This is a genomic window from Streptomyces sp. NPDC053750 (assembly GCF_044544295.1).
In the GTDB taxonomy this organism is placed as follows: domain Bacteria; phylum Actinomycetota; class Actinomycetes; order Streptomycetales; family Streptomycetaceae; genus Streptomyces.
This window is the reverse complement of sequence record NZ_JBITXB010000005.1, coordinates 389,912-446,853: the sequence shown is the minus strand read 5'-3', so window position 1 is coordinate 446,853 and position 56,942 is coordinate 389,912. Positions and strand designations below refer to the sequence as shown.

Annotated in this window: 47 protein-coding genes and 1 tRNA gene; 20 read left to right on the top strand and 28 right to left on the bottom strand. The window is 71.7% G+C overall.

What is annotated here, in order from left to right; all coding sequences use genetic code 11:
* Positions 1–43 precede the first annotated feature (43 nt).
* From ACIGO6_RS17875 to ACIGO6_RS17860, 4 genes are all read right to left on the bottom strand, one after another.
* Positions 44–1,033: a nucleoside triphosphate pyrophosphohydrolase gene (locus ACIGO6_RS17875; RefSeq protein WP_399876823.1), complete on the bottom strand. Its 990-nt coding sequence runs from the start codon at positions 1,031–1,033 to the stop codon at positions 44–46.
* An 85-nt stretch (positions 1,034–1,118) separates the two neighbouring features.
* Positions 1,119–1,766, bottom strand: a complete 648-nt coding sequence (locus ACIGO6_RS17870; protein ID WP_399876821.1) for a SurA N-terminal domain-containing protein — start codon at positions 1,764–1,766, stop codon at positions 1,119–1,121.
* Between the two features lie 146 nt (positions 1,767–1,912).
* Positions 1,913–3,403: a serine/threonine protein kinase PkaE gene (gene pkaE, locus ACIGO6_RS17865; protein WP_399877031.1), complete on the bottom strand. Its 1,491-nt coding sequence runs from the start codon at positions 3,401–3,403 to the stop codon at positions 1,913–1,915.
* A gap of 38 nt (positions 3,404–3,441) precedes the next feature.
* Positions 3,442–4,089: a hypothetical protein gene (locus ACIGO6_RS17860; protein ID WP_399876818.1), complete on the bottom strand. Its 648-nt coding sequence runs from the start codon at positions 4,087–4,089 to the stop codon at positions 3,442–3,444.
* A 534-nt stretch (positions 4,090–4,623) separates the two neighbouring features.
* Here ACIGO6_RS17860 and ACIGO6_RS17855 point away from each other — a divergent pair.
* Positions 4,624–6,252 carry an IS200/IS605 family accessory protein TnpB-related protein gene (locus tag ACIGO6_RS17855; RefSeq protein ID WP_399876816.1) on the top strand — a complete coding sequence of 543 codons (1,629 nt, stop codon included), beginning with the start codon at positions 4,624–4,626 and terminating at the stop codon, positions 6,250–6,252.
* Between the two features lie 126 nt (positions 6,253–6,378).
* On the opposite strand, the gene ACIGO6_RS17850 is transcribed toward ACIGO6_RS17855, so the two are convergent.
* The gene (locus ACIGO6_RS17850) at positions 6,379–7,149 is read right to left on the bottom strand and encodes an HNH endonuclease family protein (RefSeq protein WP_399876813.1); all 771 of its coding nucleotides are present in this window, start codon (positions 7,147–7,149) and stop codon (positions 6,379–6,381) included.
* A 137-nt stretch (positions 7,150–7,286) separates the two neighbouring features.
* Between ACIGO6_RS17850 and ACIGO6_RS17845 the strand changes: the two genes are divergently transcribed.
* Positions 7,287–7,487, top strand: coding sequence for an antitoxin (locus ACIGO6_RS17845; protein WP_399876810.1), 201 nt, complete (start codon positions 7,287–7,289; stop codon positions 7,485–7,487).
* 82 nt (positions 7,488–7,569) lie between these two features.
* On the opposite strand, the gene mfd is transcribed toward ACIGO6_RS17845, so the two are convergent.
* The 3 genes from mfd to ACIGO6_RS17830 form a co-directional block, all read right to left on the bottom strand.
* Positions 7,570–11,103: a transcription-repair coupling factor gene (gene mfd, locus ACIGO6_RS17840; protein WP_399876808.1), complete on the bottom strand. Its 3,534-nt coding sequence runs from the start codon at positions 11,101–11,103 to the stop codon at positions 7,570–7,572.
* 322 nt (positions 11,104–11,425) lie between these two features.
* Entirely contained in the window at positions 11,426–13,990 is a 2,565-nt protein-coding gene (locus tag ACIGO6_RS17835) for an ABC transporter permease (RefSeq protein WP_399876805.1), read from the bottom strand.
* Positions 13,987–14,775 carry an ABC transporter ATP-binding protein gene (locus ACIGO6_RS17830; protein ID WP_399876802.1) on the bottom strand — a complete coding sequence of 263 codons (789 nt, stop codon included), beginning with the start codon at positions 14,773–14,775 and terminating at the stop codon, positions 13,987–13,989. The genes ACIGO6_RS17835 and ACIGO6_RS17830 overlap by 4 nt, the downstream gene beginning before the upstream one ends.
* A gap of 625 nt (positions 14,776–15,400) precedes the next feature.
* On the opposite strand from ACIGO6_RS17830, the gene ACIGO6_RS17825 reads away from it, so the two are divergent.
* The 3 genes from ACIGO6_RS17825 (at position 15,401) to ACIGO6_RS17815 (ending at position 19,150) form a co-directional block, all read left to right on the top strand.
* Entirely contained in the window at positions 15,401–16,915 is a 1,515-nt protein-coding gene (locus ACIGO6_RS17825; RefSeq protein ID WP_399876800.1) for an MFS transporter, read from the top strand.
* 214 nt (positions 16,916–17,129) lie between these two features.
* Positions 17,130–17,543, top strand: a complete 414-nt coding sequence (locus ACIGO6_RS17820) for a DUF485 domain-containing protein (protein ID WP_399876798.1) — start codon at positions 17,130–17,132, stop codon at positions 17,541–17,543.
* On the top strand, positions 17,540–19,150 hold the full coding sequence (locus ACIGO6_RS17815; RefSeq protein WP_399876796.1) for a cation acetate symporter: 1,611 nt from the start codon (positions 17,540–17,542) through the stop codon (positions 19,148–19,150). Before ACIGO6_RS17820 ends, ACIGO6_RS17815 begins: the two co-directional genes overlap by 4 nt.
* Before the next feature lie 37 nt (positions 19,151–19,187).
* On the opposite strand, the gene ACIGO6_RS17810 is transcribed toward ACIGO6_RS17815, so the two are convergent.
* The 3 genes from ACIGO6_RS17810 to ACIGO6_RS17800 all read right to left on the bottom strand — a co-directional run bounded on the left by ACIGO6_RS17810 (position 19,188) and on the right by ACIGO6_RS17800 (position 24,059).
* On the bottom strand, positions 19,188–20,075 hold the full coding sequence (locus tag ACIGO6_RS17810; protein ID WP_399876794.1) for a cellulose-binding protein: 888 nt from the start codon (positions 20,073–20,075) through the stop codon (positions 19,188–19,190).
* Between the two features lie 167 nt (positions 20,076–20,242).
* Positions 20,243–23,056: an SUKH-4 family immunity protein gene (locus ACIGO6_RS17805; protein WP_399876792.1), complete on the bottom strand. Its 2,814-nt coding sequence runs from the start codon at positions 23,054–23,056 to the stop codon at positions 20,243–20,245.
* 7 nt (positions 23,057–23,063) lie between these two features.
* Complete coding sequence (locus ACIGO6_RS17800; RefSeq protein ID WP_399876790.1) at positions 23,064–24,059, bottom strand: SMI1/KNR4 family protein; 996 nt, start codon at positions 24,057–24,059, stop codon at positions 23,064–23,066.
* 284 nt (positions 24,060–24,343) lie between these two features.
* On the opposite strand from ACIGO6_RS17800, the gene ACIGO6_RS17795 reads away from it, so the two are divergent.
* Positions 24,344–24,874: a YwqJ-related putative deaminase gene (locus ACIGO6_RS17795; RefSeq protein WP_399876787.1), complete on the top strand. Its 531-nt coding sequence runs from the start codon at positions 24,344–24,346 to the stop codon at positions 24,872–24,874.
* A 46-nt stretch (positions 24,875–24,920) separates the two neighbouring features.
* Positions 24,921–25,415, top strand: a complete 495-nt coding sequence (locus tag ACIGO6_RS17790; protein ID WP_399876785.1) for an SUKH-3 domain-containing protein — start codon at positions 24,921–24,923, stop codon at positions 25,413–25,415.
* A 21-nt stretch (positions 25,416–25,436) separates the two neighbouring features.
* On the opposite strand, the gene ACIGO6_RS17785 is transcribed toward ACIGO6_RS17790, so the two are convergent.
* The gene (locus tag ACIGO6_RS17785) at positions 25,437–26,759 is read right to left on the bottom strand and encodes a sensor histidine kinase (protein ID WP_399876783.1); all 1,323 of its coding nucleotides are present in this window, start codon (positions 26,757–26,759) and stop codon (positions 25,437–25,439) included.
* 135 nt (positions 26,760–26,894) lie between these two features.
* On the opposite strand from ACIGO6_RS17785, the gene ACIGO6_RS17780 reads away from it, so the two are divergent.
* The 7 genes from ACIGO6_RS17780 (at position 26,895) to ACIGO6_RS17750 (ending at position 32,606) form a co-directional block, all read left to right on the top strand.
* Positions 26,895–27,767, top strand: a complete 873-nt coding sequence (locus tag ACIGO6_RS17780; RefSeq protein ID WP_399876781.1) for a hypothetical protein — start codon at positions 26,895–26,897, stop codon at positions 27,765–27,767.
* Between the two features lie 8 nt (positions 27,768–27,775).
* Positions 27,776–27,848, top strand: a tRNA-Gln gene (locus tag ACIGO6_RS17775).
* Between the two features lie 114 nt (positions 27,849–27,962).
* The gene (gene glmU, locus ACIGO6_RS17770) at positions 27,963–29,411 is read left to right on the top strand and encodes a bifunctional UDP-N-acetylglucosamine diphosphorylase/glucosamine-1-phosphate N-acetyltransferase GlmU (RefSeq protein WP_399876778.1); all 1,449 of its coding nucleotides are present in this window, start codon (positions 27,963–27,965) and stop codon (positions 29,409–29,411) included.
* A 131-nt stretch (positions 29,412–29,542) separates the two neighbouring features.
* Positions 29,543–30,517 carry a ribose-phosphate diphosphokinase gene (locus ACIGO6_RS17765; RefSeq protein WP_061444301.1) on the top strand — a complete coding sequence of 325 codons (975 nt, stop codon included), beginning with the start codon at positions 29,543–29,545 and terminating at the stop codon, positions 30,515–30,517.
* A gap of 222 nt (positions 30,518–30,739) precedes the next feature.
* Entirely contained in the window at positions 30,740–31,336 is a 597-nt protein-coding gene (locus tag ACIGO6_RS17760) for a 50S ribosomal protein L25/general stress protein Ctc (protein WP_399876776.1), read from the top strand.
* An 81-nt stretch (positions 31,337–31,417) separates the two neighbouring features.
* A complete protein-coding gene (pth, locus tag ACIGO6_RS17755) occupies positions 31,418–32,050 on the top strand; it encodes an aminoacyl-tRNA hydrolase (RefSeq protein ID WP_399876774.1) in 633 nt (210 codons plus the stop codon).
* A 43-nt stretch (positions 32,051–32,093) separates the two neighbouring features.
* On the top strand, positions 32,094–32,606 hold the full coding sequence (locus ACIGO6_RS17750) for a hypothetical protein (protein ID WP_399876771.1): 513 nt from the start codon (positions 32,094–32,096) through the stop codon (positions 32,604–32,606).
* An 85-nt stretch (positions 32,607–32,691) separates the two neighbouring features.
* On the opposite strand, the gene ppc is transcribed toward ACIGO6_RS17750, so the two are convergent.
* A complete protein-coding gene (gene ppc / locus ACIGO6_RS17745; protein ID WP_399876770.1) occupies positions 32,692–35,424 on the bottom strand; it encodes a phosphoenolpyruvate carboxylase in 2,733 nt (910 codons plus the stop codon).
* Positions 35,425–35,714: 290 nt separating this feature from the next.
* Between ppc and ACIGO6_RS17740 the strand changes: the two genes are divergently transcribed.
* Both ACIGO6_RS17740 and ACIGO6_RS17735 read left to right on the top strand, forming a co-directional pair.
* Positions 35,715–36,749, top strand: coding sequence for an acyl-CoA desaturase (locus tag ACIGO6_RS17740; protein ID WP_399876767.1), 1,035 nt, complete (start codon positions 35,715–35,717; stop codon positions 36,747–36,749).
* The gene (locus ACIGO6_RS17735) at positions 36,746–37,423 is read left to right on the top strand and encodes a TetR family transcriptional regulator (protein ID WP_399876765.1); all 678 of its coding nucleotides are present in this window, start codon (positions 36,746–36,748) and stop codon (positions 37,421–37,423) included. The genes ACIGO6_RS17740 and ACIGO6_RS17735 overlap by 4 nt, the downstream gene beginning before the upstream one ends.
* A gap of 21 nt (positions 37,424–37,444) precedes the next feature.
* Here ACIGO6_RS17735 and ACIGO6_RS17730 read toward each other — a convergent pair whose 3' ends face one another.
* Positions 37,445–37,807 (bottom strand): glyoxalase, encoded by a 363-nt coding sequence (locus ACIGO6_RS17730; protein WP_399876764.1) that lies wholly within the window; start codon positions 37,805–37,807, stop codon positions 37,445–37,447.
* 3 nt (positions 37,808–37,810) lie between these two features.
* Positions 37,811–38,626 carry a trans-aconitate 2-methyltransferase gene (locus ACIGO6_RS17725; protein WP_399876762.1) on the bottom strand — a complete coding sequence of 272 codons (816 nt, stop codon included), beginning with the start codon at positions 38,624–38,626 and terminating at the stop codon, positions 37,811–37,813.
* A gap of 120 nt (positions 38,627–38,746) precedes the next feature.
* On the opposite strand from ACIGO6_RS17725, the gene tamR reads away from it, so the two are divergent.
* Positions 38,747–39,244, top strand: a complete 498-nt coding sequence (gene tamR, locus ACIGO6_RS17720; RefSeq protein ID WP_399876760.1) for a MarR family transcriptional regulator TamR — start codon at positions 38,747–38,749, stop codon at positions 39,242–39,244.
* Here tamR and ACIGO6_RS17715 read toward each other — a convergent pair.
* The gene (locus ACIGO6_RS17715) at positions 39,203–39,970 is read right to left on the bottom strand and encodes a LuxR C-terminal-related transcriptional regulator (RefSeq protein ID WP_399876757.1); all 768 of its coding nucleotides are present in this window, start codon (positions 39,968–39,970) and stop codon (positions 39,203–39,205) included. The genes tamR and ACIGO6_RS17715 overlap by 42 nt on opposite strands.
* 306 nt (positions 39,971–40,276) lie before the next feature.
* Here ACIGO6_RS17715 and ACIGO6_RS17710 point away from each other — a divergent pair, with 306 nt between their 5' ends.
* Positions 40,277–40,732, top strand: a complete 456-nt coding sequence (locus ACIGO6_RS17710; RefSeq protein ID WP_399876754.1) for a GNAT family N-acetyltransferase — start codon at positions 40,277–40,279, stop codon at positions 40,730–40,732.
* On the opposite strand, the gene ACIGO6_RS17705 is transcribed toward ACIGO6_RS17710, so the two are convergent.
* The 4 genes from ACIGO6_RS17705 to galT form a co-directional block, all read right to left on the bottom strand.
* Positions 40,684–41,019, bottom strand: coding sequence for a hypothetical protein (locus ACIGO6_RS17705; RefSeq protein WP_399876753.1), 336 nt, complete (start codon positions 41,017–41,019; stop codon positions 40,684–40,686). The genes ACIGO6_RS17710 and ACIGO6_RS17705 overlap by 49 nt on opposite strands.
* 242 nt (positions 41,020–41,261) lie before the next feature.
* Positions 41,262–42,425 carry a galactokinase gene (galK, locus tag ACIGO6_RS17700; RefSeq protein ID WP_399876751.1) on the bottom strand — a complete coding sequence of 388 codons (1,164 nt, stop codon included), beginning with the start codon at positions 42,423–42,425 and terminating at the stop codon, positions 41,262–41,264.
* Between the two features lie 28 nt (positions 42,426–42,453).
* Entirely contained in the window at positions 42,454–43,416 is a 963-nt protein-coding gene (gene galE / locus ACIGO6_RS17695; RefSeq protein WP_399876748.1) for a UDP-glucose 4-epimerase GalE, read from the bottom strand.
* A complete protein-coding gene (galT, locus tag ACIGO6_RS17690) occupies positions 43,413–44,474 on the bottom strand; it encodes a galactose-1-phosphate uridylyltransferase (RefSeq protein WP_399876745.1) in 1,062 nt (353 codons plus the stop codon). Before galT ends, galE begins: the two co-directional genes overlap by 4 nt.
* Positions 44,475–44,651: 177 nt before the next feature.
* Between galT and ACIGO6_RS17685 the strand changes: the two genes are divergently transcribed.
* Positions 44,652–46,331 carry a sodium:solute symporter family protein gene (locus ACIGO6_RS17685; protein WP_399876742.1) on the top strand — a complete coding sequence of 560 codons (1,680 nt, stop codon included), beginning with the start codon at positions 44,652–44,654 and terminating at the stop codon, positions 46,329–46,331.
* A gap of 21 nt (positions 46,332–46,352) precedes the next feature.
* The gene (locus tag ACIGO6_RS17680; protein ID WP_399876739.1) at positions 46,353–46,664 is read left to right on the top strand and encodes a hypothetical protein; all 312 of its coding nucleotides are present in this window, start codon (positions 46,353–46,355) and stop codon (positions 46,662–46,664) included.
* A gap of 373 nt (positions 46,665–47,037) precedes the next feature.
* Here the strand turns inward: ACIGO6_RS17680 and ACIGO6_RS17675 are convergent, their stop codons facing one another.
* The 8 genes from ACIGO6_RS17675 to ACIGO6_RS17640 all read right to left on the bottom strand — a co-directional run bounded on the left by ACIGO6_RS17675 (position 47,038) and on the right by ACIGO6_RS17640 (position 56,858).
* Positions 47,038–47,718 (bottom strand): LuxR C-terminal-related transcriptional regulator, encoded by a 681-nt coding sequence (locus ACIGO6_RS17675; RefSeq protein WP_399876736.1) that lies wholly within the window; start codon positions 47,716–47,718, stop codon positions 47,038–47,040.
* 165 nt (positions 47,719–47,883) lie between these two features.
* On the bottom strand, positions 47,884–49,713 hold the full coding sequence (locus tag ACIGO6_RS17670) for a PQQ-binding-like beta-propeller repeat protein (RefSeq protein WP_399876734.1): 1,830 nt from the start codon (positions 49,711–49,713) through the stop codon (positions 47,884–47,886).
* Between the two features lie 76 nt (positions 49,714–49,789).
* On the bottom strand, positions 49,790–51,580 hold the full coding sequence (locus tag ACIGO6_RS17665) for a PQQ-binding-like beta-propeller repeat protein (RefSeq protein ID WP_399876731.1): 1,791 nt from the start codon (positions 51,578–51,580) through the stop codon (positions 49,790–49,792).
* A 257-nt stretch (positions 51,581–51,837) separates the two neighbouring features.
* Positions 51,838–53,652, bottom strand: coding sequence for an ABC-F family ATP-binding cassette domain-containing protein (locus ACIGO6_RS17660; RefSeq protein WP_399876728.1), 1,815 nt, complete (start codon positions 53,650–53,652; stop codon positions 51,838–51,840).
* A gap of 61 nt (positions 53,653–53,713) precedes the next feature.
* Positions 53,714–54,610, bottom strand: a complete 897-nt coding sequence (locus ACIGO6_RS17655) for a 4-(cytidine 5'-diphospho)-2-C-methyl-D-erythritol kinase (RefSeq protein ID WP_399876727.1) — start codon at positions 54,608–54,610, stop codon at positions 53,714–53,716.
* Positions 54,611–54,617: 7 nt separating this feature from the next.
* Complete coding sequence (gene rsmA / locus ACIGO6_RS17650; protein ID WP_399876724.1) at positions 54,618–55,499, bottom strand: 16S rRNA (adenine(1518)-N(6)/adenine(1519)-N(6))-dimethyltransferase RsmA; 882 nt, start codon at positions 55,497–55,499, stop codon at positions 54,618–54,620.
* A gap of 55 nt (positions 55,500–55,554) precedes the next feature.
* Complete coding sequence (locus ACIGO6_RS17645; protein ID WP_399876722.1) at positions 55,555–56,445, bottom strand: TatD family hydrolase; 891 nt, start codon at positions 56,443–56,445, stop codon at positions 55,555–55,557.
* 47 nt (positions 56,446–56,492) lie between these two features.
* A complete protein-coding gene (locus ACIGO6_RS17640; RefSeq protein ID WP_399876720.1) occupies positions 56,493–56,858 on the bottom strand; it encodes a hypothetical protein in 366 nt (121 codons plus the stop codon).
* Positions 56,859–56,942 lie beyond the last annotated feature (84 nt).

The window sequence follows — 56,942 nt, the reverse complement described above, 5'->3', positions numbered from 1 at the left end:
ACGCCGGTGTCCCTTCCTCCGTCGGCCCCGGACGGCACCGGTCTCAGTCCCCGGCGCCCTCCGCCTCCCTGATCGCGTCCCGGTACGCACGGGCCGCCGCTCTCAGGGCCGCCTCCGGGTCGGTGCCCTCGGACTCGGCGCGGGCCGCCAGGGCCAGGAGCTCGTAGCCGATGCCCTCGCCGGAGGGGAGGGGGACGGGGAGGCCGGCCGTGCGGACGCGGGAGGCGAGCTTGGCCGCGAGGGCGAGGCCGGGCTGGCCGAGGGGGACGCCCTCGGTGACCGAGGTGCGCTGCTTCTCGACGGCCTTGGTGCGCAGCCAGTGCTCCCGGACCTCCTCCGGGGTCGACGCCGTCTCGTCGCCGAAGACGTGCGGGTGGCGGTGGATCAGCTTGGCGACGATGGTGCCGGCCACGTCGTCGATGGAGAACGGCGCGTCGAGGTCGTCCTCCGCGATGCGGGCGTGGAAGACGACCTGGAGCAGGACGTCGCCCAGTTCCTCGCGCAGCTCGTCGCGGTCGCCGTCCTCGATCGCCTCGACGAGTTCGTACGCCTCCTCGATGGCGTACTTGGCCAGGCCCTTGTGGGTGCGCTGGGAGGACCACGGGCATTCGAGGCGGATGCGGTCCATGACCTGGACGAGGTCGAGCAGGCGGGCGCCGGGGAGGTCGTAGGAGGCGGGGAGCAGTTCGAGGTCCGGCATGGCGACGCGGCCGGAGCCGGCGAGGCGCGCCAGTCCGTCGGTGAGCGCGGGGTCGCCCTCGCCGGTGGCGACGACGACCACCGTGTGCCCGCCGGCGCAGGAGGTGACCAGCTCCTCGGCGGCCGGGGCGGCCTCGTCGACCCGTATGCCGGCCTCGCGCAGGTACGGCAGCTGGGGGTGCGCGCCGTCGGCGCACAGCACGCGGTCGGCGGTGCGCAGGGCCTGCCAGGCGGGCCAGGAGAGCAGGCCGGGGGCGACGCGGTGGCTGGTGGTGAGCAGGACGATGCGGCCGGGGTCGGGGGTGGTGCCGGGGGCGGCGCTGGTTGCGTTCACTCTCCGAACGTAACGCACGCCGCCGACGGCCCCGTGAGTTGTCCACAGGCGTCGGCGGCGTCGGCGGAGGGCCCCCGCAGGACCGTTACGCCGACTGCTGCACCTGCGCCGCCGTGATCTCCCGGACCCACGGGGTCTTGGTGTCGACGCGGCTGCTCTTCTGGACGTCCCAGTCGCCGTAGCGCGGGTTCAGGTCGATGTCGAGCCGGTCGGACGCCTTGGAGAGGGCCTGCCAGAACTCGGGGCGGCTGGTGTCGGTGCCGAGGCTGTCGGCGAGCTTCTGGGCCTCCAGCTGGATGCGGAGGTTGTCCTCGAGACGCTCGGGGGCGACGCCGTACTGCTGGAGCCAGACGGTCTCCAGCTCCTTGGCGCCGCCGGCCTGCTCCTCCAGGCCGGCGCGCATCTCCCGGACCTCCTTGCGACTGACGGTCACGCCCGCGTCGTCGGCGGCGCGGTGCAGCACCTGGTCGAGGACCATGCCGTGCAGGGTGTCGCGGGTGAGGCTGCCGGTCCTGGCGACGACCTGCTGGTACTGCTCCTCGTCCGGGACGGCGGCCCGCTGTGCCTCGCGCACCTCGTCGACGCGGTGCTCCAGCTGGGCGACGGTGATCCGCTGGTCGCCCACGACGGCCGCGGCGCCCGGATGCGCGTCGTTGCCGCAGGCGGTGAGCAGGGGTGCCGCGGCGGCGATCGCGGCGGTGAGGAGGAGCGCGGAGCGACGGCGGCGGTGCAAGGAAACCTCCCGTTGGAGATTGTGCGACGGTGCACAAAGTCTTGCGGTGATCGATGGTAGGCAGTGACCAGGCTCTGGCCAACCCATTCGACCAACGATTCACCGGGACTTCGGGCACCGCCTCGCCCGCGCCGGGGTGGCGGTCGTCAGCCGCGCACCTGGCCGAGCCACTGGAGCGTGCGCCGGATCTCGGCCGCGAGCGGGTGTCCGGGGCCGTGGACGCGCTCCACGTCGTGCAGCAGCCGGGCCAGCGTCTCGTGGGCGGCGGCGCGGTCGCCGACGGCGAGGAGCAGGTGGCCGATGCGGCGGCGGACGTCGTGGGCGAGGTCCGGGTCGCCGGCGACGTACCGGTTCTCGTAGTACGGCAGCAGCGCGCGGTACTCGGCGAGGGCGGCGGCCGGTTCGCCGAGCTGTTCCAGGCACTGGGCGGCGTCGTAGCGGTGGCGCAGGGACTGGGGGTCGGCCTGGCCGGCCTCGGCGGCGCGTTCGTCGGCGAGGCGGCGCAGTTCGGGCAGGGCGCGGCGGTACTGGCCGTCGTCCATGAGGGTGGCCGCGTACTGGCGACGCAGGGTGCGCACCACCGGGGAGCGTTCGCCGTGCTGTTCGGCGGCGGCGGGCAGGATCGCGCCGAGGACGTCGACGGCCTGGGTGATGCGGCCCTCGCCGAGGAGGCGTTTGACGTCGTCGACGGCGCGGGCGACGTCCGGCTTCCCGGCTTCGGCGACGGGGGCGGCCGGCGCGGGCTGGGGTGCGGGGGTGCGGGCGCGGTCGGGCCAGGGGGCGTGCGGGCGCACGAAGGGGCGGGTGGGGTCGAGGGGGCCGCCGGTGGGCATGCCGCGGGCGGGCAGGAGCAGCGCCAGGTGTTCGTAGACCTCCTGGGCGGAGGCGGGGCGGTGCTGCGGGTCCTTGGCGAGCAGGCGCAGGACGAGCGCCTCGAGCGCCTCGGGGACCTCGGGGCGGAGGCGGCGCACGGGCACCGGCGGCTCGTACAGGTGCCGGTGCAGCACGCCGAGCGCGGTGGAGCCCGCGAACGGGACGTCGCCGCTGAGCAGTTCGTGCAGCAGCACGCCGAGCGCGTACAGGTCGGTGTACGGGCCGACCGCGCCGCCCATCGCCTGCTCCGGGGCCATGTAGGCGGGCGAACCGATGGGGGTGCCGGTGTGGGTGAGGCGGGTGGTGTCGGCGTCCATGACGGAGGCGACGCCGAGGTCGAGGACGGTGACGGTGCCGTCCTGCTTCACCATCACGTTGCGCGGCTTGAGGTCGCGGTGGACGATCGGCACGGCGTGCACGGCGCTCAGTACGGCGCACAGCTGCGCGGCGACCGCGACGGCCCACTGCCAGGGGTACGGGTCGTGCTCGGCGAGGTGGTCGGAGAGGTCGGCGCCGTCGACGTACTGCATGACGAGGAACAGCTCCTCGCCCTCGCTGCCCGCGTCGTGCACGGTGACGAGGCCGGGGTGGTCGACCTGGGCGGTGATCCGGCACTCGCGCACGAACCTGCGGCGCAGTTCGTCGGCCTCCTGGCCGGCCACCTTGTCGGGGCGCAGCAGCTTCACGGCGACGCGCCGGTCGAGCCGCCGGTCGTACGCCGTCCAGACCTGGCCCATGCCGCCCTGTCCGATGAGCGTGGACAGCTCGTACCGGTCGGCGACGATGCGTCCGGTCGCCACGGTCACCGTCCGCCCTGGTGGTTGCCGTTGCCGTTGCCGTCGTGGTGGCGCAGATAGTCGCTGAGCTCGTCGAGTTCGGCGCGGACCTGGTCGATGCGGGCGGGGTGCGGGGGCGGTGGGGCCTGCGGGACGGGTGTGTGCGGGGGCGCGGCCTGGTACGGCGGGGCCGGGGGCTGCGCGGGCGCGGGGGCGGGGGCGGGCGCGGGCGCGGCGGCGTAGGGGTACGGGGGCTGCGGGTGGCCGTACGCCGTGGTCGCGAACGGGGCCGGCACCGGGCCGGGGTGTCCGGGGTGCCCGGGGTGCAGCCGCTGCTGGTGGTGCCGGATGTCCGCGTACAGGAAGTAACCGGCGCAGGCGCAGGCGTTGAGCAGCAGGATGATCATTCCGACGGTGCCCGCCGGGGTGCTGAAGTCGTCGGTGTGGTCGGTGGCCAGGAGGCAGAAGCTGACCACGAGGACGGCGGCCGACGCCGCGAAGGCCCACCAGTCACGCGGCCTGCGGGTGACGATGGCCGCGTACAGGGTCGATATCCAGGCGAGGAACCCGAGGCTCAGCAGGGGCAGGGCCACGAAGAAGACGCGCAGCAGGACCAGCACCGCGGTTCTGGGGCGGCGCGGCGGCGGTGGCGGCGCATGGCCGTGGCCGTGCATGGCTTCTCCTGGAGACCTGATGAGACGGGCGTGCACCGGACGAGGACGACCGGTGCGGAGTCGAGCGTATAGGCCGACACGGACATACGGCCCCGGGTTGTACCGAACCGTTGTCGTGCTGGTCACTTCCCGTGCCCGGCCCGCCCGCCGGACCGTCAGTCGGGGGCCACCGAGCCGTCCGTGAGTCCGTCGGGTGGCACAGGACGGCGTCCGAGCGCAGCTCGGGGGAGGCGTCGGCGCGCAGGGTGTCGTCGACGGCGGCACGGATACCGGCCCGGGTGTGCAGGGAGAGCTGGAGTCCGATGAGCGCAGCGAGGTCGGCCATGAGGGCGGCGAGGTCGGCCCGGGTTTGGGAACTGCTGGCGGTTGACTGCGTAAGAGTGTCCTCTGGCCCGAATGAGTGAGTACGGGGTGAAATGGGAGCGCTTTGCGTCCGAAGAGGGAACGGGAGTCTGTCTGTCGAATGCGTGACCTTGCGCGAGGGTGTTCGTTGAGTGGGGTGGGCGGGTCGTCGCAACTGATCGGGGGTGCGAGGTGGGTGGTCTGCGCAAGCTTGCGGCGCCGTTCGTCGCGCTGGGCCCGTCGGGGGTGGCGGTGCGTACCCGGCTCAAGCAGCTCACCGCCACCGATGTGGAGGTACTGCGGCAGGTCGGCGCGCATCTGGGCGCACTGGCCTCCCGTGATCTGAAAGCGCGTTGCCGTGACGGGCTGGGGCATGATGCCGCATCGTGGGCGGCGCGTAAGCGGGAGTTGACACCGGTGTCGTCGGCCCGGTGGGCGGGTGCGATCACCAAGGCCACACATGACCAGTGGGCACTGGCCCGCAGTAGTGCCCACGCGCACCTCCAGACCCTGGAGGCGGGGGTGCGGACGCTGCGCCACCGGCTGTCGCTGCCGGTCGGCGAGAAGGGGTCGAAGAAGGTGCCGGGTGGATATCGCAGCCGACGGGAGTGGCATGCCAAGGCCCGGCGCCTGCACGTCCTGGAGGACCGCCTGCGGCGTGCACGCGCGGACTGGGAGGCGGGCAAGGTGCACGTCGTCCGAGGTGGCAGGCGTCTGGCCCGCACCCGGCATCACCTGCCCGCCGCCGGGCTCGCCGAGGCCCGGTGGCGTGAGCGCTGGGAGGCGGCACGGTGGTTTGTGCAAGCGGACGGGGAGTCCGGGAAGCGGTTCGGGAACGAGACGATCCGCATCGCGCCGGACGGCGAGCTCAGCATCCGGCTCCCCGCCCCGCTCATCCATCTGGCCAATGCCCCGCACGGCCGGTACGTCCTCACCGGCCGCATTCGGTTCGCGCACCGGGTGCAGGAATGGGCCGACCGCGTCGCGGCGAACCGCGCCGTCGCCTACCGCATCCACCACGACGTAGCCCGTGACCGCTGGTATGTGACCGCGTCCTGGCAGAAACCCGTCACCCGCACCATCCCCCTGGAAGCGGCGCTGGCCGAGGGGGTGATCGGGGTCGACATGAACGCCGACCACCTCGCCGCCTGGCGCCTGGACACTCACGGCAACCCGGTCGGGAACCCGCGCCGGTTCACGTACGACCTCACCGGCCCCGCCGCCCATCGTGACGCGCAGGTCCGCCACGCGCTGGCCCGGCTGCTGCACTGGGCCACGGCCTGCGGCGTGAAGGCCATCGCGGTCGAGGACCTGGACTTCACCGCGGAGAAGACCCGCGAGAAGCACGGTGGAAGGAAACGGTTCCGGCGGCTGATCTCCGGCATGCCCACCGCACGGCTCCGCGGCCGCCTCGTGTCGATGGCCGACCAGACCGGCATCACGGTCATCGCCGTGGATCCGGCCTACACCAGCAAGTGGGGTGCCCAGCACTGGCAGAAGCCCCTGACCAGCAGTACTCGTAGGACGACCCGGCACGATGCGGCGAGCATCGCGATCGGGCGACGCGCCCAGGGCTACCCGGTCCGGCGTCGGACGGCACCGCCCCGCACCCACCAGAGCGATGGATGCGGGCATCGGACCGTCCAGGCCGCCCCGGACAGCGCTGGGCGTGAGGGACCCCGCCCTCGTATTCCCGGACCACGGACACGATCCGTGCCACCGGACACAGAGCGAACGCGGGCGACCAGGACACCCAACACCGTTCGGGATGTCCGCAGCGAACAGGAATGGGTCCAAGACTCACTCCTGCTCACTGAATAGGAACGGTGAGCGTGTACTGGCGGAGTTACCGGCCGGCACTCGAGGGTCTGCCGCAGGTGGTCGCACGCAAGGAGGGAGAGCAGCAGCCGGGCGGTACGCCCAGGTCGTTCACCCTCCTCAAGAAGTTCATGCGGAGCCGCACTGGCGCAGCATCGTCTGCTTGTCCGGTGCGGTGACCGGTAGTTCGTACTTGGCGGCGACCTGGGCGAACCGGACGGCGTAGGCGCACCGGATCCCCTTGTTCGGCGGCAGCCAGGAGGCGGGGCCGGAGTCGCTCTTGGCCGAGTTGGCCCGCCCCTGGACGGGGATCAGATTCAGCGTGTCGTTCGCCAGTTGCTCGCGCTTGCTCTCCGGCCAGCGCGAGGAGCCCATCTGCCAGCTGTACGACAGCGGCACCACGTGGTCGATCTGGACCTCGCTCGCGTCCTGCTTGCGCCACTCGATGGTGGTGCCGGTGTACGGGTCGTCGAGCGTCATGGCGATGACCACGCAGTCCGAGCCGGAACGAAAGCGCAGGCCCTGGCCATCGCGTTTCAGCACGTCGTTCCGCGTGTCACACCCGTTCCTCGCGAGCGGTACTCCGTCCGCGGTGTCCATCCACGCGTAGCCGAACCTGTCGCGGTCGTAGCCCGTCCTCGGCCCCCGCCCCTTGGTGGGCAGTTCCTCGATGAGCTTTCGGCCCGCCGCCCGGTCCGCGTCCGTCGCCACGGGTGCGAGTCCCGGCTTCGTACCGTCCGGGTTCTCGAGCGGGCCGACGGCTCGGCCGTCCGGCGCCGCCGGGGCGCCGCTGCCCTCGGCCGAGGGGCCGTCGTCCAGGCCCTCGCAGCCGGCGACCAGGGCGAGCGCGAGGGTCGCGCCCGCGGCCCATCCCGTACGGAACCTGCTGTGCCGCTTCATGCGCGCCCTCCCCTTGCCTCACGTTCGCCGTACAACCGTAGCGACGGAGAGGTTCAGACCATAGAGGCCCATATTGGGCATGCTGGGCATATCTGCCGTACCGTCGACAGTGAGTCACGTCTCGGAAGGAGCTCTGCATGGGCATCCTCGACAAGATGAAGAGCATGGCCGGCAAGGACAAGGACAGGTCAAGGAAGATGTCCGACGCCGCCGAGCGCCAGGTCAACGAGAGGACCGGCGGCAAGTACGAGAAGCAGGTCGACACCGCGCAGCAGCAGGCCGAGGGCAAGCTCGGCTTCGGACGCGAGCGGGGCGGCGATCGGCCGGACCAGCGGTAGCTCGCTTCCGTATCTCGGACGGAGGAAGCCGTCCACGGGCAGGTTCCGTGGACGGCTTCCTCATGGGCTCTCAGGTGGCCGGCTAGGACCCGAGGATCGAGGTCAGGAACTCCCCCACCCAGCCGAGCAGTTCCCGCCCGACCAGCGGCTTGCCGCCCACCTTCGCGGTCTTGGGGCGGGGTACGAGGACCTGGTGGGTGCCCGGCTTGATGACGCTGCCGGGGTAGAGCCGCTTGAGCCGCAGCTCCTGCGACTCGCGCAACTCCACCGGCGCGAAGCGGATGTTGTTGCCCTGGAGGACGATCTCGCCGACGCCGCACGCGCGGGCCAGCATGCGCAGGCCCGCCACCAGGAGGAGGTTCTCGACGGGCTCGGGCAACTTGCCGTAGCGGTCGACGAGTTCCTCCCGTACGGCCTTGACGTCCTCCTCGCTGTTGGCGGAGGCGATGGACCGGTACGCCTGGAGCCGCAGCCGCTCGCCGGGGGCGTAGTCGTGCGGGACGTGGGCGTCGACGGGGAGCTCGATCTTGACCTCGAGCGGCGGCTCCTCCTCGACCCCGCCCTCCAGAGAGGCCCGGTAGTCGGCGACCGCCTCGCCCACCATGCGTACGTACAGGTCGAAGCCGACGCCCGCGATGTGGCCGGACTGCTCGCCGCCGAGCAGGTTGCCGGCGCCGCGGATCTCCAGGTCTTTCATCGCCACGTACATGCCGGCGCCCATCTCGGTGTGCTGGGCGATGGTGGCCAGGCGCTCGTGGGCCGTCTCCGTCAGGGGTTTCTCCGGCGGGTACAGGAAGTACGCGTAACCGCGCTCGCGGCCTCGCCCGACCCGGCCGCGCAGCTGGTGGAGCTGGCTGAGGCCGAAGTTGTCGCCGCGCTCGACGATGAGGGTGTTGGCGTTGGAGATGTCGATGCCGGACTCGACGATGGTCGTGGAGACCAGTACGTCGAACTTCTTCTCCCAGAAGTCGACGACGACCTGCTCCAGGGCCTGCTCCGACATCTGGCCGTGAGCGGTGGCGATGCGCGCCTCGGGGACGATCTCGCGCAGCTTGGCCGCCGCGCGGTCGATGGACTCGACGCGGTTGTGGATGTAGAAGACCTGGCCCTCGCGCAGCAGCTCGCGGCGGATCGCGGCGCCGATCTGCTTGTGCTCGTAGGGGCCGACGAAGGTCAGCACCGGGTGGCGCTCCTCCGGCGGGGTGGTGATCGTCGACATCTCGCGGATGCCGGTGACCGCCATCTCCAGGGTGCGCGGGATGGGGGTGGCGGACATGGTCAGCACGTCGACGTTGGCGCGGAGCTTCTTCAGCTGCTCCTTGTGCTCGACGCCGAAGCGCTGCTCCTCGTCGACGATGACCAGGCCGAGGTCCTTGAACTTCGTCTCGGAGGAGAACAGGCGGTGGGTGCCGATGACGATGTCCACCGAGCCCTCGCGCAGGCCCTCCAGGGTCGCCTTCGACTCGGTGTCGCTCTGGAAGCGGGACAGCGCCTTCACGTTCACCGGGAACTGGGCGTACCGCTCGCTGAACGTGCCGAAGTGCTGCTGCACCAGCAGCGTGGTGGGGACGAGCACGGCGACCTGCTTGCCGTCCTGGACGGCCTTGAAGGCGGCGCGGACGGCGATCTCCGTCTTGCCGTAGCCGACGTCGCCGCAGATCAGGCGGTCCATGGGGACCGTCTTCTCCATGTCCTCCTTGACCTCGGCGATGGTGGTGAGCTGGTCCGGGGTCTCGGCGTAGGGGAAGGCGTCCTCCAGCTCCCGCTGCCAGGGCGTGTCCGCCCCGAAGGCGTGACCGGGCGCCGCCATCCGCGCGCTGTAGAGCTTGATCAGGTCGGCGGCGATCTCCTTGACCGCCTTCTTCGCGCGGGCCTTGGTCTTGGTCCAGTCGGCGCCGCCGAGGCGGTGCAGGGTGGGGGCCTCGCCGCCGACGTACTTGGTGATCTGCTCCAGCTGGTCGGTGGGGATGTAGAGCCGGTCGCCGGGCTGGCCGCGCTTGGCGGGGGCGTACTCCACGACCAGGTACTCGCGGGTGGCGCCCTGCACGGTGCGCTGGACCATCTCGATGTAGCGGCCCACGCCGTGCTGCTCGTGGACGATGTAGTCGCCCGCCTCGAGGGTGAGCGGGTCGATGGTCTTGCGGCGCCGGGCCGGCATCCGGGCGCCCTCGCGGCCGGCGGCCTTCTGGCCGGTCAGGTCGGTCTCGGTGAGCACGGCGAGCTTGAGGGCCTGGTCGACGAAGCCGTAGTCGATCGAGCCGCAGGAGACGTGCACGACGGAGGGGCTGAGCACGTCCAGGTCGCCGTCCAGGCGGGCGGCGATGCCCTCGCCGCCGAGGACCTCGACGGTGCGGGCGGCCGGGCCGTGGCCCTCGGTGACGTAGACCGCGCGCCAGCCGTCGGCGAGCCAGCCCTTGGTGTCGGCGAGCGCCTTGGCGGTGTCGCCGCGGTAGGTCTCGGGGGCGTGCATGCCGAGCTTGAGGGTGTCGGCGTCCTCGAGCGCGTCGTCGGCGGCGAACGGCGACACCGACCACCACATCATGTCCAGCTCGCGGGCCCGCTCGCGGACGTCCGCGATGGACCACAGGGAGGCCGCGTCGACGTCGATGGGCGCCTCTCCGCCGCCCGCGGTGGCGGCCCAGGACGCCTGGAGGAACTCCTGCGACGTGGCCACCAGGTCGGCGGCGCGGGTCCGCACCCGCTCCGGGTCGCAGACGACGGCCATGGCGCCCTTGGGCAGCACGTCCAGCAGCAGTTCCATGTCGTCGACGAGGACCGGGGCCAGGGACTCCATGCCCTCGACGGCGATGCCCTCGGCGATCTTGCCGAGCAGTTCGCCCAGCTCGGGGTGGTCCTCGGCGAGGGCGCGGGCGCGCTCGCGCACGTCGTCGGTGAGCAGCAGCTCGCGGCAGGGCGGGGCCCACAGGCCGTGTTCGGCGATCTCCAGGGAGCGCTGGTCGGCGACCTTGAAGTAGCGGATCTCCTCGACGTCGTCGCCCCAGAACTCGACGCGCAGGGGGTGTTCCTCGGTGGGCGGGAAGACGTCCAGGATGCCGCCGCGTACGGCGAACTCGCCGCGCTTCTCGACCAGCTCCACGCGCGCGTACGCGGCGGCCGCGAGGGCCTCGACGACCTCGTTCAGATCGGCGGTCTGTCCCGTGCGCAGGGCGACCGGCTCCAGGTCGCCGAGGCCCTTGACCTGCGGCTGGAGCACGGAGCGTACGGGCGCGACGACGACGGAGACCGGGCCGGTCTCGGGGTCGTCGGGGCGCGGGTGGGCCAGGCGGCGCAGGACGGCGAGGCGGCGGCCGACGGTGTCGCTGCGAGGGCTGAGCCGCTCGTGCGGGAGGGTCTCCCAGGAGGGGTACTCCACGACACCCTCGGGCGGCAGCAGCGAACGCAGGGCCGCGGCCAGGTCCTCGGCCTCGCGTCCCGTCGCCGTCACCGCCAGCACGGGGCGGCCCGTCTCGCGGGCCAGCGCGGCGACCGAGAAGGCGCGGGCGGCGGGCGGGCCGACCAGGTCGACGTGCATGCGGTTGCCGTCTGCGGCCGCCGAGATCGCTTCCGCGAGGGCGGTGTCCTTGACGACGGCGTCGAGCAGACCGTGCAGGCTCATGGAGGGGGCGCTTCCGTCCTGGATGCTGGGGTGGACAACACGAGTAACCCGGCGGTGCGAGGGCCGGGGGTGTCCAGCGTACGACGCTGCGCTCGCGTGCGCTGGGGGCTGTGGACGACGCCGGGTGCGTGGTGGCCGGCGCCGCGGTGGCCGTACCAGAGGGCTCCACCCCCCCTGGACCCCCGGCCTGTGCCCAGCCACCGCCCGACTCGGTGGGCCAAGAAGCGGGCCAAAGACATGCGCCCGGCGCCGGAGTCCTGTGGACTTCCGGCGCCGGGCGCTCCCCCGCAACCCCCGTGTGCGGTGGCTGACGGGTCGGGTACTACTCCGTCGCGATGGCGTTCAGGACGTTCATGCGGCCCGCCCGGAACGCCGGGACCAGCGCGGCGAACAGGCCCACGAAGGCCGAGCCGATGAAGACGCCGATGATCGTCGGCCAGGGGATGTCGAGGACGTTCAGGCCCTCCAGGGCGAGCAGCTTCTGCGCCGTGGCGCCCCAGCCCATGCCCAGGCCCAGGCCCAGCAGGGCTCCGAAGAGGGCGATGACGACGGACTCCATGCGGATCATCCGGCGCAGCTGGCGGCGGGAGAGGCCGATCGCCCGCATCAGGCCGATCTCGCGGGTCCGCTCGACCACCGACAGGGCCAGGGTGTTCACCACACCGAGGATCGCGACGATGATCGCCAGGGCGAGCAGGCCGTAGACCATGTTCAGCAGCTGGCCGACCTGGTCCTTCAGCTCCTGCTTGTAGTCGGTCTGGTCGCGCACCTGGTACTGCGGGTACGCGTCCAGCGCCTTCTTCAGCGCCGCGTACGCCTGCTCGCTCTGGCCGTCCGCGGCCTTGGCGAACATGATCATGTTCGGCGGGATGCTGTCGGCCGGGAGGTACTTCCGCATCGTCTCGATGCTGATGTACCGGGCGCCCTGGTCGATGGCCACGTCGTCGCTGGTGATCGCGGCGACCTTCAGCTTCGCGGTCTCGCCGCCCTTGAAGGCGACGGAGATCGTGTCGCCGACCCGCACGCCGTGCTTCGTCGCGTAGTCCGAGCCGACCGACATGGCGTCCGTGGCGTAGGCGGCGGTGAGCTTGCCCGCCGTCGTCGCGCGGTTCACGTCCTCGGCGTACGTCGGGTCGGCGGCCGTGATGCCGTCGTCGTCCGTCCTGCCGTCGGGCGAGGTGAGCGTGGCGTCGAGCATCTTGTAGCGGGTGACGTGCTCCAGGCCGGGTGTGTCCTGCATGGCCTTCTCGGCCTGCGGCACGATCCGCTGGTTGCCCTGGACGATGAAGTCCGCGCCGACCGTCTTGTCGAGCTCGCTGGTGGCCGAGGCGACCATCGAGGAGCCGACGACGGAGAGGCAGGCGACCAGCGCCAGGCCGATCATCAGGGCGGCGCCCGTGGCGCCGGTGCGGCGCGGGTTGCGCAGGGCGTTGCGCTCGGCCAGGCGGCCCACCGGACCGAAGGCCCGCAGCAGCACCGCGCTGATCACCCGGACCACGAAGCCGGCCAGCAGCGGGCCGATGACGACGAAGCCGATGAGGGAGAGCACGATGCCCGCGCCGAGCATCATCGAACCCTCGCTCGCCTTGTCGGCGCCCGCCGCCGTGAGCAGGGCCGCGACACCGGCGCCGGTGAGGACCAGGCCGATCAGGCCGCGTATCCAGCCGGCCTTGCCGTCGGCCGGCGTACCGGCGTCGCGCAGGGCGGCCATCGGGGAGACCTTGCCGGCGCGGCGGGCGGGCAGGTAGGCGGCGAGGACGGTGACGACGATGCCGAGGACCAGGCCGACCACGGGTGTCGCCGTCTTGATGGTCAGGTCGTCGGTGGACAGGTTCATGCCCGCGGCCGACATCAGCTTCATCAGGCCGACGGCGATGCCGACACCGGCGGCGACGCCGAGGACGGAGCCGACGATGCCGAGGAGCAGCGCCTCGACCAGCACGGAGCGGTTGACCTGGCGGCGGGAGGAGCCGATGGCCCGCATCAGGCCGATCTCGCGGGTGCGCTGGGCGACCAGCATGGAGAAGGTGTTGATGATCAGGAAGATGCCGACCAGGAACGCGATGCCGGCGAAACCGAGCATGGCGTACTTGATGACGTTCATGAACTCGCCGACGTCCTTGCGGCCCTCGTCGGACGTCTCCTTGGCCGTCTGGATCTTGAACGTGTCGCCCAGCGCGCCGGAGACGCTCTGCTTGAGCTGCGCGTCGGTGACACCGGCGGCTGCGGTGACGTTGAACTGGCTGAACCGGTCCGGGCCGCCGAGCAGTTGGCGCTGGGCGGTGGCGGTGTCGAAGTAGACGACCGCGGCACCGGGGTTGGTGACGGTGAAGGAGGCGATACCGACGATCCTCGCCTTGAAGTCACCGGTCTGCGCGATGGTGCGCAGTTCGTCGCCGATCTTCAGGTCGTGCTTGTCGGCGGTGTCGGAGTCGACCATCGTCTCGGTCGGGCCGCGCGGGGCGTGGCCCGAGGTGATCTCCATGGACCGCAGGTCGTTCTTGGTCCAGTTCCCCGCGAGGGTGGGGGCGCCGCTGGTGGCCCCCACGTTGTCGTTGTCGGCGTTGACGACGGTCACGTTCATCGAGACGACCGCGCCCTCGACGGACTCCACGCCGTCGACCGAGCGGATCTTCTCCAGCGTGGACGCCGGCAGCGACTCGGGCACCCCGTTCTGCGGGTCGTCCTCGGCCTCGGCGTCCTTCGGGGAGACCGTCACGTCGGACGAGGTGACCGCGAAGAGCTTGTCGAAGGTGGTGTTCATCGTGTCCGTGAACACCAGGGTGCCGCAGACGAACGCGACCGACAGCAGCACCGCCACCGCCGAGAGCGCCATGCGGCCCTTGTGCGCGAAGAAGTTGCGCATCGAGGTCTTGACGACGGTCATGACGTGCGCCCCCGGGCGTCGAAGTCCTTCATGCGGTCGAGGACGGCGTCCGCGGTCGGCTTGTGCATCTCGTCCACGATCCGGCCGTCGGCGAGGTACAGCACCCGGTCCGCGTAGCTGGCGGCCACCGGGTCGTGGGTGACCATGACGATGGTCTGGCCCAGGTCGGTGACCGACTGGCGCAGGAAGCCCAGTACTTCGGCGCCGGCGCGCGAGTCGAGGTTTCCGGTCGGCTCGTCACCGAAGATGATTTCGGGCCGGGCGGCCAGGGCCCGCGCCACCGCGACCCGCTGCTGCTGGCCGCCGGAGAGCTGGGTCGGCCGGTGCTTGAGCCGCCCGGCGAGCCCCACGGTCTCCACGACCCGGTCCAGCCACGCGCGGTCGTACTTGCGACCGGCGATGTCCATGGGCAGCGTGATGTTCTCGAGCGCGTTCAGCGTCGGGAGCAGGTTGAACGCCTGGAAGATGAAGCCGATCCGGTCCCGGCGCAGCTGCGTGAGCTTCTTGTCCTTCAGGCCGGTGATCTCGGTCTCGTCCAGGTAGATGTTGCCGCTGGTCACCGTGTCCAGGCCGGCCAGGCAGTGCATCAGCGTGGACTTGCCGGACCCCGACGGACCCATGATCGCGGTGAACTGGCCACGGGCGATGTCCACGTCGACGTGGTCGAGGGCGACGACCCGGGTCTCGCCCGTTCCGTACGCCTTCACGACCTGCCGCGCTCGCGCGGCAACGGCCGTACGTCCTCCAGTGCTCCCGTGCCGGGGAATGGTTACGGCCGATGTCATGGCAAGTCTCCTATGTCGGTCATCGAGTGAGCCGTGGGTGCCGTCGGTGCCCGCCGAGCGGTACCGGTGAACATGTCGCTGCTACGTCTGAGGGTGTCGCTTGCTACGTCGAAGAGTCTGGCCGGAAGCGGGGGTCGGCCGCGCTGGTGCTCAGCGCAGTCTTCTGCTGGGGAAAACCCCACCCCCGCGGGTCCGGTTCGCCGCCCCTAGGGCCTGTCTGACCATTCCCGTCGTCCGCCCGGAGGGCGGGCCCCGCGGCGTCTGGTGCGTGCGATCGCAAGGCGCCGGAGCGCCCTCGTGGCGGAGCCACGTGGGCGGTTCGGCAACGCGGCGAGCGTGCGTGCCAGACGCCGCGGGGCAGGCGGGAATTGTCAGACAGGCCCTAACGGCGTAAAGCCAGATTAAGGACCCCGCCGGGCCCTCTCGTCCTCCGTCGGTACGAACCCTCCCCGACCCGTAGTACGGAGGTACCCCTAGGGGCAGTCCACCCAACGGCGGAGCCGGTCTCGGGGTTGGCTCCTCCCTGCGACGCATCGAGCGTCCACCCTCCCGCGACGTCAGGTTCAAGTGGGAAGCTGACCCCGGCAGATGGATGCAAGGGGAACACAAAAGAGGAGGGACCCGGGTGGGCGGCATCAGTCCCGCGGTGCACGAGGCCGCACCCGGCGCGGGCCCGGACCGGCGGGGCGCCGTCGTCGCCGCCCTGATGCTGGCGATGGCGCTGTCCGCGCTCGACTCCACCATCGTCTCCACCGCCGTTCCGCAGATCGTCGGCGACCTCGGCGGCTTCTCCCTCTTCTCCTGGCTCTTCTCCGGCTACCTGCTGGCCGTCACCGTCACGCTGCCCGTCTACGGCAAGCTCTCCGACACCTTCGGCCGCAAGCCGGTCCTGGTGGTGGGGGCGTCGCTGTTCCTCCTCGGCTCCCTGCTGTGCGCGCTCGCCTGGAACATGGGCGCGCTGATCGCCTTCCGCATCCTCCAGGGCCTGGGCGGCGGCGCCCTCCAGGGCACGGTGCAGACGCTCGCCGCCGACCTGTACCCGCTCGAGGAGCGGCCCAGGATCCAGGCGCGGCTGTCCACGGTATGGGCGGTGTCCGCGATCGCGGGCCCCGGACTCGGCGGCGTGCTGGCCGCGTACGCCGACTGGCGCTGGATCTTCCTCATCAACCTGCCGGTCGGCGCGCTCGCCCTGTGGCTGATCGTCCGTCACCTGCACGAGCCCGCGCGGGAGTCGCCGTCCGGTATGCGCGCGCGTGTCGACTGGGCGGGCGCGCTGGCCGTGTTCGCGTGCGGCGGCGTCCTGCTGACCGCGCTGGTGCAGGGCGGGGTGGCGTGGCCGTGGCTGTCGGCGCCCTCGCTCGGCCTGTTCGGGGCGGGCCTCGCGCTACTGGCGGCCGTGGTGGTGATCGAGCGCCGGGCGGCGGAGCCGATCATCCCCGGCTGGGTGTGGCGCCGCCGGGTGATCGCCGCGGTGAACCTGGCGCTGGGCGCGCTGGGCGTGCTGATGGTGGCGCCGACCGTCTTCCTGCCCACCTACGCCCAGTCGGTGCTGAGCCTGGCCCCCGTGGCCGCCGGTTTCGTGCTGTCCGTGTGGACGCTGAGCTGGCCGGTGTCGGCGGCCCTGAGCCAGCACGTGTACCGCAGGATCGGCTTCCGCAACACGGCGATGCTCGGCATCGGCGCCGCGTCCATGATCCTGTTCGCCTTCCCCTTCCTGCCCTATCCCGGCGAGGCCTGGCAGCCGACCCTGCTGATGCTGCTGCTCGGCGCCGCGCTCGGCCTCTTCCAGCTGCCGCTCATTGTCGGCGTGCAGTCCACGGTCGGCTGGTCGGAGCGGGGCACGGCGACCGCCTCCGTCCTCTTCTGCAGGCAGACCGGACAGACGATCGGCGCGGCCGCCTTCGGCGCGATCGCCAACGGGGTGCTGGCCGCACGGCTCGGCGGGACGGGCGACCCGGCCACCGGCGACCTCGACTCCGTGACCCGGGCGCTGGACGCGGGCACCGCCGGCGAGTCCGTGCGGCGGGCGATCGCCGACGCCGTGCACGCCGTCTACCTGGGTGCGGCGGCCGCGGCGGCGCTGGCGTTCCTGGTGCTGCTGGTGGTGGCGCCACGGAAGTTCCCGGTCCGCGCGGACTGACCGCACACCGCGACGCGTTGTGCCGGGGCAACGCCGCGGCCCGCGACGGCTGGGCACGATCAACGGCGTCAGCGCATCCCGTCCGTACCGACCACTCAGTTCGGCGAAAACCTCTCGCGGCCCAGTACCGGCGAGTAGCGTGCGTGGCCCGCACCGCACCCCCCACTCCCTGCGGTCCGCCGCACCGGACCCGAGCCACGCAAGGAGCAACGGGATGTCCCACGACCCGTACCCGCACCGGCCCCCACCCCCCTACTCCCCCCACCCGTCGCCGTACGCCACCCACCCCTGGCAGCCCCCGACCGGGCACCGCGCCGACCACCGCGGGCACCACAGCGACGTGCGGACGCTGCGCACCGCCTACCGACGGCAACGCCGCACCGCCACGTTCACCGCACTCGGCTACTTCCTCGCCTTCCTCTGCCTGTCGGCGTTCGCCCCGTCGTCCCTGACCCACGACGTCACCGACGGGCTGCCCCTCGGCCTCCTCCTCGCGCTGCTGCAACTGCCCGTCACCTGGCTCGCGATCGCCGTGTACGAGCACACCGCACGCCGGGGCGTCGACCCGCTCGCGGACCGCATCCGCAAGGAGAGCGAAGCGGCCGCGCGACGGGAGGCGACCCGATGACGGGCTTCAGCGACAACACCCAGTCGATGGCCCTGGTCGCCTTCACGGCCGTCGCGACGATCACCCTGCTGCTGTGCGTGATGACCGGCCCCGACCGGGACGACCTGGACGAGTTCTACACCGGCTACAGCTCCCTGTCCCCGATGCGCAACGGCCTGGCGATCGCGGGCGACTACATCTCCGCGGCGACCGTCCTCGGCACCTGCGGCGTGATCGCGCTGTTCGGCTACGACGGGGTGGTCCTCGCCCTGAGCACCGCGCTGTCCCTGCTGCTGCTCATGTTCCTGATGGCCGAACCGCTGCGCAACGCGGGCCGGTTCACCATGGGCGACGTACTGGCCCGGCGCACGCCGAGCCGGAGCGTACGGATCACCGCCTGCGTGGTCACCATCGCCGCGCTGCTGCCGATAATGCTGGTCCAGCTGGCCGGCACCGGCCAACTGCTGTCGTTCCTCCTCGGGTTCACCAGCGAGACCGTGCAGACGGGCTGCATCATCGGTCTGGGCGCGCTGATGATCAGCTACGCGGCGATCGGCGGGATGAAGGGCACCGCCCTCATCCAGATCCTGAAGATCGTGATGCTGCTGGGCTCGGGCGCCCTGATCACCGTACTGATCCTGAACCGGTTCGACTGGAACCCCGGCGCCCTCTTCGACGCCGCCGCCCGGGGCAGCGGCGCGGGGCAGGCCTTCCTGCACCCCGGCCTGGAGTACGCCGCCGGGCCCCTGCCGGGCCTGGACATGGTCTCCTCGCAGCTGGCGGTGGTACTCGGCGGGGCCTGTCTGCCGCACGTCACCATGCGCATGTACACCGCCTCCAGCGCCCGCCAGGTACGCCGGTCGATGTCCTGGGCGGTGTCCCTGGTGGCGCTGTTCGTGCTCGTCGTCACGGTGGTCGGGTTCGGGGCGACCGCGCTGGTCGGACGGGACACGATCGCCGGGCTCGACCCCGCGGGCAACACCGCCTTCCTGCTGGGCTCCCGGGCGGCCTTCGGGGCCGAGGTGACGACGGTGGAGACGTTCTTGTTCACCACGGTCAGCGCGGCCCTGTTCCTCACGCTGCTCGCCTCGGTGGCCGGCATGATCCTCGCCTGCGCCAACTCCCTGGCGCACGATGTCTTCGCGACCCGGGTGCGCGAGCTGTCACCGCGCCGGGAGATGACCCTCGCCCGGCTGTCGGCGCTGGCCGTCGGCGTCCCCGCCATCGCCCTGGCGACGCTGGTGCAGCACCGCAGCCTGCAGCCGCTGGCCACCCTCTCCTTCTGCCTGGGCGCCTCGGCCCTGTGCCCCGCGCTGGTCTACAGCCTCTTCTGGCGCCGCTTCACCCGCAGGGGCCTGTTGTGGACGCTGATCGGCGGCTCCGTCACGGTGTTCGCCCTGATGCCGGGCACCAGCCTGGTCTCCGGCACCCCGGTGGCCGCCTTCCCCGACGCCGACTTCAACTGGTTCCCGTTCACCACCACCGGCCTGGTCTCCATCCCGGCCGGCTTCCTCTGCGGCTGGCTGGGCACGGTGACCTCCGGCCGCGAACGCACGCGGGAACAGCGCCGACGCTACGAGGCTCTGGAGGCGGGGCTCCTGGCGGGAGCGGTGCGCAGGGGCGAGTGACGACGACGGCGGCGGGGGGCGCGGTGCGGGGCCGGGGTCACTCCGCCGCGCGCGCCGTCAGCGACCTGATGCTGTAGCGCGCGGAGGCCATGTGGGCGTGCACGTCGTCCCAGCGGTCCCCGTGTTCGCGCAGCACCCGCTCCGTCTCCTGGGCGATCCGCTCCGCGCGCAGCCGGGCCTCGGCGACCACCTCGGCCGCCCGGGCCCGGGCCGCTTCCTGCCACCGCCCGTCCGCCACCTCGGCGTCCGCCAGGGCCCGCTCCGCCGCGCGCACCCCCTCCTCGGCGCGCGCCACCAGTTCCGCGTGGTGCGTGTCCTGCGCCGTCACCCGTTCGGCCTCCGCCCGCTCGGCCGCGGCCCACCGTTCGGCGTACTCCCTGTTCTGCTCGTCGAACACGGTGGTGCGCCTGCGCACCTCACGCACCGCGGCCAGGGCCTCCGCCCGCCCCTCCCTCACCTCGCGCCGCGCCGCGATCCGCACCTCGTCGGCCTCCGCACGCGCCGCGAGCAGCCGCTGCCGGGCCCACTCGTCGGCCTCGGCGCGTACGGCGTCGGCGTGCGCCTGCGCGCTCTCGTGCACGCCGGTCGCGTAGGCCCGCGCCTCCTCCACCAGGTCCTCCGCCGCACGCCGCGCGCGCTCCCGTACCGCCGCGGCCTCCTCCTCCCCGAGCCGGAAGAGGCGCCGGGCGCCCTCCCCGAGCGTCTCGTACCGCTGCGGGGCGAGCCCCGCCACCACCTCCCGCAGCCGCTCCAGCTCCGCACCCATCTCACGGGCGAGCACGGTGAGCCGGGCGGCCCTCTCCCACCCGGCGTCGCGCTCCCGGGAGAGGGCCTCGGCACACGCCTCCACCTGTTCGGGACGGTAGCCGCGCTCGCGTCCGCGTACGGGCACGAAGCCGTGAGGAGGCGCCGATGCGCTGCTCATGCTCATCACCCCTGTGGTGAACCTGCCACACTAATTGGACTTAACAGACTTTATGGATTTTCCGTAAGCCCTCATAATGCGACACACCGCAGGGAAACGGGCGGGGCCCGGTCGCCTCACAGGTCGACCGGGCCCCGCCCGTCGGGTACGTCAGCGGCGGCGCCGCCTCACAGCAGCCCGTCCCACATCTGCTCCAGCAGCACCGACCACCAGCTCTCCGGCGAACCGAGCGCCGCCGGGTCCAGCGAGGCCAGCTGGGCCTGGAAATCCACCGTCCAGCGCCCCGCCTGCTCCTGGTTCAGACCGAACCGCAGCCGCCACATCCGGCCCAGCAGCGCCAGGCAGCGCGCGAACTCCGGCAGCCCCGTGTTGACGAACTGCGGCGGCACGGGCGCACCGCCCGGCCCCGCCTCCACCGGCACCGCCACGATGGCCGCCGTGCCGTACTGCACACAGATCGCCCGGCCGAAGTCACTGCCCACGACGAGGTACGAGCCCGCGTCCGAGGACGGCTGCACGCCTCGCTCGGCCGCCAGCTCCGCCAGCGTCGGCACCGGCCGGCCCGGCTGGGCCTGCGCCCAGAAGAACGGCCCCATGTCCATCGGCAGACCCGCCGCCACCAGCGTGTGCGCCACGACCGGCGGCACACCCTGCCGGGACACCGCGGCCTGCTCGAACCGGAAGACACCCGGCCCGAACGCGCCCGCCAGCTCCTGCCCGATCGCCTCCGGCGGGATCGGCGGCACCGGCTGCACCTGCGGCAGCGGCGCACGCACCGGCGCCGGACGCGCCGGCCCGTCGGCCACCTGGTGCAGCTCGCCCTGGTGCGCCAGCAACTGCTGCATGCCCTGCTGCCGGCTGGCGTGGTCCGTGCCGTACGGCGCGATCGAGGTGATCCGCGCCTGCGGCCACTGCTCCCGGATCATCCGCGCGCAGTACGCACCGGGGAGCTCGCACGACTCCAGCTCGGTGTGCAGCTCCAGCACCTGGTCCGGCGGCACGTTCATGGAGCGCAGCTCGTGGAAGATCTGCCACTCCGGGTGCGGCGTGCCCGGCGCCGAACGCCGGATCAGCTGCTGCTCGGACCCGTCGTGCGCGCGGTAGCGCAGAACGGCCTGGTAGCCCGGACCGACGGTCGGCAGACCGGTGGACTGCTGCGGGTAGCCGTACGCCGGCGGCTGCCCCGGCCCGCCCGGCTGACCGGGCGGCGGCATCGCGCCGGGCGGCATGGGCTGGGGGACACCCGGAGCGCCCGGAACACCCGGGGCGCCCGGAGGAACGCCGGGCGCGGCCGGGGGCGGCAGAGGCATGCCGGGGCCGCCCACCGACGGCGAGGCCAGCATGGTCTGCGCGTGGTGCACGGCACCGCCCGCGCCGCCTGCGGAGCCCTGCCCCGCACCGGGCGCACCGGGAGCGGAGGGGGGCGGCGGCGTACCCGGACCGGCCGGCGCACCCGGGGCCCCCGGGGCACCGGGAGGGCCGGGTGGCGCGGGCGGGCCGGGCTGCGGAGGCGTCCCGCCGCCCGTCCGGCCCGGGTCGGCCAGCATCGTGGCGGCATGGTGCATCCCACCCGGCGGCGTCCCACCGGGGACGCTGGGCGGCGGCGGTGTGCCCGGCCCCGCGGGGGGCTGCGGAGCGCTCGGCGGAGGCGGCGTACCCGGACCGCCGGGGCCCTCCGGACCGAGCGAAGACACCAACTGCGTCGGCACGTAACCGCCCGCCGAGGGCGGAGGCGTACTCCCCGGCCGCGCGCCCGGCGTCCCCGGGGCACTCGGCGGAGGAGGCGTGGTCGAACCACCGCCCCGGCGCGGCGGGGGCGCCGCCTTGCTGGTCGCGGCGTCGGCGATGTCCCCGGCGTTCGCCGCGAGCGGCCGGGCGGGCGTCGCGGAGGCGCCCGGGCCGGCGGGCGGCACACCCGGACCGGCCGGCGTCGGCGACGCGGACGGCGGCACACCCGGACCGGCCGGGGGCACGGACGGCGGCGTACCCGGACCGGCCGGGGGCGCGAACGGCGGAACACCCGGACCGGCCGGCGTCGGCGACGCGGACGGCGGCGTACTCGCCCCCGTGGACGCGGCCGACGCGTTCGGGTCGTCGAGGGCCGGCGTGAGCGCCGTCGGCGGAAGCTGGCTGCCGCCCGACATCAGCGCCGTCTTGGCGTCCGGCGTCGCCGAGGGCGGAGGCGTACCGTCCACCCCGCTGAGCGGCGGCGCGAACACGGTCTCGGGCAGCGGTACGGAACGGTCCTCACCGGCGTCCGCGTTGGTGTCCGTCCCCGCCCAGGGCGTCGCCCCGGCAGGCGCACCCGGCACGGCACCCGCACCGGCCCCACTGCCCCCGGCGGCCGGCCAGGCCGCACCACTGTTCTGCGCCTCCGCCGAAGCGGCAGGCGCGGCGGGCGCCGCAGGCGCACCGGCAGCCGGCCACGCGGCACCACTTCCCTGCCCCTGCCCCTGCCCCTGCCCCTCCGCCGAAGCCGCGGCAGGCGCGCCAGGCGCCGCAGACCCCGTCGGCACCCCCGCCTGCGTCTCGGGAAGCGCACCCGCGCCACCCGCACCACCGGTGTCCCCACCGGCGCTGTCGTGCTCCCCCCGCCGCCGGTCCGGAATCCCCAGCTTGTCCGCCGCCTCCTGCAACCACTCCGGCGGAGTCAACAGGAACGACGTCTGGTTCAGGTCCACCCGCGCCGCAGGAGCCGGCGCCGGCTCCCCGGCCGCGTCGGGACGGCCGTACTCCTCCTCGTACCGGCGGATCACCTCGCCCACCGGCAGCGCCGGCCACAGCGTCGCCTCACCGCTGTCCCGCGCGAGCACCAGCCGCTGCGCACCGCCGTCCGAACGCGGCCCGTCCGCACGGTCCTCGGCCCACACCACGAATCCGAGGTCGAACTCCCGCACCCGCACCTCACGGTGCTGGTATGCCGGCAGCTCGCCGTTGACCCACTCCTCCGCGCGCTCCTGCGCCTGCGCGTACGTCACCATCGCCAGCTCACTCCCCTACCGACGCCGACGCCACGGGCACCGCACGCGCGAACCCGCCGTCCACCATCAGGTTCGCCACCGTCTCCAGCTCCGGCGGAGAACCCGCCAGCCGCGACAGGAACGCGTCGAAGTCCTCACCGCACGGCAGCAGCAACCGCTCCACCCGCTCCGCCGGCGGCAACGACGGATCCACGTCCCGCGCGTCGTCGTACGCGCAGAACCACACCGAACCGATCCGCTCGCCCTTCACCTTCACCGCGAGCAGACCCCCCTGGACGAACGCGACGCCCAGATAGTCCTTCGTCAGATGGTCCCGCAGACACTTGTTGACGTACACCAGGTCATTGACCGCCGCTTCCTCACGCACCGTGAAGAACGGCTGGTCCACCAGCAGCCCCAGCTCCGCATCGAGCGCCGTGCCCACCGGCGCGCAACCACCCGCCGCCTTCAGGAACGACCGGTACGCGCCGGGCAGCCGGTATCCGAGGTCCTCCTCGACCCCCTGCACCTGCTGCTCCGACACCGCCAGGCCCGACTTCGGCAGCCCGAAGTGCGCCGGACGCGTCTCCTGCAACGGCCGCGTGCCGCGCTTGCCCTGGTCCACCGCCGCCGTGGCGATCCCGCCGTGATGCCGCAGCAGCGCCTTCACCTCGACCGGGACCAGCTCCATCCGCCGCGACCCGGCCACGTGGTGCCACGTCCAGCCGTGCGGCGTCGCCACCGCGGGCACCGTGTCCCACAGCTCGTGCCCCGACGCCGACAGCGCCGCGTTCGCCGACACGTAGTCCGTCAGCCGCAGTTCGTCGACCCCGAACCCCTCCGGCGGCTCCGCGATCTCCGCGACCGCACGGGCGTACGGCGCGAAGACGGGGTAACCGCCTTCGTCCACCCGTACCCCTCTCGGGTGACGGGCCGCCCGCACCGGATCCGGGAAATGCACGACCTGCCCGGCATAGGCCGCGTTCGGCGGCGCGGCTTGCTGCCCGAGCCGACCTGTCGTCATGGCGGTTGCCCCCTGCGGCGTCTGTCTGATCTGTCTGCACTGTCTGAACTGCCTGATTCACCGCACGCGATCGCGGTGCCGACAGCCTATGCGGTACGACGAACCCGGTCACCGGCACCGGACACCACACCTGACACCCGCCCCTCCGCTTCCGTGACCAGCCGTCACCCTCTCGTGACACACCGCCCATACCCGGGCGTGTCGCCACGCCCCAGCTTCCGCAGCAGCCACGCCATTTGGCACCCTGTGACCTCCGGGGGGATGCTCAGGAGGGGAAAATGATCATGAGTGCGACACAGACGGGACCGCACACCGGCCGGTCCGACGACGCCGGCAGCGGCGACCCCCGCATCGGCTGGAGCGCCACCGCGGCCCCCCACGCCCCCACCCTCCACCACCGCCGCGACGGCATCCTCCCCACCGTCGCCGCCGCACTCTCCGTCCGGGGCACCACCCTCACCGGCACCGCCACCCGCGCCGACACACCCCCCGCCCTGCACCACCTGGTCCAGGACTTCCTCGACACCCTCACCAGCGGCCAACGCGACCGTTACACCGGCCGCTGCGCCGAAGCCATCCTCATCTCACGCCACCTCACCGCCGCCGACGCCGCCCGCAGCAAACGCGCCTCCCGAAAACCCATGACCAACGGCGAAGCGCGCAAAGCCCTCAAACACGCCAAACTCACCACCCGCCGCATCCGCGAGGACGGCGACCCCCTCCACGGCAGCTTCGCCCCACCCTGCCGCGCCTGCACCGCCCTCAGCGCCCACTTCGGCGTCCGCGTCGTCGACCCGACCGCACACGAGGACTGACCCCGCCCGACACCGAGCAACGACGACCGAAACGAACCAAGGGCAGATGCACGCCGACCGCACCTCCACCACCCGCTTTTCCGTCCCCGTCGACGCCGCCCTGCGCGACGCCGGCTGGCAACCCGGACGCTGGGACATCAAACAGGCCGAGATCTGGGCCGACACCCTGCGCGACCACACCTCGCCCGCCGGACACCGGCACACCGTCTTCCCCGCCGCCGTCGAGGCCTGGGCCGAATTCGGCGGCCTCCACATCGCCCCCACCGGACCCGGCCGCCAGATCGCCCCCGCCACCCTGCACCTGGACCCCCTGCACGGCCTCCACATGGCCCGCACCCTCGGCGACCTCGGCCGCGCCCTCGACACCCAGACCTGCCCGCTCGGCACCGAGACCGACAGCCAGGCCCTCCTCGCCATCGACACCGACGGCCGCGTCTACGCCCTCGACCACACCGGCGACTGGTACCTCGGCCCCGACATCGACCAGGCCCTCGCCGCCCTCGTCGCCGGCACCCAGCCGGCCCGCCTCACCACGGGCTGACCCGGCGCGGGCACCGCACGCCTACGACGCCGGAATCACCGCCGACACCCGGAAACCCCCCGCATCCGTCGGCCCCGACACGAACACACCCCCCAGAGCGGACACCCGCTCCTTCATCCCCACCAGCCCATTGCCACCCGACGGCAACCGCGCCGCCGACGCCTCCGACGACGCCTCCGGCGGCGGCTCGTTCTCCACCTGCATCGCGATCTCCGACACCCGATGCGCGAGCCGCACATACGTCTTCGCACCCGCCGCATGCTTGTGCACGTTCGTCAACGCCTCCTGGACCACCCGGAACGCCGTCGACTCCACGACCCCCGCATACGACCGCACCTCCCCCTCCACGGACAGATCCACGACCATCCCGGCCGCCTCCGACTGCCCGATCAACTCGTCCAGCTCGGACAGACACGGCCCGTCGGCCGACCGCTCGCCGTCGTCCACCGCCCGTGAGGCAGCCGCGGCGGCGGCGACCCCGACCGCGGCCAACGGCACCGACGGCCGCTCCCCGCGCCCGCCGTCCCCACCACTGCGCAGCACCCCGAGCATCTCCCGCAGCTCCGTCAGCGCCTGGCGCCCCATGTCGCCCACGAGGGCCGCGTTCTTCACCGCCTTCTCCGGGTCCTTGCGGGCCACGGCCTGAAGCGCGGCGGCATGCACCACCATCAGACTCACCCGGTGCGCGACCACGTCGTGCATCTCCCGGGCGATCCGCGTCCGCTCCTCGTTGCGCGCCCACTCGGCACGCTCCTCCGCCCGCTCCGCGAGCAACTGGAGCTCCCGCTCCAGGCTGTCCGCCCGCTCCCGCAGGCTCTCCATCAACCGCCGCCGCGCCCCCACGTACAGGCCCAGCAGCAACGGCGGCGCGGTCAGCCCCAGCGAGGTCGTGATCGACGCGAAGGGCAGGAACCAGTCCCCGATCCCCATGTCCCCCCGCGCCATGTCCTGCTGTACGCGCACGTACGTCACGATCAACGTGCCCAGCAACGACATGCCGGCCAGCGCGCCGATGATCCGCCGCGGCAGCTCCGACGCCGCCAGCGTGTACAGGCCGACGATGCCCATCAGGAAGCCCATCTCGGCCGGCGTGATGGCGATCGCCACCAGCACCACCGCGATCGGCCACTTGCGCCGCATCACCAGCACCGAACCGGCCAGCAACCCGAAGACGACCCCCGCCGCCACCGGGATCCCGGCGTCCCGCGCGAACGGAACCCCCTCCGCCGCGCACTCCAACGCGGACACGGCACCGAGGCTCACATCGAGCACCGCACCGCGCCGCCTGTCCCACCACCAAGGCCCACCCCGGGCCGGTACGTGGTCTTCCCCCGTCGTGGTCATGCCCTCCAGCCTACGGGCGCCGGGCGGCACATTTCCGGTGACTTTCGACAAGCGATACGACGCGATATCCCTCGAACTGATGAACCCTTCGCCGTTCGGCTCCGGAGGCGAGCATTCCGGCCGGACGGTATGCGTATGGCACATCCACATGGCAAGTACGCGGACTTCGAAGGGTTGCGGGAGCGGGCGGTGGCCCTGCGGCGCGAGGGACTCAGCCGACGCCAGATCCGCGACCGCCTGCACGTCGACAACAACGACATCCTCAACCGGCTTCTGGAGGGCGAGCCGCCTCCTGCCTGGACCAAGCGCCCGAACGCGAAGGACGACGTACGGGAGCAGGCGCGGGAGCTGCGGCTTCAGGGATGGACGTACGACCAGATCCAGGTGGAGTTGGGATGCAGCAAGAGCTCGGTCTCGCTTTGGGTACGGGACCTGCCGAAGCCGGAGCGGCGAGCACCGTCGGAGCAAGCTACGTTGGCCGCGCGGAAACGCTGGGAGCACGAGCTGGCGATCCGCGATGAGGAGCGACAGCAAACAAAGGAGGCCGCTGCCCGGGGTATCGGCACCATGACCGATCGCGACCTGTTCATGGCTGGAGTCGCCCTGTACTGGGCCGAAGGCACCAAGGACAAGCCGTATGACCGGCGAGAGAACGTCATCTTCGTCAACAGCGATGCTGGCGTGATCAAGCTCTACCTCGCTTGGCTGCGCCTCCTGGGAGTGGATCCAGATCGACTGAAGTACCGAGTCATGATCCACGTGACCGCAGACGTCGAGGGAGCGAAACGCTACTGGGCCGATCTCGTCGGCGTGGACGTCTCCGTGTTCCAGAAGACGACAATCAAGAAGCACAACCCGAAGACCGTTCGCAAGAATGTGGGCGATAGCTATCGTGGATGCTTGGTCGTCCGCGTCTCGCAAGGCGCCGACCTGTATCGGCGCATCGAGGGCTGGTGGGCGGGCATGGTCTCCGGGATCACGACGCCGTCCTCCTCGGGTATGGTCTGACGCAGCCATCCGCCATGGGGTAACTGGTAGCCCGCGGGCCTTTGAAGCCCTGTAGTGCTGGTTCGAATCCAGCTGGCGGAGCTGCAAGGTTCGGGCCCTGACCCCTCGGTCAGGGCCCGCACTCATGCCCCCCACAAACCACCCCGGTATCCTGCGGATGTCCACCCCCACCCCCTCAAAGCCGAAGGGCATCCCGTGAGCGCCATTCGCCCGGCAGCCGTCGTCGTTCTCGCAGCGGGTGAGGGCACCCGTATGAAGTCGGCCACACCCAAGGTCCTGCACACACTGTGCGGCCGTTCGCTCGTCGGCCATGTGCTCGCCGCCGCCGGTGAGCTGGACCCCGAGAACCTGGTCGTCGTCGTCGGGCATGCCCGCGAGAAGGTCACCGCGCACCTCGCCGAGGTCGCCCCCGACGTCCGTACCGCCGTGCAGGAGCAGCAGAACGGCACCGGGCACGCCGTGCGGATGGGCCTGGAGGCGCTGGGCGGTGCCGTCGACGGGACCGTGGTCGTGGTCTGCGGTGACACCCCGCTGCTCACCGGTGGGACGCTCCGGGCGCTCGCCGCCACCCACTCCGCCGACGGCAACGCCGTGACCGTGCTGACGGCCGAGGTGCCGGACGCGACGGGGTACGGCCGGATCGTGCGGGACGGGGCTTCGGGTGCCGTCACGGCGATCGTGGAGCACAAGGACGCCTCCGAGTCGCAGCGGGCGATCCGTGAGATCAACTCCGGGGTCTTCGCCTTCGACGGGCAGCTGCTCGCCGATGCGCTCGGCAAGGTTCGTACGGACAACAGCCAGGGCGAGGAGTACCTCACCGACGTCCTCGGGATCCTGCGCGAGGCCGGTCACCGGGTCGGTGCCTCGGTGGCCGGTGACCACCGGGAGATCGCCGGGATCAACAACCGGGTGCAGCTCGCCGAGGCCCGTCGGATCCTCAACGACCGGCTGCTGACCGACGCGATGCTGGCCGGCGTGACCGTCGTCGACCCGGCCACCACGTGGGTCGACGTGACGGTGACGTTCGAGCAGGACGTCGTCGTCCACCCGGGGACGCAGCTGCACGGCTCCACGCACCTGGCGGAGGGGTCCGAGGTGGGGCCGAACTCGCGGCTCACCGACACCCGTGTGGGTGCGGGAGCCCGCGTCGACAACACCGTCTCCCTCGGCGCCGACATCGGTCCCGAGGCGACGGTGGGGCCGTACGCGTATCTGCGTCCCGGTACCCGGCTCGGACTGAAGTCCAAGGTGGGTACGTACGTCGAGACGAAGAACGCGTCGATCGGCGAGGGGACCAAGGTCCCGCACCTCTCCTACGTGGGTGACGCGACGATCGGTGAGTACTCGAACATCGGTGCCGCGAGCGTGTTCGTGAACTATGACGGACAGGACAAGCACCACACCACCATCGGCTCGCACTGCCGTACGGGTTCGGACAACATGTTTGTGGCTCCTGTCACGGTCGGGGACGGCGCGTACACCGCCGCCGGCTCGGTGATCACGAAGGATGTGCCGCCCGGTTCGCTGGCCGTGGCCCGTGGCCAGCAGCGGAATATCGAGGGTTGGGTGGCTCGGAAGCGTCCGGGGAGCGCGGCGGCGAAGGCGGCCGAGGCGGTGTCTCCGGAGCCGGGCGGCGAAGGCTGACCGGAAACCGGTGCGTCGAACACGGCGTACCGTGATAAGTGCACATCCGCACCCCACCAGCTGAGACGCCCCGCAGCCAGCCGGGAGAGCGTCGTGACGCTCAGCTGCGAAACCTCTGAGGAGAAAGTGCTGTGACCGGGATCAAGACGACCGGCGAGAAGAAGATGATGTTCTTCTCCGGCCGCGCCCACCCCGAGCTTGCCGAGGAGGTCGCCCAGCAGCTGGGTGTCGGGGTCGTCCCGACGAAGGCCTTCGACTTCGCGAACGGCGAGATCTATGTGCGGTATCAGGAGTCGGCGCGTGGTGCGGACTGCTTCCTGATCCAGAGCCACACGGCCCCGATCAACAAGTGGGTCATGGAGCAGCTGATCATGATCGACGCGCTGAAGCGCGCGTCGGCCCGCTCCATCACCGTCATCGTGCCGTTCTACGGTTACGCGCGGCAGGACAAGAAGCACCGGGGACGTGAACCGATCTCGGCGCGTCTGATCGCGGACCTGATGAAGACGGCGGGTGCGGACCGGATCCTGGCCGTGGATCTGCACACGGACCAGATCCAGGGCTTCTTCGACGGCCCGGTGGACCACCTGTTCGCGCTGCCGCTGCTGGCGGACTACGTGGGTGCGAAGGTGGACCGTTCGAAGCTGACGGTGGTGTCTCCGGACGCCGGCCGGGTGCGGGTGGCGGACCGTTGGTGCGACCGTCTGGGTGCGCCGCTGGCGATCGTGCACAAGCGGCGCGACAAGGACGTGGCGAACCAGGTCACGGTGCACGAGGTCGTCGGTGATGTGAAGGGCCGGATCTGTGTCCTGGTCGACGACATGATCGACACCGGTGGCACGATCTGCGCGGCGGCGGACGCGCTGTTCGCGCACGGCGCGGAGGACGTCATCGTGACGGCGACGCACGGTGTGCTGTCGGGTCCGGCGGCGGACCGGCTGAAGAACTCCAAGGTGAGCGAGTTCGTGTTCACGAACACGCTGCCGACGCCGAACGAGCTGGAGCTGGACAAGATCACGGTGCTGTCGATCGCGCCGACGATCGCGCGTGCGGTGCGTGAGGTGTTCGAGGACGGTTCGGTGACGAGCCTGTTCGACGAGCAGTAAGGGTTCTGCAGTAACCGTTCTGCAGGGTCCCCGGGGCCTGGCCCCTGATCGTTTTGGGTACGGCCTTCCTCTCCGAGTAGACTGCTGAAGTTGCTCGGCGAGGGAGGCCGTACTCGTCTTTTCGAAGGCGTGGGTATGGCTGTCCGTTATCGACGCGCTCTTCGTAGCAGGCCGTTCGTGGCCGGGTGACCACGTCCGTATCTACCTCTACGAGGAGTGATCATGTCCGAGGTGAAGCTCACCGCCGAGACGCGCACCGAGTTCGGCAAGGGTGCCGCGCGTCGTATCCGTCGTGACAACAAGGTCCCCGGTGTGCTGTACGGCCACGGTTCGGACCCGATCCACCTGACCCTGCCGGGCCACGAGCTGCTGCTCGCGCTGCGTACCTCCAACGTGCTGATCGCGCTGGACATCGACGGCAAGACCAACGAGCTGGCGATCCCGAAGTCGGTCCAGCGTGACCCGATCAAGGGCTTCCTGGAGCACGTCGACCTGCAGCTGGTCACGCGCGGCGAGACCGTGTCGGTCGAGGTCCCGGTGCAGGCCGAGGGCGAGCTGGCCCCGGGCGGCTACCTGCTGGAGTACGTCCTGGACGCGCTGCCGGTCGAGGCCGAGGCCACGCACATCCCGGAGCAGGTCACCGTTTCGGTGGCGGGTCTGGAGGCCGGTGCCTCGATCCACGCCAAGGACATCAAGCTGCCGAACGGCGTGAAGCTGACCGTCGAGGACGAGACCGTCGTGCTGCAGGTCCTGGCGGCGCAGGCCGAGGAGCCCGCGGCCGAGGGTGCGGGCGAGGGCGAAGCGGCCGCCGAGGCCTGATCCTCCCCCTACGGTCAACGTTTGGTCGGCCGCTGTTCCCGTGCGGGTGTTCCCGCGCGGGGCAGCGGCCGTCGCGTATGTATGGACGGGTATGACGGACGGGAAGGAGACACGGACGTGACGACGGACGCGGGTGCTCCCTGGCTGGTGGCCGGTCTCGGAAATCCGGGCGGCGAGTACGCCTCGAACCGGCACAACGTCGGTTTCATGGTGGTGGATCTGCTGGCGGAGCGGATCGGGGCGCGGTTCAAGCGGCACGGCAAGGCGCAGGCGCAGGTGGTCGAGGGGCGGATCGGGCCGCCGGGGCCGGGCAACCGGCGGGTGATCCTGGCGAAGCCGATGTCGTTCATGAACGTGTCGGGCGGTCCGGTGACGGTGTTGCGGGACTTCTACAAGGTGCCGGTCGGCAACATCGTGGCGGTCCACGACGAGCTGGACATCGACTACGGCGTGCTGCGGTTGAAGCTGGGCGGTGGGGACAACGGGCACAACGGCCTGAAGTCGATCACGAAGTCCCTGGGTTCGGACTACCACCGGGTGCGGTTCGGGATCGGCCGGCCGCCGGGGCGGATGCCGGTGGCGGACTTCGTGCTGCGGGACTTCTCGTCGTCGGAGCGCAAGGAGCTGGACTACTTCGTGGACCGGGCGGCGGACGCGGTGGAGGCCCTGGTGATCGAGGGGCTGGAGCGCGCGCAGAGCGCGTACAACTCCTGATGAGCAACTCCTGACGAGTTGACCGAAGGCGCAGGTATGGCCAATGATCCCGGCCATGCCTGCCTCAGCCGCCGCCGCTGCCCGTCCCCGTCAGGCCTCCCGTGCCGTGCTGTGGTTCGGTCGACTCGCGGCGATGGGCACGGTCACGGCGCTGATCCTGATCGCCGGTGTCTGGGCGTCCTGGGGTACGGCGCAGCACGTGCTGCTGACCAAGGGACGTGAGCAGGGCACGGTCGAGGTGACGCGGTGCGGTGGGGGCACGTGCAGTGGGCCCTACGCGCCGGTGTCCGCGGGGTCGCAGGCGCGGGAGCGGGTGGTTCTGGAGGACTCGGTCGCGGTGGCCGCGGGGCGGACGTACTCCGTGGTGATGAAGCCCGGCAGCGACGACGCGGTGCGGTCCGGTCCAGCCGGGGTGCTGTATGCGTGGGTGCCGTTGGGTGGGGCGTTGTTGCTGGCGTCGGTGGTGGTGGCGGGTGGGCTGCGGCGGACGCGGGTGGCGTGGGTGATGGCGGGGTCTGGTGTGGCTCTGCTGACGGGGGCGTTCTTGGTGGTGTGAGGCTGGTGCGTACGACGACGTGACGTGACGGTGCCCCCGTGCTCTGGGTCGAGCGCGGGGGCACTGTCGTGTGCTGCGGCGTGCGTCAGCCGGTGTTGCGGAGGCCTGCTGCTACGCCGTTGACCGTGAGGAGGAGGGCTCGGGCGAGCAGGGGGTCGGGGTCCTGGCCCGCGGCGGCGGCCTCGCGCTGGCGGCCGAGGAGGGCGACCTGGAGGTAGGAGATCGGGTCCAGGTAGGCGTCGCGGATGGTGAAGGTCTGCTTGAGGACGGGGTCGGCGTCGAGCAGTTCCTTCTCGCCGGTGACCTTCAGGACCTCGGCGACGGTGAGCTCGTGTTCGGCCTTGATGGCGTCGAAGACGTGCTTGAGCTCGTCGGGGACGAGGGTGTCGACGTAGTGCTGGGCGATGCGCAGGTCGGTCTTGGCGAGGGTCATCTCGACGTTGGAGATGAAGTTCCGGAAGAAGTGCCACTGCTGGTGCATCTCGTCCAGGACGGTGTCCAGACCGGCCTCGCGCAGCGCCTTGAGGCCGGAGCCGACGCCGTACCAGCCGGGGACGATCTGCCGGGACTGCGTCCAGCCGAACACCCACGGGATGGCGCGCAGTCCGTCGAGCGAGACGCCCGAGCCGGGGCGGCGGGAGGGCCGCGAGCCCAGGTGCAGGTCGGCGAGCTGGTCGACGGGCGTGGAGGCGAGGAAGTAGGACGGCAGGGCCGGGTCCTCGACGAGCCCCCGGTACGCGGTGTGGGCGGCGTCGGAGACGACGTCCATGGCGGCGTCCCAGCGGGCGAGCGCCTCGTCCGACTGGCGGGGTGCGGTGTGCAGGGCGGAGGCCTGGAGGGTGGCCGCGACGGTCAGCTCCAGGTTCTCCCTGGCCAGGGCCGGGATGAGGTACTTGTCGGAGATGACCTCGCCCTGCTCTGTGACCTTGATCTCGCCCTCGAGGGTGCCCCAGGGCTGGGCGAGGATCGCGTCGTGGGTGGGGCCGCCGCCGCGGCCGACGGTGCCGCCGCGGCCGTGGAAGAGGCGCAGCCGTACGCCGTAGCGGTGGGCGACGTCGCGCAGGCGCCGCTGCGCCCGGTGGATCTCCCACTGACTGGTGGTGATGCCGCCGAACTTGGAGGAGTCCGAGTAGCCGAGCATGACCTCCTGGACGTCGCCGCGCAGGGCGACCAGGCGCCGGTAGGAGGGGTCGGCGAGGAGGTCCTCCAGGATGGTGTCGGCGGCCTTGAGCTCGTCGGTGGTCTCCAGGAGCGGCACGATGCCGATCTTCGCCCAGCCGGCGTGCAGGTCGATGAGGCCGGCCTCGCGGGCGAGGACCGCTGCCGCGAAGACGTCGTCGGCGCCCTGGCACATGGAGATGATGTAGGACTCGATGACCTCGGGCCCGAAGACCTCCAGGGCGCGCTTGACGGTCTGGAAGACGCCGAGGGTCTTCTCGCCGGCGGCGTCGACGGGGGCCGGGGTGGGGGCCAGCGGGCGCCGGGACCTGAGCTCCTTGGCGAGGAGCTTGGTGCGGTACTCGCGGGGCATGTCGGCGTAGCGCCAGGACTCCTCGCCGAGCCGGTCGAAGAGCTGACCGAGGGCGTGGTGGTGGGCGTCGGCGTGTTCGCGGACGTCCATGGTGGCGAGTTGGAGGCCGAAGGCGGCCAGGGTGCGGATGGTGCGGGCGAGGCGGCCGTCGGCGAAGAGGCTGCCGCGGTGTTCCCTGAGCGAGTCCTGGACGATGCGCAGGTCGCTGATGAGCTCGGCGGTGCCGAGGTAGTCGCGGCCGTCCTCGTGGGGGGTGCCCTTGGCGAGGCGCTGCTTGGTGTTCTCCAGCTTCTGCCGGATGCAGGTGGCCTTGAGCCGGTAGGGCTCTTCGGCGTTGAGGCGCTTGTAGCGGGGGCTGATCTCGGGGAGCCGGTCGAGGTCGGCCTGGAGGGAGGCGAGCAGTTCCTCGGTCGCTCCGGTGTAGCGGATGGAGTTGGAGAGGAAGCCGCGCAGCTCGTCGATCATCTCCAGGGCGTCGTTGATGCCGTGTTCGTGCTGGAGGATGAGGACGTCCCAGGTGACCTGGGGGGTGACGTTGGGGTTGCCGTCGCGGTCGCCGCCGATCCAGGTGCCGAAGGTGAGGGGGCGGGTGTCGTCGGGCAGCTTGACGCCGGCGCGCTCGAGTTCGGCGGTGAGGTCCTCGAGGACGTCGCCGACGGCGCCGGCGTGCAGCTCGTCGAGGTAGTAGATGGCGTTGCGGGCCTCGTCGGCGGGCTCGGGGCGCACCACGCGCAGCTCGTCGGTCTGCCAGACGAGGTCGATGTTCTCGGCGAGGCGGGTGTCGAGGCGGCGCCGGTCGGACTCGATGACCGGGGTGTCCAGGAGGGCCGCGATGCGGCGCAGCTTGTTGAGGACGGAGCGGCGGGCGGCCTCGGTGGGGTGGGCGGTGAAGACGGGCCGGACGTTGAGGTTGCGGACGGTGTCGCGCAGGTGCTCGGGGTCGGCGTCCTTGAGGCGGTCGGCGGTGCGGGCGAGCAGTCCGCCCTCGGTGGCGCGCCGGGCGCCCAGTTCGCGGGCTCGGTGGACCTGCTCGGTGACGTTGGCGAGGTGGAAGTAGGTGGAGAAGGCGCGGACCAGCTTGGCGGCGGTCTGCAGTTCGGTGCCGCGCAGCAGTTCCGCCGCGGCCTCGCCGTCCTCTCGGGTGAGTCGGCGTACCTTCTCGACGAGCTCCAGCAGCTCGGGGCCCTCCTGCCGGACGAGGGTCTCCCCGAGGAGATCACCCAGCCGGCGGATGTCGGCGCGCAGCTCGCTGCTGGTCGTCGTGGTCTGGTCGTCGGCACTGCTCACAGGTGCGGCTCCTTGCAGTGTTGAAGCTCGTCTGGGAGGGAACCCGGACGGCGTCTCGCGCGGCGGGCGCCGCTTACGGGGCCGGACGTCCGGGAAGTATTCAGAGCGGACCGCGCTGTCCGACCGACTCCCAGGATAGGTGTCGGTCAGGACGCGCAGGCTCTCGGGCTCTTGCCGCGGGGTGACGCGCTGCCATACTTACGTCGCCGTAGGTTACGGAACCGTAGGGAAACCGTGCGTGTTCCCGCCGCCCGGCACAGCCACCACCCTCGACCCACCAGGGAACGCGCATGACCACGAGTTCCGATGTGATCCCGGACGCTCCGAAGGGCCCTGACGACGGTGCCGGGCCCTCCGCCACGCCGAGCGGCGCGCCCTCCGCCACGCTGGGCGGCGAACAGAAACGCTCGATCGAGCAGATCACCCTGCTGCTGTTCATCACCGTCCCGTTCCTCGCGCTGGTGGCGGCGGTGCCGCTGGCGTGGGGGTGGGGCGTGAGCTGGCTGGACCTGGGGCTGCTGGTCTTCTTCTACTTCCTGGGCTGCCACGGCATCACCATCGGCTTCCACCGTCACTTCACGCACGGTTCCTTCAAGGCGAAGCGGCCGCTGAAGATCGCGCTGGCGATCGCGGGGTCGATGGCGGTCGAGGGGCCGCTGGTCCGCTGGGTCGCCGACCACCGCAAGCACCACAAGTTCTCCGACGCCGAGGGCGATCCCCACTCGCCGTGGCGGTACGGCGAGACGGTGCCGGCCCTGGTCAAGGGTCTGTGGTGGGCCCACATCGCATGGATGTTCGACGAGGAGCAGACGCCGCAGGACAAGTACGCCCCGGACCTGATCAAGGACCCCGCCCTGCGCGCGATCTCCCGCCAGTTCGTGCTGTGGACGGTGGTGTCGCTGGCCCTTCCGGGGCTGATCGGCGGGCTGGTGACGATGTCCTGGTGGGGCGCGTTCACCGGGTTCTTCTGGGGGTCACTCGTCCGGGTGGCGCTGCTCCACCACGTGACGTGGTCGATCAACTCGATCTGCCACGCCGTCGGCAGGCGTCCGTTCAAGTCGCGGGACCGTTCGGGCAACGTGTGGTGGCTGGCGATCCTGTCCTGCGGTGAGTCCTGGCACAACCTGCACCACGCCGACCCGACGTCGGCGCGGCACGGTGTGATGCGCGGCCAGCTCGACTCGTCGGCGCGCCTGATCCGCTGGTTCGAGCAGCTCGGATGGGCGTACGACGTGCGGTGGCCGTCACGCTCGCGTATCGATTCCCGGCGCAACACGGACCAAGGCGGCGCCCGCCGCCGGAAGGAAACCGTCGAGGCGGCATGATGGTCGCTGTGGCGACCGACTCCAGCAGCACCCCGAACCATGAGAAGCCCCGGCGCGCGCGTCGCACCCGGATGACCGGTGCCGAGCGTCGCCAGCAGCTGCTGGAGATCGGCCGCACCCTCTTCGCGGCGAAGGGTTTCGAGGGCACGTCGGTGGAGGAGATCGCGGCGAAGGCCGGGGTGTCCAAGCCGGTGGTGTACGAGCACTTCGGCGGTAAGGAGGGGCTGTACGCGGTCGTCGTCGACCGCGAGATGCGGCGGCTGCTGGACATGGTGACCAGCTCCCTGACCGCCGGCCATCCGCGGGAGCTGTGCGAGCAGGCCGCCTTCGCCCTCCTGGACTACATCGAGGAGTACACGGACGGCTTCCGCATCCTGGTCCGCGACTCCCCCATCCCGCAGTCGACGGGCTCCTTCGCCTCCCTCATCTCGGACATCGCCACCCAGGTGGAGGACATCCTGGGCCGCGAGTTCAAGAACCGCGGCTTCGACGCCAAGCTGGCCCCGCTGTACGCGCAGGCGCTGGTCGGGATGGTGGCGCTGACCGGCCAGTGGTGGCTGGACGTGCGCCGCCCGAAGAAGGCGGAGGTGGCGGCGCACCTGGTGAACCTGGCGTGGCACGGCCTGGACGGCCTGGAGCAGAAGCCACGGCTGATCGGGCACCGGAAGTCGTAGCGCCGCCCGGTCGGCGGGGTGTCAGCCGACCGGCTCCAGGAACTCGAGGCGGTTGCCCACCGGGTCCTCGGAGTAGAAGCGCTTGTGCCCCGGCAGGGCGTCGTCCCAGGTGACCGGCGCGCCGCGCGCGGCCAGCCGGGCGGCGTACGCCTCGATGCCGGTCGTCCTGAGCCCCGGGTGGGCCTTCTTCGCCGGCCGGAAGTCCCCCTCGATGCCCAGGTGGAGCTGGACGGTGCCGGCCTGGAACCAGCACCCGCCGCGCGCCGCGAGGGCCGGCGGCTTGGGGATCTCGGTCATGCCGAGGACGTCCACGTAGTACGCCCTCAGGGCGCCCTCGGAGCCGGGCGGGGCGGCGAGCTGGACGTGGTCGACCGCTACGAGCACGGCTCACGCCTCCTTGACGGCGACGGCGAAGACCCGGCGGAAGGGGAACGGGGTGCCGTGGGGGCCGGGCGGGTAGGCGGCGCGCAGGGCGTCCCGGTACTCGGCGACGAACGCGTCCCGGGCCTCCGGATCGCCGTCGAGGGCGGTGAGTACGGGCCGGAGCCCCGTCCCCTTCACCCAGTCGAGGACGGGATCCTCCCCGGTCAGCAGGTGGACGTACGTCGTCTCCCAGACGTCCGCCGTGCAGCCGAGGCCGGTCAGGTGGGCGAGGTACGCCTCGGGGGTGAGGACGGCGTCGTCGTGGCGCAGGGTGCCGGCGAGGCGGTGCCGCCAGCGCGGGGAGGCGGCGAGTTCCCGCATCAGGCGGTGGCTGGGGGCGGCGAAGTTGCCGGGCACCTGGAAGGCGAGGGTGCCGCCGGGGGCGAGCCCGTCGATCCAGTCGGCGAAGCGCTCGACGTGGCCGGGGACCCACTGGAGGGTGGCGTTGCTGACGATCAGGTCGTACGGCTCGGCGGGGGCCCAGGTGCGGGCGTCGGCGGGGGCGAAGTCGATGCGGCCGCCACCGGGGGTGGGACCGGCGTGCTCCTGGGCCCGCTCCAGCATCTCGGGTGAGTTGTCGAGGCCGGTGATGCGGGCGGTGGGCCAGCGGCCGGCGAGCAGGGCGGTGACGTTGCCGGGGCCGCAGCCGAGGTCGGCGATGCGGGGCGGCCGGGCGGGGATTTCGGGGACCTGGGCGAGGAGGTCGGTGAAGGGCCGGGCACGGTGGCCGGCGTGGCGCAGGTACTGAGCAGGATCCCAGGTGGGGGCGGTGGCGGACATGGAGCCTCCAGGATGGCCGTACGGCGGGACGCGTACCCAGCGTGACCCGGAAACTCTCTCGACGTCAAGATAGTCGACACCAAGAGACTTCATGTCGACACAACCACTACACTGATCGTCATGGAGGACGAGGTCGATCGGCTGGTCGCAGCATGGCGCCGGGAGCGCCCGGACCTCGACGTGGAACCGCTCGAGGTCCTGAGCCGGGTCAGCAGACTCGCCCGGCACCTGGACCGCGCGCGCCGCCTCGCCTTCTCCGAACACAATCTGGAGCCCTGGGAGTTCGACGTCCTGACGGCCCTGCGCCGCGCGGGCACCCCGTACCAGCTCTCGCCGGGGCAGCTGCTCACCCAGACCCTGGTCACCTCGGGCACGATGACCAACCGTATCGACCGCCTGGCCAAGAAGGGCCTGGTGGAGCGCCTGCCCGACCCCAGCGACCGGCGCGGCGTGCTGGTCCGGCTCACGGACGAGGGCCGGGACCGCGCCGACCAGTCGCTGGCGGGCCTGCTGGAGCAGGAGCGCGCGATCCTGGCCGAACTCTCCCGGGCCCAGCGCAGCGAACTGGCGGCACTCCTACGCCAGCTGACCGCCCCGTTCGACAACATCCCCGGTTAGGTCCACCGGCCCGACCCCGGCCCGCCGGGCCAGCGCCACCGCGGCGAGGGTGGAGTGGACGCCCAGCTTGCCCAGGACGTTCTGCATGTGGGTGCGCACGGTGTGCGGGGACAGGTACAGCCGCTCGGCGACGGCCTTGCGCCCCAGCCCGGCGACCATGCAGCGCAGCACCTCCCGCTCCCGCGGGGTCAGCGACTCGACCAGCCGCTCGCTCTCGGTGCGGTGCTTGCGGGCGGCGGTCAGCTCGCGCAGGACGCCGGTGAGCAGGGCGGGCGGCAGATGCGTCTCGTCGCGCAGGACCCCCCGGATCACGCTGAGCAGCCGCGACAGGGAGCAGTCCTTCGCCACCCACCCCGAGGCCCCGGCCCCCAGCGCGAGGGCCGCCCGCCGGGGGTCGTCCTTCTCGGCGAGGACGACGATCCGCACCCCGGGCTGTGCCGTCCGTACCCCGGCGACCAGGGAGATCCCGTCCACCAGCCCGTCCTCGTTGCCCTCGCGCACGGGCACGGCCGGCCGCACGCCGGGCACATGACCGCCCAGGTCCGCGTCGACGAGCAGCACGTCGAACCGCCGCCCCTCGGACGCGGCCCGCTCCAGGCAGCGCAGCGCGGCCGGACCACTGCCGGCCGCGGACACGTCGACGTCGGGCTCGGCGGCCAGCGCCGCGGCGAGCGACTCGGCGAAGATGCGATGGTCGTCGACGACCAGGACTCGGATGCGAACCACGAAACCCCCTCCCCCGAGCTCCGCGAGGAGCAGGGGATACCCAGCGTCTGTCCGTCCTCGGATGACGAAACCGGCACGGGTACGACGCCCGAAGCCCCGTATCCAGCTGTGCGCTCGGTACTCCGGGGACGGGTCGCCGCAGCCGCACGGCCGCCGCCGTGCAGTCACCGCCACCCCCGCCCCGGGCGCCGTACCCGGCTGTCTCGCCCCCTGAACGACACCGGCCCCCACCGGTGCTGCCCCTCAGAGTACGGGCGGGCGCCGGGAGCGGAAGGCTATTTGCAGAACTGACCGCCCGGCCCGTTTATGGTGAGCCGCATGTTTCGTCTTGTGACAGAAGTCGACAAAGCACGACGCGATCTGCTGCGCACTCGCCTGCGAGAGACGAACAACGCGGCTTCCTCGGTTCTGCGTTCCCTGCGCGGAACCCCTCACGAACGCGAATTCCCCCTGCACGTATGGCTCCTGGACGAGGCCGGCGCACTGGCGGGCGGCCTCGTCGGCCACACCTGGGCGACCTGGCTGCACGTGACGTACCTGTGGGTCGACGACGGGCACCGCTCCTCGGGCCTCGGCTCCGCCCTCCTCGACGAGGCGGAACGCACGGCCCGCACCGAACGCGGCTGCACCGCCGCCCGCGTGGAGACCTGGGACTTCCAGGCCCCGGGCTTCTACACCAAGCGCGGCTACGACGTGATGTGCGTGATCCCCGACTATCCGCCGGGGGTCACGGAGTACACGCTGGTGAAGCGGTGGGACTGAGACGACCGGGCGAGGCAGGCCGGAGGTGGCCGAAAGGCGGAACGGCAGAGGCCCTGGGCCGTGGCGGGGGAAGCCACGGCCCAGGGCCGGTATGGGGGGGGTGCTACCGGGCCGTCGATGCGGATCTTCCTCGATCCCGTGAAGGAGGCTCCCCCGGACGCTGCGGCGAGCGTGTCCTCGGTGTCGGAGTCGGCCGTGGCGTACTCCTCGTCGAGGACCAGTCCCGCACCGGCCACGGTGCAGACGACGGCGATGGCAGCGGTCGCTTTGGCGAGGGTGCGGAACATGGAGGGGCCTCCAACAGGCAGGGGCGGGCCACGGGTACGAGTTCTCGGGGATCTCTCTCGGCCGGCCGGTCGGTCGTTCCCGGCGACTGATGAGGACTCTAGGGACGCAGCAGCCCCGTATCTTCACCCTGTGGTGGTCACCTGCGTGTAGCTCGCTGGGGGGACAAGTCGGCGCCGTGGTCGCCGCTCTCCGTCGGGAGAGGCGGGACGCACGTTCGACTGCCGGTACAACGGCTGACCCGTCACCCCACCCGCCGCGCCCCCGCCGACGGCACCGCCTCGAACACCCGCGGCGTCGTGAAGCCCGCCGCCGCGAAGGCCTCCTCCACCGCCTTGGTGACGGCGTCGACGTCGGCCTCCTCCACCAGGACGATCGCCGAGCCGCCGAAGCCGCCGCCCGTCATGCGGGCGCCCAGGGCGCCGGAGGCGAGGGCCGTGTCGACGACCAGGTCCAGCTCCGGGCAGGAGATGCGGAAGTCGTCGCGCAGGGAGGCGTGGCCCTCGGCCAGGACGGGGCCGATGGCGCGGGTGTCGCCGGACTCCAGCAAGGACACCACCCGCTCCACGCGCTCGTCCTCCGTGACGACGTGCCGGACCAGGCGGCGGACCTCCTCGTCGTCGGCCAGTCGCTCCAGCGCCGCGTCCAGTTCGTCGTACGCCACGTCCCGCAGCGCGTCCACGCCCAGCAGCGCGGCGCCCTTCTCGCAGCCCGCGCGGCGCTTGCCGTACTCGCCCTCGCTGTGGGAGTGCTTGACCTGGGTGTCGACGACGAGCAGGCGCATGCCCTCGGCGGCGAGGTCGAAGGGGATCTGCCGCTGGGAGAGGTCGCGGGTGTCGAGGAAGAGGGCGTGGCCGGCCTCGCAGCAGGCGGAGGCGGTCTGGTCCATGATGCCGACGGGGGCGCCGACGTAGACGTTCTCCGCGCGCTGGCACAGGCGGGCCAGCTGCCAGCCGCGCAGGCCGAGGGAGTACAGGTCGTTCAAGGCCAGGGCCAGCACGACCTCCAGGGCGGCCGAAGAGGACAGGCCCGCGCCCGAGGGGACCGTCGAGGCCAGGTGGACGTCGGCGCCGGTGATCTCGTGGCCGGCCTCGCGCAGCGCCCAGACCACGCCGGACGGATACGCCGTCCAGGACTTGTCCGACTCGGGGGTCAGGTCCGCGACGCGCAACTCGACGGGGCCGGTGCCGATGTCCGCCGAGTGCAGGCGCAGCACGCCGTCCTCGCGCCGGGAGACGGCCGCGACCGCGGTGTGCGGCAGGGCGAACGGCATGACGAAGCCGTCGTTGTAGTCGGTGTGCTCGCCGATGAGGTTGACCCGGCCCGGCGCCGCCCACACCCCCTGGGGCTCCGCCCCGTACAGCTCCCGGAACCGCTCGCCGACGGCCTCTGCGACAGCCTCGCCCATGCCCTGACCCCTCACCCTTCCGTAAGTCCTAGTTCGCGCGGCGCTGCGCGAACTCCCACGCGTCCGCGACGATCCCCGCGAGGTCCGCGCGGGACGGGTTCCAGCCCAGTTTCTCCCGGGCCGCGTCGGCCGACGCCACCAGGACCGCCGGGTCGCCGCCCCGGCGCGGGGCCACGACCTCGGGGATCGGGTGGCCCGTCACCCGGCGGACGGTCTCGACGACCTCGCGGACGGAGAAGCCGTTGCCGTTGCCCAGGTTGCAGATGAGGTGCTCGCCGGGGACGGCCGCGTCCAGGGCCAGCAGATGGGCCTCGGCCAGGTCGGCGACGTGGATGTAGTCGCGCACGCAGGTGCCGTCCGGCGTCGGGTAGTCGTCGCCGAAGACGGAGATGGCCTCGCGCCTGCCCTGCGCGACCTGGAGCACCAGCGGGATCAGGTGCGACTCGGGGTCGTGGCGCTCGCCGTACTCCCCGTACGCGCCCGCGACGTTGAAGTAGCGCAGCGAGACCGCGCCCAGCCCGTGGGCCGCCGCCTCACCGCTGATCATGTGGTCGACGGCGAGCTTGGAGGCGCCGTAGGGGTTGGTCGGCGCGGTCGGCGCCGACTCGACGATCGGGACCTGCTGCGGCTCCCCGTACGTCGCCGCCGTGGAGGAGAAGACGAGCCGGCGCACGCCCGCCGTACGCATGGCGTCCAGCAGGGCCATGGTCCCGCCGACGTTGTTGTCCCAGTACTTCTCCGGCTTCACGACCGACTCGCCGACCTGGGAGAAGGCGGCGAAGTGCAGGACGCCGTCGAACGAGGAGTCCAGCCATTTGGCGGCATCACGGATGTCGCCCTCGATGAACGAGGCGCCCGCGGGCACGCCCTCGCGGAAGCCCGTGGAGAGGTTGTCGAGGACGACGACCTCGTGGCCGGCTTCCAGCAGATGCCGGGCCACCACGCTGCCGACGTAACCGGCCCCGCCCGTCACCAGGTACTTCCCGCTCATGAACTCGCTACCTCTCGCAGTCGCTCGGCCGCGCGCTCCGGCGGCACGTCGTTGATGAACACGTTCATGCCGGACTCGGAACCCGCGAGGAACTTCAGCTTGCCGGACGTACGGCGGATGGTGAAAAGCTCGAGGTGCAGCGCGAAGTCGTCCCGCGTCACGCCCTCGAAGTCCTCCAGCTGTCCGAACGGGGCCTGGTGCCAGGCCGCGATGTACGGCGTCGGAGGCTCACCCTCCCCGAAGATCCGGTCGAAGCGCCTCAACAGTTCCAGATAGACCTGGGGGAACTCTGTGCGCGCCGCCTCGTCGAGCCCGAGCAGGTCGGGCACGCGCCGCTTGGGGTAGAGGTGCACCTCGTACGGCCAGTGCGCGGCGTACGGCACGAAGGCGACCCAGTGCTCACCCTCCAGGACGACCCGCTCGCCGGCCAGCTCCTCCTCCACCACCGCGTCGAACAGGTTCTCCCCGCCCGTCGCCTCCTTGTGCGCGGCGAGTGAACGGAGCATCAGGGCGGTGCGGGGCGTGGTGAAGGGGTAGGCGTAGATCTGCCCGTGCGGGTGACCCAGCGTCACACCGATCTCGGCGCCGCGGTTCTCGAAGCAGAACACCTGTTCAACGGAGGGCAGATGGGAGAGCTCCGACGTGCGGTCCGTCCAGGCGTCGAGCACGAGCCGGGCCTGCTCCTCGCTCAGGTCGGCGAAGGAGGCCCGGTGGTCGGAGGTGAAGCAGACGACCTCGCAGCGGCCGGAGTCGCCGGCCAGCGAGGGGAAACGGTTCTCGAAGACCACCACGTCGTACGACGCGTCGGGGATCTCGCTCAGCCGCTCGCCCTGCGAGGGGCACAGCGGGCACTCGTCGGCGGGCGGGTGGTAGGTGCGGCCCTGACGGTGCGAGGCGATGGCGACCGAGTCGCCGAGGAGCGGGTCGCGGCGGACCTCGGAGGTGGTGACGGTCCGCTCCAGCGGACGCCGGTCCACGGCGTCGCGCACCGCGTCGTCGCGCAGGTCGTAGTAGACGAGCTCGCGACCGTCGGCCAGCCGGGTCGAGGTCTTCTTCACAGCCGCACTCCTCTACACCCACACCCAATCACTCAACACAATCAAACATAACACATCACAACCGACCAGGACATCGATCATCACAATCAAACAAAGAACATCACCAGAAGTGTTCAGTTTCTGAACGCGGAGGCGTAGGTTCCGCTCGGATCAGTTCGCGCAACGAAGCGAGTTCGTATGCATACCCCCACATATCTAGCCGCGGAGCTTCGACTCCCGACCAACTGGCTCGACTACTCGATCCTCGGGATCTACTTCGTCGTCGTCCTCGGCATCGGCTTCGCCGCCCGCCGCTCGGTCAAGACCAGCCTGGACTTCTTCCTGTCCGGCCGCTCGCTGCCCGCCTGGGTCACCGGTCTCGCCTTCGTCGCGGCCAACCTGGGCGCCACCGAGATCCTCGGCATGGCCGCCAACAGCGCCCAGTACGGCGTCTACACGACCCACTGGTACTGGATCGGCGCCATCCCGGCGATGGTCTTCCTGGGCCTGGTGATGATGCCGTTCTACTACGGCTCGAAGGTCCGCTCGGTCCCCGAGTTCCTCCTGCTCCGCTTCGACAAAGCGGCACACCTGCTCAGTTCGATCCTGTTCGCCTTCGCCGCCATCCTGATCGCCGGCGTGAACCTCTACGCCCTCGCGATCGTCGTCGAGGCCCTCCTCGGCTGGCCGGAGTGGGTGGCCATCGTGGTCGCGGGCTTCTTCGTACTCGCCTACATCACCCTCGGCGGCCTCTCCTCGGCCATCTACAACGAGGTCCTCCAGTTCTTCGTGATCCTGGCCGGCCTCATCCCGATCACCGTCCTGGGCCTCAAGAAGGTCGGCGGCTGGGACGGCCTGTCCGACTCCCTCTCCCAGACCCACGGCGCCGACTTCATGACGTCATGGGGAGGCACGGGCATCGGCAGCGACAACCCGCTCGGCGCCAACTGGCTGACCATCGTCCTGGGCCTCGGCTTCGTCCTGTCCTTCGGCTACTGGACGACGAACTTCGCCGAGGTGCAGCGCGCCCTGTCCGCGAAGAACCTCTCGGCGGCCCAGCGCACCCCCCTCATCGCCGCCTTCCCGAAGATCTTCATCGTCTTCGTCGTCATGATCCCGGGCCTGGTCGCCGCGGTCCTCGTCCCGAAGATCGGCACCCCGGGCTCGGACCTCCAGTACAACGACGCGATCCCGTACCTGATGCAGCAGCTGCTGCCCAACGGTGTCCTCGGCATCGCGGTGACCGGTCTGCTGGCCGCGTTCATGGCGGGCATGGCGGCGAACGTGTCGTCCTTCAACACGGTCTTCACCACCGACATCTGGGCGAAGTACGTCGTGAAGGGCCGGGAGGACGCCTACTACGTGCGCTTCGGCCGGCTGATCACCGTGATCGGCGTCCTGGCCTCGATCGGCACGGCGTTCCTCGCCTCCTCCTTCTCCAACATCATGAGCTACCTCCAGACGCTCTTCTCCTTCTTCAACGTGCCGATGTTCGTGGTCTTCATCATCGGCATGTTCTGGAAGCGGGCGTCCATGAAGTCCGGCTTCTGGGGCCTGATCGCGGGCACGACGGCCGCGATGGTGAACTACTTCGTCATCTACAAGCAGGGCATCATCGACATCCCCTCCGACCAGGGCGCCAACTTCGTCTCGGCGATCGCGGGCTTCGTGGCCGGCGCGGTCGTCATGGTCGCCGTGACCCTGTTCACCGCGCCGAAGCCGGCCGAGGAACTCGAGGGCCTGGTCTACGGCACCCGCTCCCCCGGCATGGCCGAGCCGCCCGCCGAGGGCGACGACGCGTGGTACCGCAGGCCGGCGCTGCTGGGCTGGGGCGCGGTCGTCCTGGCCGCCGCCTGCTACATCCCGTTCTCGTTCTGATCGCGAGAGGATTGAGAGAGCATGTCTGATTCCTACTCCGACAAGGACGTCCAGGCCGAGGTCTCCGAGCTGGAGACCAAGTCCGTCACGGCCGCGCGGCTGTTCGACATCCGGCGGATCATCGGCGGGCTGTTCGTGGTCTACGGCGTCATCGTGACGATCGCGGGCTTCTTGGCGTCCGACGACGAGATCGACAAGGCGCAGGGGGTGAACATCAACCTGTGGACCGGGCTCGGGATGCTGGTGCTGGGGTTGTTCTTCCTGGCGTGGCTGAAGCTGCGGCCCACGGCTCCTCCGCCGCCGCCCTCTGCCGAGGAGGGGGCGAGGGAGTGACGCCGGTGCGGTGACGGCCCTCTCCAGGTCACCCGGCGCGGGTGTGGGCCGGGGGTGGGTGACGCGGCCCGGCGTAGCGGGGTGCCGCTGCGCCCACCCGTGCCGCCCCAGCGGCACGACTGCCCGCAGCTAAGCGGGAGGCGGCCCGCAGCTGCGGCGGGTGGACGGAAAGCCGCGTACGGCGAGAAGGGGACGTGTCGGGGGGTGTCCGCCCGCAGTGGTTGGCGCGTCCGCGCCGGTCCATCTGTGGCCGACCGATTCCGCGCCGTTCCGAGGACGGACACCCCCCGGCGCGGCCCCGACCCACAGGACCACGCACCGCGCAGCACGCACCCCCACCGAAGCAGCCACAGGCCGCCGCAGGCACCCCCGCTCAACCGCCGGAGGCCCCCGCACCTGCCCGCTCCAGCAGCCCCGTCCGAGCCGCCAGCGCCGCCGCCTCCAGCCGCGACCCCACGCCCAGCTTCATCAGCACCCGCTGCACATGCGTACGGGCGGTGGACGGCGCGATCCCCATCCCGGCCGCGATCAGCCGGGTGTCCTCCCCGTCGGCGACCCGCACCAGGACCTCGACCTCCCGCGGGGTCAGCATCTGCAACAGCCGCTGCCCCTCGTCGTCGGGCTGCGCGGCCGGGTTCAGCAGCTCACCGAACGCCCCCTGCAACAGCCCCGGCGCCACCGCCGCCTCGCCGGCCCGCGCCTTCATGATCGCCCGCTCGACGCCCTCTATCCGCTCGTCGTGCCGAACGTACCCCGAGGCCCCCGCCGCGAACGCCGCGGCGATACCGCGTGGACTCGGCACCGGGCCGAGCACCAGCACCGCCACCTGCGGACGCTCCCGCTTGATCCGCACCACCGGATCGAAGATCCCCGCCTCGGCCGGCGTGGCCGTCCCCAGCAGGCACACCTCCGGCGCCCGGCTGATCACCAGCTCCGCCGCCCCCGCGGCCGGTGCCGCCGCGGCGAGCACCCGATGCCCCCGCAGTTTCAGTGCCGAGGCCAACGCCTCGGCCAGCAATCGGTGGTCGTCGACCACCATGAGCCGTACTCCCATCGAGCAACCCCCCAGTCACCCTCCCCAGTCCCCCGGAAGCTACACGCTGGCGCGGCCTCGCGCTGCCCCTACCGGCGAGAACTGCCCCGGATCGCCGAAATCGACGCACCACGGCCCCGCCCCTGAGAAGGGACGGGGCCGTCAGCCACGGCAGGAAGGGCAGCCTCAGCCGCTGGTACCGAACGCGATCACCAGGTACTCCTTGTCGTCCGCGCTGGTCGGCTCGCTGGCGTACACCTGCGACATGTACAGGCGCCCCTGCGAGTAGAGAAGCTCGGAGTACTCCGGCGACATGCTGGACTCCACGTCCCGCACCGCCTCGGTCGCCGGGTTCTCCAGCAGCGTGGTCTGCTTGAACGACCCGCCGTCGATGGAGACGATCTGGCCGCCCTTGTCGTACGGCGGGCGCTTGTACGCGAGCACGTTGCCGCCGTCCATGCGCAGCGGCGTGATCGTGTAGTCCTCACCGGCGTCCGCGCGCTGCCCGGTCTGCTTGCCGGTCGCCAGGTCGAAGGCGACGACCTCGTTGGTCCGGCTGTAGCCCTCGCCGCTGCCCTCGTGCTCCTCGGTCGGGAGGTAGAGCCGGTTGTCGCCGACCGCGATGCCCGTGCACTGCTCGACCTTGGTGATGCCGTCGCACTCGGCCGCGAACTGGTCGCCCGGCGCCGAGATGCGGGTGAGCAGCTTGCCGGTCTTGTTGTCGATGGAGAAGAAGTCCGAGATGCCGCTGCCGTCACCGGCGGAGTCGGCGACGTCGGCGGCGACGAGCAGCGGGTTCGTCGACACGACGCTGGCGTACTCGATGCCCTTGGCCATCTTGTACTCGGAGATCACCTTCCCGGTCTTCGGGTCGATGGTCTGGATGTGCAGCTCCCGGGCGTCGTACGTACCGCACCTGCGCACCGCGACCAGCTTCTCGCCGCCGCCGTAGCCCGCGTCGGTGCAGGTGTCGGTGGTCTTCGGGGACCACCGCACGTTGCCCGTGGCCACCTCGAAGGCGAAACCGCCGTCGTTGCTGCCGGCCGCGACGGTGTCGCCGCTGATCGTGACGTTGTTGAACGAGACCGCCCGGTCGCTGATCTTGCCGTTCTTCGTCCACAGGGCCTTGCCCGCGTCGAGGTCGATCAGCGCGATCTCGGTGCAGCCGTGGAAGGGCTCGGCCTTGGTCGGCATGCCGGACTGGTGGATGACGACCGTCTTGTTGTCGGCGGTGACGTGCCGGCTGGCCGCGCAGACGGGCCCGGCCAGCTTGACCGTCCACAGCTTGCTGCCCTTGGCGGGGTCGTAGCCGACGACCTCGGCGATGCCGCTCTTGGCGTACACCTTGTCGGTGAGCCACGAGCCGTTGACGGCGACGCTGTTGTCGTCCTTGCTCACGGCGGGCGCGGGCACCTGGAAGAGCACCTTGGCGGCGGGGTCCGCGGGCGCCTTCTCCTTGGCTTCGCCGGAGGTGCCGCCGGTGCCGCCCTTCTCGTCCGTGCCGCCCTTGCCCCCGGTGCCGCCGCTGGAGCTCGCGGTGTCGTCCTTGCCGCCGTCGTCACCGGTGGAGCCGGCGTACCAGACACCGCCGCCGATGATCAGCGCGATCGCGACGACGGCCGCCACGATGATCGCCACCTGGGCGTTGATCTTCCGCCCGCCACCGGACCCGCCCGCCTGGGCCTGCATCGGCACGGTCGCCTGCGGATACCCGTACCCGGGTTGTCCGGGCTGGCCCGGCTGACCGTACGGCGGCGTCGGCTGACCGTAGGGCCCCGGCTGCTGACCGGGGTAGCCGTAACCGGGCTGCGGCTGCGGCGGGGTCTGCGGGTACCCGTACCCGGGCTGCGGCGCACCCGTCGGCGCGGCGGGCGGAGCCCCGGGCGCCGGGGGCGGCGGCGTCTGCGGGTACCCGTACCCCGGTTCGGAAGCCGGTGGAGTCGGCGGACCCTGCGGCGGGCCGAAGCCCCCCTGCTGCGGAGGCTGGTTGGGTGGCGGGGGCGGCGGCTGTGTCATGGCGTGAGCACCTCGAAGAGCGGAGAGGACGGGGACGGGAACGGCAACGGAAACGAGAACGAGCAGCCGGAGAAGGTCACTTGCCGAAGGCGAGCATCAACTTCTCCTTCGTGTCGTCGTTGCCGTTCAGGCGCGTGGTGGAGATGTAGAAGCGCCCGTCGACCCAGTCGATGTCCTTGGAGTAGAAGCTGTTCTCGATCTCCGCGACACCCTGCGGGTTCTGCAACAGCTTGGCCGGCTTGTGGTCGCTGCCACCGGTCGCGATCGACACGACCTGGCCGCCCGCGTCGTAGGACGGCTGCACGTACGCGATGAGGTTGCCGCCCTCGATCTTCAGCGGCGTCATCGACTCGTCCGCGGGAGACTTGACGCGCCACTTCTCCTTGCCGGTGGTGAGGTCGATCGCGACGATCTCGTTGGCGCCGGTGGTCGCCTCGGTCGGCAGGTAGAGGGTGCCCGCGGCGACGACGGCACCCGCGCAGCCCTGGAGGTCGCGGTCGAGGATGGCCCAGCCGCACTCGGGGGCGAAGTCCTCCTCGACGCCGACCTGTTCGAGGACCTTGCCGGCGGCGGTGAAGGTGGAGATGTTCCAGACCTTCTTGTCCTCGTTGGTGGCGTAGACGACGAGCGGGTCGACGGAGTAGGTGCGCTCGACGCGCCAGCCCTTCTCGTACTTGTAGGTCCACAGGACCTTGCCGGTCTTCGGGTCGAGCCCCTGGACCTCGTCGTGCTCGTTGTTGCCGCCGGCGCCGCAGGAGGCGACCTGGACCATCTTCGTCGGTCCGGTCGCGAACCCGGCGGGGAAGCAGGCGTCGCCGTACCGCTTCTTGTCGTACAGCTTCTTGCCGGTGGTGACGTCGTAGGCGGTGCCGGACTGGGAGCGGCCGACCATGAGGACGTTGCCGCTGACGTTCAGCTCGACGGAGAGGGTGGAGTCGAAGAGTTCACCGTCCTCGACCTCCTGCTTCCAGCCCTTCGCGCCGGTGGCGAGGTCGATCTCCTGCATCTGGTTGCACTCGGCACGGTCGCTGGAGCCGCTCATGTAGGCGACGACGATCTTGTCGGCGGCCGTCTTCTCCGGGGTGACCGCGCAGATCTTCTCCGGGAAGGCGATCGGCTCCCAGGTGGGCTTGCCGTCGCCGACGTTGTAGGCGAAGAGCTGCTTGTACGCCGCCTTCACCGCGGTCCTGTCGGTGATCCACATGCCGGGGGCGTCGGCTCCGGAACCGGGCGCGTCGGGCGCCTCCTTGTACCAGAGCACCCGGGACTCACCGGCCTGGCGGCCCTCGTTGAGGTCCTCCGGGTCCTCGCCGCCGTCGCCGCTGCCGTCTCCGGGGTCGACGGGGTCGACGGGGGCACCACCGGAGCCGGAGGGCTTGGGGTCGTCGCTCTTGCCGGCGACGGGCTTCTTGTCCTTGTCGTCACCGCTGTTCGCGGTGACCGCCCACACGCTGCCGCCGATGACGAGCAGGGCCGCGACCGCGGCGCCGACGACGAGGGCGGGCTTGCCCTTGAAGGGGTTGCGCGAGCCGGAGCCGCCGGGCGGCGGGGTGCCGGGCGCTCCCGGGAACTGCGGCTGCGGATAGCCGTAGCCGGGCTGCTGGCCGTACGGACCCGGCTGCTGGGGCTGGGCGGCGTAGGGGCCGGAGTTGTACGGACCCGGCTGCGCGGGCGGCTGTTGCTGCGGATGTCCGTATCCCGGCTGCGCGGGCGGCTGCTGCGGATATCCGTACCCCGGCTGCGGCGCCGGACCGGACGGCGGGCCCTGCGGGGGCGGCGGGGTCGGGGCCCCGAAACCTCCCGGCGGTGGGTCCTGCGGTGCTCCGAAGCCACCCTGCTGCGGCGGCTGGTTGGGCGGCTGGCTCATCAGCGCGTTCCCCCTTATTACTACTGATTTCTAGCCACGCCCCGAGGTACGCGCTGGCCTCGGAGTCGTCTGAAGGCAATCTTTCGGACCGTCCCGGACAGTCCTTGGACAGTCCTCGGACGGTCTTTCTATCACCCGCGGCCAACCGCCCACCGGGCCGCGTCCACCCCTGTTCCCAAGGGAGAACCGGCCCGTGATGCCTCTGTTACGCGCCTTCACGCACCCTTCACGCCACGCGCGCCCCCCGCGCGCAGGGCTCAGGCGTCCTCGGCCAGTTCCAGCCAGCGCGTCTCCAGCTCCTCGCGCTGCCCCGCCAGTTCCCGCAGCTCGGCGTCGAGTTCGGCCACCTTCGCGAAGTCCGTGGCGTTCTCGGCGATCCGTCCGTGCAGCTTGGCCTCCTTCTCGGAGACCTTGTCGAGCTGCCGCTCGATCTTCTGGAGCTCCTTCTTGGCGGCGCGCACGTCGGCGGCGCTCTTCTCCGGCGCCTCGGCGGCCGGCTTCGCCACCGCCGCCGGAACATTGGCCGCGGCGGCCTCCTCCATGCGCCGGCGCCGCTCCAGGTACTCGTCGATGCCGCGCGGCAGCATCCGGAGCGCGCCGTCGCCGAGCAGGGCGAACACGCGGTCGGTGGTGCGCTCGACGAAGAACCGGTCGTGGGAGATGACGACCATCGATCCCGGCCAGCCGTCGAGCACGTCCTCCAGCTGGGTCAGGGTCTCGATGTCGAGGTCGTTGGTGGGCTCGTCGAGGAAGAGGACGTTGGGCTCGTCCATCAGCAGGCGGAGCAGCTGGAGCCGCCGCCGCTCACCGCCGGAGAGGTCGCCGACCGGCGTCCACTGCTTCTCCTTGCCGAAGCCGAACGTCTCGCAGAGCTGACCGGCGGTCATCTCCCGGCCCTTGCCGAGGTCGACGCGCTCGCGCACCCGCTGCACGGCCTCCAGCACCCGCCAGTTCGGGTCGAGCTCGGCGACCTCCTGCGACAGGTACGCCAGCTTGACCGTCTTGCCGACGCGCACGTGCCCGCCCACGGGCTGGTGCTCGCCCTCGCTGCGGGCGGCCTCGGCGAGCGTCCGCAGCAAGGAGGTCTTGCCGGCACCGTTGACACCGACCAGGCCGATGCGGTCGCCGGGGCCGAGCTGCCAGGTGATGTGCTTGAGGAGCACCTTGGGACCGGCCTGGACGGTCACGTCCTCCAGGTCGAACACGGTCTTGCCGAGCCGGGACGAGGCGAACTTCATCAGCTCGCTGCTGTCCCGGGGCGGCGGCACGTCGGCGATCAGCTCGTTGGCGGCCTCGACGCGGAAGCGGGGCTTGGACGTCCGCGCGGGCGCCCCGCGCCGCAGCCAGGCCAGCTCCTTGCGGACGAGGTTCTGCCGCTTGGTCTCCTCGGTGGCGGCGATGCGCTCGCGTTCGGCGCGGGCGAAGACGTAGTCGGAGTAGCCGCCCTCGTACTCGTGGACGTCGCCGCGCTGCACGTCCCACATGCGGGTGCAGACCTGGTCGAGGAACCAGCGGTCGTGGGTGACGCAGACGAGGGCGGAGCGGCGCTCGCGCAGGTGCTGGGCGAGCCAGGCGATGCCCTCGACGTCGAGGTGGTTGGTGGGCTCGTCGAGGACGATCAGGTCCTGCTCCTCGATGAGGAGCTTGGCCAGCGCGATCCGGCGCCGCTCACCACCGGAGAGCGGCCCGATGACGGTGTCCAGGCCCTGCGGGAACCCGGGCAGGTCGAGCCCGCCGAACAGCCCCGTCAGGACGTCCCTGATCTTGGCGTTGCCCGCCCACTCGTGGTCGGCCAGGTCGCGGATGACCTCGTGGCGGACGGTGGCCTCGGGGTCGAGGGAGTCGTGCTGGGTGAGCACGCCGAGCCGCAGCCCACCGGAGTGGGTGACGCGGCCGGTGTCGGGCTCCTCCAGCCTGGCCAGCATCCGGATCATGGTCGTCTTGCCGTCGCCGTTGCGCCCGACGACACCGATGCGGTCCCCTTCGGAGACGCCGAGGGACACGCCGTCGAGCAGGGCACGGGTGCCGTACACCTTGCTGACGTTCTCGACATTGACCAGGTTGACGGCCATTTCTCTCCTGCCTGGGGGACGATCGACCCTCCAGGGTAGTCCCGGCCGCCGGGTGCCCGGGTCAGACCACCGTCGCCCCGGGCGCCGCCCCCACCGCCGTACGCACGTCCCGGCAGGTCCCCGACGCCCGCAGCACCCCGGCGATGCCGGACGCCGACTTGGCGTCCGGGGCCAGGAAGGCCGTCGTCGGACCCGAGCCCGAGACCAGGGCCGCCATCGCGCCCGCCGCACGCCCTGCCGCGAGGGTGTCGCCCAGTGCGGGGAAGAGGGAGAGCGCGGCCGGCTGGAGGTCGTTGGACAGCGCGACCGCGAGCGCGGCGGCGTCGCCCTTGGCGAGGGCGTCCAGGACGGCCTGGTCGGCGACCGGCTCGGGAACGTCCCGGCCCTCCGCCAGCCGGTCGAACTCCCGGTAGACCGCCGGGGTGGACAGTCCCCGCCCGGCCGTGGCGAACACCCAGTGGAAGTCGCCGCCGACCTCCAGCTCCGTCAGCTTCTCGCCCCGCCCGGTGCCCAGCGCCGCCCCGCCGACCAGGCTGAACGGCACGTCACTGCCCAGCTCGGCGCAGATCGCGAGCAGCTCGTCGCGGGAGGCGCCCGTACCCCACAGCGCGTCGCAGGCCACCAGCGCGCCCGCGCCGTCCGCGCTGCCGCCCGCCATGCCGCCGGCGACCGGGATGTCCTTGACGATGTGGAGGTGGACGTCGGGCTCGCAGCCGTGGCGCTCGGCGAGGGCCAGGGCGGCGCGGGCCGCCAGGTTGGTGCGGTCCAGCGGGACCCGGTCGGCGTCCGGGCCGTCGCAGGTGATGCGCAGGCCGCCGGGTGAAGGAGTCGCGGTGATCTCGTCGTACAGGCCGACGGCGAGGAAGACGTTGGCCAGGTCGTGGAAGCCGTCCGGGCGGGCGGCGCCCACGGCGAGCTGGACGTTGACCTTGGCGGGGACGCGGACCGTCACGCTCACTTGCTCGTCACTCCTTGTGTTCGGCGGCGCGCGCCTTGTGTTCGGCGATACGCGCGAACTCTTCCACGGTGAGCGCCTCGCCACGCGCCTGCGGCGACACGCCCGCGGCGACGAGGGCCTCCTCGGCCGCCGCGGCAGACCCGGCCCACCCGGCGAGGGCCGCCCGCAGGGTCTTGCGGCGCTGGGCGAAGGCGGCGTCGACGACGGCGAAGACCTCGCGCTTGGACGCGGTGGTCTTCAGCGGCTCGGTGCGCCGGACCAGGGACACGAGGCCGCTGTCGACGTTGGGCGCGGGCCAGAAGACGTTGCGGCCGATGGCGCCGGCCCGCTTGACCTCGGCGTACCAGTTCGCCTTCACGGAGGGCACGCCGTACACCTTCGAGCCGGGTCCGGCGGCAAGGCGGTCGGCGACCTCGGCCTGGACCATGACGAGGGTGCGCTCGATGCTCGGGAAGGTGTCGAGCATGTGGAGGAGGACGGGCACCGCGACGTTGTACGGCAGGTTGGCGACCAGCGCGGTCGGGGCCGGGCCCGGCAGCTCCGTCACGTGCATCGCGTCGGAGTGGACCAGCGCGAAGCGGTCGGCACGCTCGGGCATCCGGGCGGCGACCGTGGCGGGCAGGGCGGCGGCGAGGACGTCGTCGATCTCGACGGCGGTGACCCGGTCGGCGGCCTCCAGCAGGGCCAGGGTGAGCGAGCCGAGACCCGGTCCCACCTCGACCACCACGTCGTCGGGGCGTACCTCGGCGGTGCGGACGATACGGCGGACCGTGTTCGCGTCGATCACGAAGTTCTGGCCGCGCTGTTTGGTGGGGCGTACGCCGAGGGCTGCCGCGAGTTCACGGACGTCGGCGGGGCCCAGAAGGGCGTCTGGGGTGGGGCTGCTCACCCCGCAAGGGTAGCCGGGGGCGCGTGCGGGGCGGCCGGGGTCGCCGCCCCGTTGCTCAGTAGCCGAAGGCGCGCGCGGTGTTCGCGGCCAGGGCCGTCGCCAGCGCGTCCTCGTCGATGCCCCGCACCCCGGCCATGGCGCGCACCGTGACCGGCACCAGATAGGGGGCGTTCGGCCGCCCCCGGTAGGGCACCGGTGTCAGGAACGGCGCGTCGGTCTCCACCAGGACCAGCTCCAGCGGGGCCACGGCGAGGGCGTCGCGCAGGTTCTGGGCGTTCTTGAAGGTGACGTTGCCGGCGAAGGACATGTAGTACCCGGCGCGGGCACAGATCTCGGCCATCTCCGCGTCGCCGGAGTAGCAGTGGAAGACGGTGCGCTCGGGGGCGCCCTCCTCCTTGAGGACGCGCAGGACGTCGGCGTGGGCGTCGCGGTCGTGGATGACCAGGGTCTTGCCGTGCCGCTTGGCGATCTCGATGTGGGCGCGGAAGGACCGCTCCTGGGCCTCCTTGCCCTCCTCACCGGTGCGGAAGTGGTCGAGGCCGGTCTCGCCGACGCCCTTGACCTGCGGGAGGGCCGCCAGCCGGTCGATCTCGGCGAGGGCCTCGTCGAGCGCCGCGTCCCCGCCGGGCTGCCTGGCCCCCTGCCGCGACCAGCCGTCGGGGTCACCGTGGACGATGCGCGGCGCCTCGTTGGGGTGCAGGGCGACCGTGGCGTGGACGGCGTCGTACGCCGCCGCCGTCTCGGCCGCCCAGCGGGAGCCCGCGAGGTCGCAGCCGACCTGCACGACCGTGGTGACACCGACCGACGCGGCCTTGGCGAGGCCCTCCTCCACCGTGCCCGACTGCATGTCGAGGTGGGTGTGCGAGTCGGCGACCGGCACCCGGAGGGGTTCGGGGAGCGGCGGCGCGTCGTTCTTGTCGGACCGGCCCGAGGCGTTCGAAGGCATGCCCCGATCCTACGAAAGGTCCCGCGGGCCCCGGCGGGGTCAGTGGGTCAGCCCGCCCTGCGGTGGAGGTGGAGGGCGTGCAGGAGGTCGGTGAGGTGATGCCGCCGGGGCTGCTGCCGGGGGACCGGCGCGGAAGGCAGCTCCCGCTGCTGCGCCGGCACCGTGCCGCGCGCCGAGGCGACCCGCCCCGGCCGCATGATCCGCACCACGTGGTTGTCGCAGTTGGCGCACGTGGGGCGGCTGAGCGGGGAGGGCACGATCCGGCCGTCCGCGACGTAGCGCACGTGCTCGTGGCCGCCGGCGTCCCGGTGGTGCTGTATCTCGTACGACTGCTCCCAGCCGTGCCCGCAGCGCATGCAGGCGAAGGAGTACGACTCGTGGACGACGGCGGTGGTCTTGGTGGTCTCAGCCATGCCGGCTCCTGACATCAGCTGTTCCGCTGGAGGGGACGGTTCGTGTCCCTGGAACCAATGAACTCCTCGGCGGCCCCGGACGCA

What these genes read in the sequence shown, in the direction of transcription:
- ACIGO6_RS17705 (WP_399876753.1), bottom strand. Translation starts at nt 41,019, where the DNA reads ATGTTCCGCACCCTCGCCAAAGCGACCGCTGCCATCGCCGTCGTCTGC.
- ACIGO6_RS17740 (WP_399876767.1), top strand. Translation starts at nt 35,715, where the DNA reads ATGACCACGAGTTCCGATGTGATCCCGGACGCTCCGAAGGGCCCTGAC.
- ACIGO6_RS17670 (WP_399876734.1), bottom strand. Translation starts at nt 49,713, where the DNA reads ATGACACAGCCGCCGCCCCCGCCACCCAACCAGCCTCCGCAGCAGGGG.
- mfd (WP_399876808.1), bottom strand. Translation starts at nt 11,103, where the DNA reads ATGAGCCTGCACGGTCTGCTCGACGCCGTCGTCAAGGACACCGCCCTC.
- ACIGO6_RS17860 (WP_399876818.1), bottom strand. Translation starts at nt 4,089, where the DNA reads ATGCACGGCCACGGCCATGCGCCGCCACCGCCGCCGCGCCGCCCCAGA.
- pth (WP_399876774.1), top strand. Translation starts at nt 31,418, where the DNA reads ATGGACGGGTATGACGGACGGGAAGGAGACACGGACGTGACGACGGAC.
- ACIGO6_RS17780 (WP_399876781.1), top strand. Translation starts at nt 26,895, where the DNA reads ATGGCACATCCACATGGCAAGTACGCGGACTTCGAAGGGTTGCGGGAG.
- ACIGO6_RS17820 (WP_399876798.1), top strand. Translation starts at nt 17,130, where the DNA reads ATGTCCCACGACCCGTACCCGCACCGGCCCCCACCCCCCTACTCCCCC.
- ACIGO6_RS17640 (WP_399876720.1), bottom strand. Translation starts at nt 56,858, where the DNA reads ATGGCTGAGACCACCAAGACCACCGCCGTCGTCCACGAGTCGTACTCC.
- ACIGO6_RS17830 (WP_399876802.1), bottom strand. Translation starts at nt 14,775, where the DNA reads ATGACATCGGCCGTAACCATTCCCCGGCACGGGAGCACTGGAGGACGT.
- ACIGO6_RS17805 (WP_399876792.1), bottom strand. Translation starts at nt 23,056, where the DNA reads ATGGTGACGTACGCGCAGGCGCAGGAGCGCGCGGAGGAGTGGGTCAAC.
- ACIGO6_RS17685 (WP_399876742.1), top strand. Translation starts at nt 44,652, where the DNA reads ATGCATACCCCCACATATCTAGCCGCGGAGCTTCGACTCCCGACCAAC.
- ACIGO6_RS17835 (WP_399876805.1), bottom strand. Translation starts at nt 13,990, where the DNA reads ATGACCGTCGTCAAGACCTCGATGCGCAACTTCTTCGCGCACAAGGGC.
- ACIGO6_RS17665 (WP_399876731.1), bottom strand. Translation starts at nt 51,580, where the DNA reads ATGAGCCAGCCGCCCAACCAGCCGCCGCAGCAGGGTGGCTTCGGAGCA.
- ACIGO6_RS17815 (WP_399876796.1), top strand. Translation starts at nt 17,540, where the DNA reads ATGACGGGCTTCAGCGACAACACCCAGTCGATGGCCCTGGTCGCCTTC.
- ACIGO6_RS17795 (WP_399876787.1), top strand. Translation starts at nt 24,344, where the DNA reads ATGAGTGCGACACAGACGGGACCGCACACCGGCCGGTCCGACGACGCC.
- galE (WP_399876748.1), bottom strand. Translation starts at nt 43,416, where the DNA reads ATGAGCGGGAAGTACCTGGTGACGGGCGGGGCCGGTTACGTCGGCAGC.
- ACIGO6_RS17785 (WP_399876783.1), bottom strand. Translation starts at nt 26,759, where the DNA reads ATGACCACGACGGGGGAAGACCACGTACCGGCCCGGGGTGGGCCTTGG.
- ACIGO6_RS17645 (WP_399876722.1), bottom strand. Translation starts at nt 56,445, where the DNA reads ATGCCTTCGAACGCCTCGGGCCGGTCCGACAAGAACGACGCGCCGCCG.
- ACIGO6_RS17725 (WP_399876762.1), bottom strand. Translation starts at nt 38,626, where the DNA reads ATGTCCGCCACCGCCCCCACCTGGGATCCTGCTCAGTACCTGCGCCAC.
- ACIGO6_RS17675 (WP_399876736.1), bottom strand. Translation starts at nt 47,718, where the DNA reads ATGGGAGTACGGCTCATGGTGGTCGACGACCACCGATTGCTGGCCGAG.
- ACIGO6_RS17845 (WP_399876810.1), top strand. Translation starts at nt 7,287, where the DNA reads ATGGGCATCCTCGACAAGATGAAGAGCATGGCCGGCAAGGACAAGGAC.
- ACIGO6_RS17750 (WP_399876771.1), top strand. Translation starts at nt 32,094, where the DNA reads ATGATCCCGGCCATGCCTGCCTCAGCCGCCGCCGCTGCCCGTCCCCGT.
- tamR (WP_399876760.1), top strand. Translation starts at nt 38,747, where the DNA reads ATGGAGGACGAGGTCGATCGGCTGGTCGCAGCATGGCGCCGGGAGCGC.
- ACIGO6_RS17790 (WP_399876785.1), top strand. Translation starts at nt 24,921, where the DNA reads ATGCACGCCGACCGCACCTCCACCACCCGCTTTTCCGTCCCCGTCGAC.
- ACIGO6_RS17850 (WP_399876813.1), bottom strand. Translation starts at nt 7,149, where the DNA reads ATGAAGCGGCACAGCAGGTTCCGTACGGGATGGGCCGCGGGCGCGACC.
- galK (WP_399876751.1), bottom strand. Translation starts at nt 42,425, where the DNA reads ATGGGCGAGGCTGTCGCAGAGGCCGTCGGCGAGCGGTTCCGGGAGCTG.
- ACIGO6_RS17800 (WP_399876790.1), bottom strand. Translation starts at nt 24,059, where the DNA reads ATGACGACAGGTCGGCTCGGGCAGCAAGCCGCGCCGCCGAACGCGGCC.
- ACIGO6_RS17810 (WP_399876794.1), bottom strand. Translation starts at nt 20,075, where the DNA reads ATGAGCAGCGCATCGGCGCCTCCTCACGGCTTCGTGCCCGTACGCGGA.
- ACIGO6_RS17660 (WP_399876728.1), bottom strand. Translation starts at nt 53,652, where the DNA reads ATGGCCGTCAACCTGGTCAATGTCGAGAACGTCAGCAAGGTGTACGGC.
- ACIGO6_RS17710 (WP_399876754.1), top strand. Translation starts at nt 40,277, where the DNA reads ATGGTGAGCCGCATGTTTCGTCTTGTGACAGAAGTCGACAAAGCACGA.
- ACIGO6_RS17735 (WP_399876765.1), top strand. Translation starts at nt 36,746, where the DNA reads ATGATGGTCGCTGTGGCGACCGACTCCAGCAGCACCCCGAACCATGAG.
- ACIGO6_RS17760 (WP_399876776.1), top strand. Translation starts at nt 30,740, where the DNA reads ATGTCCGAGGTGAAGCTCACCGCCGAGACGCGCACCGAGTTCGGCAAG.
- ACIGO6_RS17680 (WP_399876739.1), top strand. Translation starts at nt 46,353, where the DNA reads ATGTCTGATTCCTACTCCGACAAGGACGTCCAGGCCGAGGTCTCCGAG.